Annotated in this window: 63 protein-coding genes (2 of these 63 running past the window's edge); 6 read left to right on the top strand and 57 right to left on the bottom strand. The window is 54.5% G+C overall.

Annotated features, from left to right (window positions below; translation table 11 throughout):
* Both DFG60_RS06605 and yvfG read right to left on the bottom strand, forming a co-directional pair.
* Positions 1 to 316: the 5' portion of an NUDIX hydrolase gene (locus tag DFG60_RS06605; RefSeq protein ID WP_232818653.1), read on the bottom strand. Its footprint begins 299 nt before the window's first position; 316 of the gene's 615 nt are visible here — the first part of the coding sequence; its start codon is at positions 314 to 316; the stop codon falls past the left edge of the window.
* Positions 313 to 534 (bottom strand): protein YvfG, encoded by a 222-nt coding sequence (gene yvfG / locus DFG60_RS06610; protein WP_114570951.1) that lies wholly within the window; start codon positions 532 to 534, stop codon positions 313 to 315. The genes DFG60_RS06605 and yvfG overlap by 4 nt, the downstream gene beginning before the upstream one ends.
* Before the next feature lie 380 nt (positions 535 to 914).
* Here yvfG and DFG60_RS06615 point away from each other — a divergent pair, with 380 nt between their 5' ends.
* Together DFG60_RS06615 and DFG60_RS06620 are read left to right on the top strand one after the other, a co-directional pair.
* Complete coding sequence (locus DFG60_RS06615) at positions 915 to 2,495, top strand: FAD-dependent monooxygenase (RefSeq protein WP_232818654.1); 1,581 nt, start codon at positions 915 to 917, stop codon at positions 2,493 to 2,495.
* A 33-nt stretch (positions 2,496 to 2,528) separates the two neighbouring features.
* Positions 2,529 to 2,831 (top strand): hypothetical protein, encoded by a 303-nt coding sequence (locus DFG60_RS06620; protein ID WP_114570953.1) that lies wholly within the window; start codon positions 2,529 to 2,531, stop codon positions 2,829 to 2,831.
* 38 nt (positions 2,832 to 2,869) lie between these two features.
* On the opposite strand, the gene DFG60_RS06625 is transcribed toward DFG60_RS06620, so the two are convergent.
* The 7 genes from DFG60_RS06625 to recU form a co-directional block, all read right to left on the bottom strand.
* Positions 2,870 to 3,433 carry a nuclease-related domain-containing protein gene (locus DFG60_RS06625; RefSeq protein ID WP_114570954.1) on the bottom strand — a complete coding sequence of 188 codons (564 nt, stop codon included), beginning with the start codon at positions 3,431 to 3,433 and terminating at the stop codon, positions 2,870 to 2,872.
* Between the two features lie 92 nt (positions 3,434 to 3,525).
* A complete protein-coding gene (gene gpsB / locus DFG60_RS06630; protein WP_114570955.1) occupies positions 3,526 to 3,822 on the bottom strand; it encodes a cell division regulator GpsB in 297 nt (98 codons plus the stop codon).
* Positions 3,823 to 3,827: 5 nt separating this feature from the next.
* Entirely contained in the window at positions 3,828 to 4,388 is a 561-nt protein-coding gene (locus DFG60_RS06635; protein WP_114570956.1) for a DUF1273 domain-containing protein, read from the bottom strand.
* Positions 4,385 to 5,566, bottom strand: a complete 1,182-nt coding sequence (locus DFG60_RS06640; protein WP_114570957.1) for a ribonuclease H-like domain-containing protein — start codon at positions 5,564 to 5,566, stop codon at positions 4,385 to 4,387. The genes DFG60_RS06635 and DFG60_RS06640 overlap by 4 nt, the downstream gene beginning before the upstream one ends.
* Positions 5,563 to 7,824 carry a DEAD/DEAH box helicase gene (locus DFG60_RS06645; protein ID WP_114570958.1) on the bottom strand — a complete coding sequence of 754 codons (2,262 nt, stop codon included), beginning with the start codon at positions 7,822 to 7,824 and terminating at the stop codon, positions 5,563 to 5,565. The genes DFG60_RS06640 and DFG60_RS06645 overlap by 4 nt, the downstream gene beginning before the upstream one ends.
* 92 nt (positions 7,825 to 7,916) lie before the next feature.
* Positions 7,917 to 10,493, bottom strand: a complete 2,577-nt coding sequence (locus DFG60_RS06650) for a transglycosylase domain-containing protein (RefSeq protein WP_114570959.1) — start codon at positions 10,491 to 10,493, stop codon at positions 7,917 to 7,919.
* Between the two features lie 8 nt (positions 10,494 to 10,501).
* Positions 10,502 to 11,128, bottom strand: a complete 627-nt coding sequence (recU, locus tag DFG60_RS06655; protein ID WP_114570960.1) for a Holliday junction resolvase RecU — start codon at positions 11,126 to 11,128, stop codon at positions 10,502 to 10,504.
* Between the two features lie 79 nt (positions 11,129 to 11,207).
* Between recU and DFG60_RS06660 the strand changes: the two genes are divergently transcribed.
* Together DFG60_RS06660 and DFG60_RS06665 are read left to right on the top strand one after the other, a co-directional pair.
* On the top strand, positions 11,208 to 11,501 hold the full coding sequence (locus DFG60_RS06660; protein ID WP_114570961.1) for a DUF1798 family protein: 294 nt from the start codon (positions 11,208 to 11,210) through the stop codon (positions 11,499 to 11,501).
* Between the two features lie 191 nt (positions 11,502 to 11,692).
* The gene (locus tag DFG60_RS06665) at positions 11,693 to 12,604 is read left to right on the top strand and encodes a DUF3800 domain-containing protein (RefSeq protein WP_114570962.1); all 912 of its coding nucleotides are present in this window, start codon (positions 11,693 to 11,695) and stop codon (positions 12,602 to 12,604) included.
* 38 nt (positions 12,605 to 12,642) lie between these two features.
* On the opposite strand, the gene DFG60_RS06670 is transcribed toward DFG60_RS06665, so the two are convergent.
* From DFG60_RS06670 to bshA, 14 genes are all read right to left on the bottom strand, one after another.
* A complete protein-coding gene (locus DFG60_RS06670) occupies positions 12,643 to 13,002 on the bottom strand; it encodes a YpoC family protein (RefSeq protein ID WP_114570963.1) in 360 nt (119 codons plus the stop codon).
* Positions 13,002 to 13,652 (bottom strand): endonuclease III, encoded by a 651-nt coding sequence (gene nth / locus DFG60_RS06675; RefSeq protein ID WP_114570964.1) that lies wholly within the window; start codon positions 13,650 to 13,652, stop codon positions 13,002 to 13,004. Before nth ends, DFG60_RS06670 begins: the two co-directional genes overlap by 1 nt.
* 5 nt (positions 13,653 to 13,657) lie before the next feature.
* Positions 13,658 to 14,233, bottom strand: coding sequence for a DnaD domain-containing protein (locus DFG60_RS06680; protein ID WP_114570965.1), 576 nt, complete (start codon positions 14,231 to 14,233; stop codon positions 13,658 to 13,660).
* Positions 14,234 to 14,314: 81 nt separating this feature from the next.
* Positions 14,315 to 15,613, bottom strand: coding sequence for an asparagine--tRNA ligase (asnS, locus tag DFG60_RS06685; RefSeq protein ID WP_114570966.1), 1,299 nt, complete (start codon positions 15,611 to 15,613; stop codon positions 14,315 to 14,317).
* Positions 15,614 to 15,618: 5 nt separating this feature from the next.
* Positions 15,619 to 16,812, bottom strand: a complete 1,194-nt coding sequence (locus DFG60_RS06690) for a pyridoxal phosphate-dependent aminotransferase (RefSeq protein ID WP_114570967.1) — start codon at positions 16,810 to 16,812, stop codon at positions 15,619 to 15,621.
* 12 nt (positions 16,813 to 16,824) lie between these two features.
* Positions 16,825 to 17,301: a hypothetical protein gene (locus tag DFG60_RS06695; RefSeq protein ID WP_114570968.1), complete on the bottom strand. Its 477-nt coding sequence runs from the start codon at positions 17,299 to 17,301 to the stop codon at positions 16,825 to 16,827.
* Positions 17,298 to 17,468, bottom strand: coding sequence for a YpmA family protein (locus DFG60_RS06700; RefSeq protein ID WP_114570969.1), 171 nt, complete (start codon positions 17,466 to 17,468; stop codon positions 17,298 to 17,300). Before DFG60_RS06700 ends, DFG60_RS06695 begins: the two co-directional genes overlap by 4 nt.
* Positions 17,469 to 17,529: 61 nt before the next feature.
* Positions 17,530 to 20,343: an ATP-dependent DNA helicase DinG gene (gene dinG / locus DFG60_RS06705; protein ID WP_114570970.1), complete on the bottom strand. Its 2,814-nt coding sequence runs from the start codon at positions 20,341 to 20,343 to the stop codon at positions 17,530 to 17,532.
* Between the two features lie 99 nt (positions 20,344 to 20,442).
* Entirely contained in the window at positions 20,443 to 20,826 is a 384-nt protein-coding gene (panD, locus tag DFG60_RS06710) for an aspartate 1-decarboxylase (protein WP_114570971.1), read from the bottom strand.
* A 2-nt stretch (positions 20,827 to 20,828) separates the two neighbouring features.
* Positions 20,829 to 21,662 (bottom strand): pantoate--beta-alanine ligase, encoded by an 834-nt coding sequence (gene panC / locus DFG60_RS06715; RefSeq protein WP_114570972.1) that lies wholly within the window; start codon positions 21,660 to 21,662, stop codon positions 20,829 to 20,831.
* The gene (panB, locus tag DFG60_RS06720; protein WP_114570973.1) at positions 21,649 to 22,497 is read right to left on the bottom strand and encodes a 3-methyl-2-oxobutanoate hydroxymethyltransferase; all 849 of its coding nucleotides are present in this window, start codon (positions 22,495 to 22,497) and stop codon (positions 21,649 to 21,651) included. The genes panC and panB overlap by 14 nt, the downstream gene beginning before the upstream one ends.
* Before the next feature lie 234 nt (positions 22,498 to 22,731).
* Entirely contained in the window at positions 22,732 to 23,694 is a 963-nt protein-coding gene (locus tag DFG60_RS06725; RefSeq protein ID WP_114570974.1) for a biotin--[acetyl-CoA-carboxylase] ligase, read from the bottom strand.
* Complete coding sequence (locus DFG60_RS06730) at positions 23,670 to 24,797, bottom strand: CCA tRNA nucleotidyltransferase (protein WP_232818655.1); 1,128 nt, start codon at positions 24,795 to 24,797, stop codon at positions 23,670 to 23,672. Before DFG60_RS06730 ends, DFG60_RS06725 begins: the two co-directional genes overlap by 25 nt.
* Positions 24,787 to 25,926 (bottom strand): N-acetyl-alpha-D-glucosaminyl L-malate synthase BshA, encoded by a 1,140-nt coding sequence (gene bshA, locus DFG60_RS06735; protein WP_114570975.1) that lies wholly within the window; start codon positions 25,924 to 25,926, stop codon positions 24,787 to 24,789. Before bshA ends, DFG60_RS06730 begins: the two co-directional genes overlap by 11 nt.
* 173 nt (positions 25,927 to 26,099) lie before the next feature.
* On the opposite strand from bshA, the gene DFG60_RS06740 reads away from it, so the two are divergent.
* Positions 26,100 to 26,987, top strand: coding sequence for a YitT family protein (locus tag DFG60_RS06740; protein WP_114570976.1), 888 nt, complete (start codon positions 26,100 to 26,102; stop codon positions 26,985 to 26,987).
* 135 nt (positions 26,988 to 27,122) lie between these two features.
* On the opposite strand, the gene DFG60_RS06745 is transcribed toward DFG60_RS06740, so the two are convergent.
* From DFG60_RS06745 to prsW, 26 genes are all read right to left on the bottom strand, one after another.
* Entirely contained in the window at positions 27,123 to 27,803 is a 681-nt protein-coding gene (locus DFG60_RS06745; RefSeq protein ID WP_408608653.1) for a zinc metallopeptidase, read from the bottom strand.
* Between the two features lie 59 nt (positions 27,804 to 27,862).
* Complete coding sequence (locus tag DFG60_RS06750) at positions 27,863 to 28,453, bottom strand: DUF1405 domain-containing protein (protein ID WP_114570978.1); 591 nt, start codon at positions 28,451 to 28,453, stop codon at positions 27,863 to 27,865.
* A gap of 54 nt (positions 28,454 to 28,507) precedes the next feature.
* Positions 28,508 to 29,299 (bottom strand): menaquinol-cytochrome c reductase cytochrome b/c subunit, encoded by a 792-nt coding sequence (locus DFG60_RS06755; RefSeq protein ID WP_114570979.1) that lies wholly within the window; start codon positions 29,297 to 29,299, stop codon positions 28,508 to 28,510.
* Positions 29,300 to 29,345: 46 nt separating this feature from the next.
* A complete protein-coding gene (gene qcrB, locus DFG60_RS06760) occupies positions 29,346 to 30,017 on the bottom strand; it encodes a menaquinol-cytochrome c reductase cytochrome b subunit (protein WP_012370658.1) in 672 nt (223 codons plus the stop codon).
* A gap of 3 nt (positions 30,018 to 30,020) precedes the next feature.
* Positions 30,021 to 30,527, bottom strand: coding sequence for a ubiquinol-cytochrome c reductase iron-sulfur subunit (locus tag DFG60_RS06765; protein ID WP_114570980.1), 507 nt, complete (start codon positions 30,525 to 30,527; stop codon positions 30,021 to 30,023).
* 104 nt (positions 30,528 to 30,631) lie between these two features.
* The gene (locus DFG60_RS06770) at positions 30,632 to 31,072 is read right to left on the bottom strand and encodes a DUF2487 family protein (protein ID WP_114570981.1); all 441 of its coding nucleotides are present in this window, start codon (positions 31,070 to 31,072) and stop codon (positions 30,632 to 30,634) included.
* A 152-nt stretch (positions 31,073 to 31,224) separates the two neighbouring features.
* The gene (locus DFG60_RS06775; protein WP_114570982.1) at positions 31,225 to 31,752 is read right to left on the bottom strand and encodes a ReoY family proteolytic degradation factor; all 528 of its coding nucleotides are present in this window, start codon (positions 31,750 to 31,752) and stop codon (positions 31,225 to 31,227) included.
* A gap of 19 nt (positions 31,753 to 31,771) precedes the next feature.
* Positions 31,772 to 33,043, bottom strand: a complete 1,272-nt coding sequence (locus DFG60_RS06780) for a tetratricopeptide repeat protein (protein ID WP_114570983.1) — start codon at positions 33,041 to 33,043, stop codon at positions 31,772 to 31,774.
* 22 nt (positions 33,044 to 33,065) lie between these two features.
* A complete protein-coding gene (gene aroA / locus DFG60_RS06785) occupies positions 33,066 to 34,319 on the bottom strand; it encodes a 3-phosphoshikimate 1-carboxyvinyltransferase (protein WP_114570984.1) in 1,254 nt (417 codons plus the stop codon).
* Positions 34,310 to 35,365: a 3-dehydroquinate synthase gene (locus DFG60_RS06790; RefSeq protein ID WP_114570985.1), complete on the bottom strand. Its 1,056-nt coding sequence runs from the start codon at positions 35,363 to 35,365 to the stop codon at positions 34,310 to 34,312. The genes aroA and DFG60_RS06790 overlap by 10 nt, the downstream gene beginning before the upstream one ends.
* On the bottom strand, positions 35,362 to 36,510 hold the full coding sequence (aroC, locus tag DFG60_RS06795; protein ID WP_114570986.1) for a chorismate synthase: 1,149 nt from the start codon (positions 36,508 to 36,510) through the stop codon (positions 35,362 to 35,364). Before aroC ends, DFG60_RS06790 begins: the two co-directional genes overlap by 4 nt.
* 27 nt (positions 36,511 to 36,537) lie before the next feature.
* Positions 36,538 to 37,311, bottom strand: coding sequence for a CheR family methyltransferase (locus tag DFG60_RS06800; RefSeq protein WP_114570987.1), 774 nt, complete (start codon positions 37,309 to 37,311; stop codon positions 36,538 to 36,540).
* 142 nt (positions 37,312 to 37,453) lie between these two features.
* Positions 37,454 to 37,867: a nucleoside-diphosphate kinase gene (gene ndk / locus DFG60_RS06805; RefSeq protein WP_114570988.1), complete on the bottom strand. Its 414-nt coding sequence runs from the start codon at positions 37,865 to 37,867 to the stop codon at positions 37,454 to 37,456.
* An 85-nt stretch (positions 37,868 to 37,952) separates the two neighbouring features.
* Entirely contained in the window at positions 37,953 to 38,915 is a 963-nt protein-coding gene (locus DFG60_RS06810; protein ID WP_114570989.1) for a polyprenyl synthetase family protein, read from the bottom strand.
* Position 38,916: 1 nt separating this feature from the next.
* Complete coding sequence (locus tag DFG60_RS06815) at positions 38,917 to 39,624, bottom strand: demethylmenaquinone methyltransferase (RefSeq protein WP_114570990.1); 708 nt, start codon at positions 39,622 to 39,624, stop codon at positions 38,917 to 38,919.
* Between the two features lie 22 nt (positions 39,625 to 39,646).
* On the bottom strand, positions 39,647 to 40,225 hold the full coding sequence (locus tag DFG60_RS06820) for a heptaprenyl diphosphate synthase component 1 (protein ID WP_114570991.1): 579 nt from the start codon (positions 40,223 to 40,225) through the stop codon (positions 39,647 to 39,649).
* Positions 40,226 to 40,378: 153 nt separating this feature from the next.
* Positions 40,379 to 40,651: an HU family DNA-binding protein gene (locus tag DFG60_RS06825; RefSeq protein ID WP_012370671.1), complete on the bottom strand. Its 273-nt coding sequence runs from the start codon at positions 40,649 to 40,651 to the stop codon at positions 40,379 to 40,381.
* A gap of 84 nt (positions 40,652 to 40,735) precedes the next feature.
* Positions 40,736 to 41,470, bottom strand: a complete 735-nt coding sequence (locus DFG60_RS06830; RefSeq protein WP_114570992.1) for a hypothetical protein — start codon at positions 41,468 to 41,470, stop codon at positions 40,736 to 40,738.
* Positions 41,467 to 41,661 (bottom strand): DUF2768 domain-containing protein, encoded by a 195-nt coding sequence (locus tag DFG60_RS06835; RefSeq protein WP_332871683.1) that lies wholly within the window; start codon positions 41,659 to 41,661, stop codon positions 41,467 to 41,469. Before DFG60_RS06835 ends, DFG60_RS06830 begins: the two co-directional genes overlap by 4 nt.
* A gap of 33 nt (positions 41,662 to 41,694) precedes the next feature.
* On the bottom strand, positions 41,695 to 42,720 hold the full coding sequence (locus DFG60_RS06840) for an NAD(P)H-dependent glycerol-3-phosphate dehydrogenase (RefSeq protein ID WP_114570993.1): 1,026 nt from the start codon (positions 42,718 to 42,720) through the stop codon (positions 41,695 to 41,697).
* Positions 42,721 to 42,734: 14 nt separating this feature from the next.
* Entirely contained in the window at positions 42,735 to 44,045 is a 1,311-nt protein-coding gene (gene der, locus DFG60_RS06845) for a ribosome biogenesis GTPase Der (RefSeq protein WP_114570994.1), read from the bottom strand.
* Positions 44,046 to 44,172: 127 nt separating this feature from the next.
* Positions 44,173 to 45,303, bottom strand: a complete 1,131-nt coding sequence (rpsA, locus tag DFG60_RS06850; protein ID WP_114570995.1) for a 30S ribosomal protein S1 — start codon at positions 45,301 to 45,303, stop codon at positions 44,173 to 44,175.
* A gap of 92 nt (positions 45,304 to 45,395) precedes the next feature.
* Positions 45,396 to 45,989, bottom strand: a complete 594-nt coding sequence (locus tag DFG60_RS06855; RefSeq protein ID WP_114570996.1) for a lysophospholipid acyltransferase family protein — start codon at positions 45,987 to 45,989, stop codon at positions 45,396 to 45,398.
* Positions 45,986 to 46,657, bottom strand: coding sequence for a (d)CMP kinase (cmk, locus tag DFG60_RS06860; protein ID WP_232818657.1), 672 nt, complete (start codon positions 46,655 to 46,657; stop codon positions 45,986 to 45,988). The genes DFG60_RS06855 and cmk overlap by 4 nt, the downstream gene beginning before the upstream one ends.
* 69 nt (positions 46,658 to 46,726) lie before the next feature.
* On the bottom strand, positions 46,727 to 47,386 hold the full coding sequence (locus tag DFG60_RS06865; protein WP_232818658.1) for a flagellar brake protein: 660 nt from the start codon (positions 47,384 to 47,386) through the stop codon (positions 46,727 to 46,729).
* 34 nt (positions 47,387 to 47,420) lie between these two features.
* Positions 47,421 to 48,074: a glutamic-type intramembrane protease PrsW gene (prsW, locus tag DFG60_RS06870; RefSeq protein WP_114570999.1), complete on the bottom strand. Its 654-nt coding sequence runs from the start codon at positions 48,072 to 48,074 to the stop codon at positions 47,421 to 47,423.
* Between the two features lie 159 nt (positions 48,075 to 48,233).
* Between prsW and DFG60_RS06875 the strand changes: the two genes are divergently transcribed.
* Positions 48,234 to 49,199: an asparaginase gene (locus DFG60_RS06875; protein WP_114571000.1), complete on the top strand. Its 966-nt coding sequence runs from the start codon at positions 48,234 to 48,236 to the stop codon at positions 49,197 to 49,199.
* A 113-nt stretch (positions 49,200 to 49,312) separates the two neighbouring features.
* Here the strand turns inward: DFG60_RS06875 and DFG60_RS06880 are convergent, their stop codons facing one another.
* The 8 genes from DFG60_RS06880 to DFG60_RS06915 all read right to left on the bottom strand — a co-directional run.
* Entirely contained in the window at positions 49,313 to 50,290 is a 978-nt protein-coding gene (locus DFG60_RS06880; protein WP_114571001.1) for a YpdA family putative bacillithiol disulfide reductase, read from the bottom strand.
* Positions 50,291 to 50,399: 109 nt separating this feature from the next.
* A complete protein-coding gene (locus DFG60_RS06885; RefSeq protein WP_114571002.1) occupies positions 50,400 to 51,665 on the bottom strand; it encodes a Glu/Leu/Phe/Val family dehydrogenase in 1,266 nt (421 codons plus the stop codon).
* Positions 51,666 to 51,822: 157 nt separating this feature from the next.
* Positions 51,823 to 52,752 carry a D-alanine--D-alanine ligase gene (locus tag DFG60_RS06890; RefSeq protein ID WP_114571003.1) on the bottom strand — a complete coding sequence of 310 codons (930 nt, stop codon included), beginning with the start codon at positions 52,750 to 52,752 and terminating at the stop codon, positions 51,823 to 51,825.
* Positions 52,753 to 52,838: 86 nt separating this feature from the next.
* Positions 52,839 to 53,429, bottom strand: a complete 591-nt coding sequence (locus DFG60_RS06895) for an adaptor protein MecA (protein ID WP_114571004.1) — start codon at positions 53,427 to 53,429, stop codon at positions 52,839 to 52,841.
* Positions 53,430 to 53,481: 52 nt separating this feature from the next.
* Entirely contained in the window at positions 53,482 to 54,366 is an 885-nt protein-coding gene (locus DFG60_RS06900; RefSeq protein ID WP_114571005.1) for a MerR family transcriptional regulator, read from the bottom strand.
* 64 nt (positions 54,367 to 54,430) lie between these two features.
* Positions 54,431 to 54,619, bottom strand: coding sequence for a hypothetical protein (locus DFG60_RS06905; protein WP_157964498.1), 189 nt, complete (start codon positions 54,617 to 54,619; stop codon positions 54,431 to 54,433).
* A 33-nt stretch (positions 54,620 to 54,652) separates the two neighbouring features.
* A complete protein-coding gene (locus DFG60_RS06910; RefSeq protein ID WP_114571007.1) occupies positions 54,653 to 56,080 on the bottom strand; it encodes a RecQ family ATP-dependent DNA helicase in 1,428 nt (475 codons plus the stop codon).
* Positions 56,081 to 56,609 carry the 3' portion of a helix-turn-helix domain-containing protein gene (locus DFG60_RS06915; RefSeq protein ID WP_114571008.1) on the bottom strand. 485 nt of this gene lie beyond the right edge of the window, so 529 of the gene's 1,014 nt are visible here — the last part of the coding sequence; its start codon lies off the right edge, out of view; the stop codon is at positions 56,081 to 56,083.

Genomic DNA, 56,609 nt, shown 5'->3' on the forward strand with positions numbered 1-56,609 from the left:
TGATGGAACGGCTCGGAGCGACTGTCGGGACGAGCGGTCCAATCAATTCGACATCCTCGCGACGTACGTTCAATTCTTCCATCGTCTCACGAACAGCTGCCTCGCGCGGCGTCTCACCAGGATCTATCCGCCCGCCAGGGAAAGCGATTTCGCCCGGCTGTGATCGAAGCGTCTTTGCTCGAACCTGAAATAACAGACACAATTCGCCATCCCGCTCCATCATCGGGACGAGGACTGCAGAAGAGCGTGGCGGAAGATCGTCCTGTAAGTCGCTGAACACTTTCCGGATCTCATCGAACGTCCATTTCTGACTCACGGTGTTTCCTTCGCTACTGCCTGATAGGCTTCTTCCAAATTCCGCATCCGCTGAATCAAATCGGCGTTCTTTGCGATCCGGTCTGACAAGATTGATCCGGAGACGACTTTATAGTAAGCGTTCAATGCCTGTGTCTTGGTCATGTACGCTTCATTCTGCTTGATGTATTCCTTGAAGTTCGCCATCAGACGTGCCGGGGCGAAAAGCTGTTCGTTCATGGTCCCTCATCCTTTCCTGCATTCCTGCACACATTTTACGTTGTCTCTTCTATTTTATCATAATCAAGATAGAATACGCCCGTCTCTGAATGAACAGCACGGAGTCCGGAAATAGCGGGCGATGAATCTCCTCTTCATGTGTTCAAGTCCACCATGGGTCATGAATTCCATATGGATAGTCGGCCCATCTTCGTCCGAGCAGCAGACGATCTTGATCGCAAATGACTTCTCGGCTCGGGGAACCCGTAGCAATCATGAAGAATGAGCTGCCGATGCTGGTTGTTTCGCGGGAGAATAGGGTAATAGTTTTTTAGAAGAAATCATAAATCATTCGACCGGGACTGAAAGTAGCCGGTCTTACCTGAGATGTCAGATAAGGGGTGGTCTTGTTGAGTCATAAAATTGATGTCCTGATAGTCGGTGCCGGTCCTACGGGTTTGACACTCGCCCTCGCCTTGTCCAGATATGGATTAACGTTCCGCATCGTCGAACGAGCACCTAACCGTTCGACCGTTTCAAAAGCAATCGGGATCCAGGCACGTTCACTTGAGATATTTGCTCGACTAGGTGTATCCGAGGAGATCATGGAGAATGCGATTAAAATCAATCAGGGAAATCTGTATGTCAACGGCAAATGGCAGGCAAAGCTCGATTTCACGGATTTGAATACGCCGTTCCCGTTCGTTACGCTTCTTCCTCAAAGCGAGACGGAACGTATCCTTGAAGATAAGCTGCTTCAGTACGGCCACCAGGTCGAACGCGAAACGGAATTGACAGGATTCGCTCAGTTCCCGTCCAACGTGACAGCGACTTTGAAGAAGGACGGCGAAGTCGAGGTCGTCGATGCCTCTTTCGTCATTGGTGCGGACGGAGCGAACAGTTTCATCCGGCGGGAACTCGGGTTGCCCTTCAGCGGAAAATCCTTCAAAGAATCATGGGCGCTCGCTGACATCGAAGTCGACTGGCCGCTTTCTTCTGAGGAGGTGCATATATTCTTCTCGGACCAGGGTGTCATCGAATCGTTTCCGCTACAATCGAACGTCTTTCGGATCACAGGCAATCTCGTCAAGGACGCGCCTCCAACCGATATGGAGGCGATTTCCAGTTTTTTGAACGGTCGCGCCAAGATTCCGTTCGACCTGAAAAAAGTCCATTGGTATTCGATGTTCCGCGTGCACAATCGAATCATCGATCGCTTCGGTCATCACCGCATCTACTTGATCGGTGATGCTGCCCACATCAATTCCCCGGTCGGCGGCCAAGGGATGAACACCGGAATCGGGGATGCGATGAACCTCGCCTGGAAACTATGGTGCGTCCATACCTTCAGAGCCAGCTTCCCCCTCCTCGAGTCGTACAGTGAGGAACGGAGGGACGCAGCGAAAGGAATTCTCCGCTCCACCAACCTTGCGACGGAGCTACTTCAAGTGAACATCCCCTTTCTCTTGCCGATTCAGGAGAAAGTGATCCGCAACGGTTTGAAGGTCGTCCCGATTCATGCTTACTTGACGAACCGGATTGCACAACTCAATAGTAAATATCCTTCTTCGAGCCTGTTCGTTTCGAATGGGCACTTCAGCCTCGGCTCACCACGTCCGGGTGAACCGATGCCGTATAGCGAGGTCGTCGATCCGAGGACGAGGCGTAACGAGTTGCTCTTGCGTCGTGCAACCCGAAACTTTCTTCTGTTGATCTTCTTGCCGAAAAATCAGGCCGTGTCGATTGAAGGCTTCGAGACCTTATCGCACCGGTATCCGGAGCTGTTCGAGACGGTCACGATTCACCAGGACCTCGTCAAGGATGGTGTCATCGACCAGGGAGGTGAGCTCTCACGCAAATTCGGAATCCATCAGTCGGGAATCTACCTCGTGCGCCCGGACGGCTTCATCGCCTACCGTCAGCAAGGTCTCAAGCTTGAGCCACTCCAGGCTTACATCGAGCATTTACTTTATGCCAGATGAAGCCGTATGATGTTTATGAGGTGAGAAACAGGAATGGAAACGATACGTATCGCATTGATCATCATCCTCGCCGTCGCTTTCATCGTCATCGTCTTCGGACGGACGAAGGAGTCGCTGCGCTGGGTACAGTTCGGAGAAGGATTCGGTGAGAAGGGAGAAGCTTTGCTTCGGGACTATGATCGATTGCAGGCCGCTAACGTGACTTGCCGCGTCGAGCGCGGTGTGCCGACGAGCCGCATCTTCAGGAGGTTCTCGCGCAACCTAGACGACCGGGTCGCTTTATTCGTTCTTAAGGAAGAAGCGTCACGCGCCGAGCAAGTGCTCTCTAAAAAGTAAAAAGACGACATGACCATCTCTGACAAAGAGAATTCAGGTCATGTCGTCTTTTTTTGGAGCGAGAGCAACGTATAGGCGACTTGCTTGATTTGTTTTTCGGCTAAAGGCGATCCTTTGCGCTGTTCGATGACTTCCTTGACGATTGAAAAGTCTTTACCGACAGAAAGCTTAAGCCGTTCCTTGCGCAGGTCGGTCGCTTCAGGATAGACGAGTACAGGAAGAACCGGAATAACAAGATCATAATCCTGTTTCAGCATCTCACGCATCAGTCGGCACATCAACTTCAACTCTTCCCCGGGGTGACTGGTTGATCGTTTCCAGCCGTGCTTCGTCATGACACGGTATTCGGTGTTCGTTAGATGAACCTGTTTCAGCTGCCTTACGTCGACGAGTATCAAACCTTTAGGGCCGACCAAAGCATAGTCGATCAGACGTCCTCCAATTTCGACGTCCTCGACGAGCATCCAGTCGAACCGGCACGTCAAGCGCACCTCATCGACCAGTTGATCCAAATAACTGATGTCGGCTGAAGGTTGTGGCTTCAATCGGAAAAATGTCGTCTTTTGCGCTACCTTCTCTTTTTGCGTCAATACTTGCAGCATTCCGCCCCCACCTGTCCCTATATTTGTCTGTATCTTACCATTCCCTTTCTCTGGCAATCAAGGCATTGAAAAAAGAGGGGAATCTCCCCTCTTCATCCCTCTTGGTGAGGTTTTCCGAAAACCGCCTTCTCAAGGTTCGAGATTCGGCGAAGCATATCGTAGTTCGATGAGTTTGAAACCGGTACCTCTGCCTCTTGCCGGCGAACCGGTGCTTGACCTTTCAGCTCTGCGTTTTCTTTCTTCAAGCGCTCGATTTCTCGCTCGAAGTTCTCATAATCCTTGATGATCAAGTCGAGATAGCCATCGACTTCTTCGATGACGTATCCGCGAAGTCCCGTCTTGAATTCTTTCTTATAGATGCTGTCTGCAGTCAATTCCGGTTTAATCATTCCATTCACTCCCACTGGTCATTGTATCGTAAGTCCTGCTCGATCATCGAGAGATCGTCTTGCGTGATTAAAAACAGTCGATAGTCGGATCTTTCGGACTCCGCTCGTGCACGTTCCACCATGAAGCGTGCTGATCCCCCGTGTTCCTCATCGAACACGGAGAGAAGTCCACTGCTCTTTTGAATCATGAACTCCGTCTTGTTTCGAAGCTGAGACGGGTTCTCATATGGCTTTTGGCTGATCGCCTCGACGAAATCGGCTCTTTTCAAGATGTCGAGGTAGTAGGCTTGGACGCCTTCCTTCCACTTCGATTCTTGCTCTAGGAACGGCAAGAGAATGCCGAGCTTGATATCCGGATAATCCTTCTTGAGATCAAGTACGACCTCACTCGCCCAGAGTTCACAACCTGGGCTGCCATTCGTGATGAACCAGCTCGTTCCCTCGTCCTCGATCAAGCGTATGATCCGTTCACGATATGCTGCCTTCAAGACCGGGATACCAGGATGTTTCTGATCGAAAATCCCGAGTTCGTTCGGCTTGTATCCTGTAATAGCGACAACGTTCATGAACGACACTTCCTTTTCAGTCGATTACTGCGGTGATCGAGTTGCTGAAGCAGCCGCTCCTTGCGGGATGCGAGCAAGTGTCCCCGTTCAAGCAGCTGTCTGGCTTGTTCAGTATAATCATAAGCAAGCTCGGGATCTTTTGCAATGTGCTCCGCGTACTTCGCAAGTTCGATATAGCTCAGGAATCCTCCGCTTTTCTTGAAGCACGCAGCAGCCTCCTCGTGCTTTTTCAAGCGTTTGTTCAGCAGTCCTTGGCGGAACCAGCCCGATTCTGACAGCTCGGACGCCCGTTCGAAGTGGCTCACAGACTGATCATCGATTTTGAGGTCCGCCAGCCAGACCGCAATGTTCTCGCGGACTGCAGGGAGCGCCTCCTCCCGATGGGTCACAAGCCGGTTGCACTCGTCATACAGGCTGACGAGGGTCAGACAATCAGTCGCATGGTGCTTGAGCACCCCGTCCATGATCTCCGGCTTTTGATGTTCCACGTACTGGAAGTAATGCATCGGGGCGAGAAATCCAGGTAGATCATCTTCACGCTCATGTCCGATTCGCTCCTCCATCCGACCGAGCCGGAAGGAATCCTCCTGGCCTCTGAACATGCGGCGACAGACGTGGAGTAGGTCGAGATGTCCAGCCTTCGGCAGTTTTGGAACCCGGTCGCGGACGAACACGTGCCGCGTCTTCACCTGCGGCCAGTCGAAGCTCTTACCGTTGTATGTGACGAACTTCACCTCATCTCCGATATCCTCGAGGAAATGATGATAGAATGCCGCCTCAAAGTGCGGATGCGGCAGGAAATATTGGCGCAGGAGAAGAGAATCCCCTTCAAATCGGGCAAAGCCGAGGAGAAAGATCGTCGTCCCTGCTCCTTTTAATCCAGTCGTCTCCGTATCAAAAAAGATGATCCGGTCGAGCGGAACGTCGAGACCGAGCGGCGGATGCGGTAACTGCAGGGAATCATGCGCCTCCTTGAAACTACGCTTCCCATGTCTCTCTTCGAGTTCGAAACGCTTGTCGATCCGAACGATCCATTCCTCCTCGAACGTCAGAATCTCAGCTCCCCGATCTCTCCAGGCGGCTTGCTCCTCCGTCCATTCCTCTTGACGCTCGGGCTGAATCGTTTTTTCATTCGTGCCGCCTGTCGCCCCGAGCATCCGTCTTAACTTGTTTTTCATCGCAGACTCTTCTCCATTTCATCGAGTATCGCTATCGTGCGCTCTTTCTCATCCTCTAGTCCGACCATTCCGATACAAGCCGGACAGCCGCCGATGCAAGGGCATGTCGCAATCGAGTCCCGGGCAGCGGACAGCATCCTTGCGCGCTGTTTGTAGATTGCGGTCGATAGGCCTACACCGCCCGGGTACCGATCATAGAGGAAGACGGTCGGTCGCCTCGTATGCGTCGCCTTCACCTGGGGGACGACGAAGACGTCGCTCGCGTCACACATCAAGTAGAGAGGTGCCACCCGCCGCAAGCTGTTCGCGACACCTTGCAACACCTGTTCGAGCTGCGTGCTCGATTCGGATTCGGGAAGCGTGAACCAGACGCCCGTCGTATGGATTTCACGCTCCGGCAGATGGATCGGTCCCGAACCGATGTTCTCATGTGTACCGAATTTGATTTTCTTGAACATCGTTGCCATACCTCGGACGCTGACATCGCCGCGCGCGACCGAATATCCTTCACTCTCGAATGACTCGTCCTCTTCAAGCACCGTCAACTCGACGGAGAAGTTCGCGTCGGTGTAGTAGTCGACATCAACGGCACGGACATATGCTTTCTTCTCCTCGAAATCGAGCATCTCGACTTGGTACTGATCAGCTCCATGAAGGTAGATCGCCTCATCGTGAAGCAATGTCATCGCGCTGAAGACATCCATCTCCCCGATCACCCTGTTTGGCACTTCCGTCTGATCGATGATGACGACGTTCTCCTGGTCGCTCGAACGCAGGGAGACTCCATGGGCCGGGAACGCATCGTTCATCCAGTAATATCGTTCGCCGCGAGCATTCAATACCCGCTCCTCGACGAGGTATTCAAGGATGTCCTCCGTATCGAGATCACCAAAGCGCTCGCCCCGTTTGAACGGTAGCTCGAACGCGGCGCATTTGACGTGATCGACAGCGATGATTAAGTTGTTCGGATCGAGGCGTGCCGACTCAGGTGACTGATCAAGGAACAATTCCGGGCGCTCTGCTACATATTGATCGAGTGCTCCTGAGGAGGCGACGAGTATGATCAGCGCATCATCCTGCCTGCGTCCAGCACGGCCAGCCTGCTGCCACAATGAGGCGATCGTGCCGGGGTAACCGTTCATGATGCACACTTGCAGTTGACCGATATCGACGCCGAGCTCGAGGGCGTTCGTCGAGACGATGCCTGTGATCTCACCGCGACGGAGGCGTTGCTCGATCTGGCGTCGCTCCGACGGGAGGTACCCGCCGCGATACCCTTCGATCGACTTCGGTCCGAGTTCATGCCGGACGAGACTCCGTAAATATGTCAACAGCACCTCCACCCGGACCCTCGAGCGGGCGAAGACGATCGTCTGGAACTTGTTCTTGATGAACCGGGTCGCGAGCTGTTTCGTCTCGAGCGTCGCTGACCTGCGGATGCCGAGCTGCGCATTGACGACCGGGGGCTGGTAGACGATGAAATGTTTGCGCCCGGACGGTGCACCATTCTGATCGATCAACTCGACCTCCTGCTCCGTCAGGCGTGAAGCGAGTTCCTGCGGATTCGCGATCGTCGCACTAGTCATGATGAAGACGGGATCACTCCCGTAATAGCGGCATATCCGCCGAAGGCGCCGGATGACATTCGCGACATGACTGCCGAAGACGCCCCGGTACGTGTGAAGCTCGTCGATGACGACGTACTTCAAATTCTCGAACAACTCGATCCATTTCGTATGATGCGGCAGGATACCGGAATGGAGCATGTCCGGATTGGTGATGACGATGTTGCCTGCCGTCCGTACCTTCGTCCGGATCGTCGGCGAGGTATCCCCGTCATAGGTGAAACATCGAATGTCTGCGTCAAGCGTGTCGATCAGCTCGAGCAATTCACTGTTTTGATCCTGCGCAAGCGCCTTCGTCGGGTAGATATAAAGTGCCCTCGACTTCGGCTCCTCAAGCATCTTCGTCAGGACAGGCAGGTTAAAACAATACGTCTTCCCGGATGCGGTCGGGGTGACGACGACGGCTGATCTCCCGGCCGTCACTTGTTCGAAGGCGAGTGCCTGGTGCGTATAGAGCTGATCGATCCCTCTTGAGCGGAGCGCTTTGCGCAACTTTTCCGGAAGTTGACGCGGAAATGGCAGATACGTCCCTTCCTTCGCTTCGATCGTCTTCATATAGGTGACGCGTTCCATGAACGCGGGGTCTTGTTTCAATTCTTCGAGATAGGCGGACAATGTTCGTTTCGTCCTCATTCTCTCACATCCTTCCAACTTCCATTGTACACAAAAAGAGACGGGATGACCGCAAGCATACGCTTGCGGCCACTCGTCTCCCCTGCCGAGAATCATCGATCGTCCTGCTGGTCTTCCTTTTTCGCTTTCTCGATCTGTCTCGCTCGTTCTTTTTCATCTTTTTTATTGATAGAGGCTTCCCCTTCAGGCTGTTCCTCAGTATCATCTTGGTTCTGTTGCTCGTCCTGCTGGTCATTCTGATTTTCGTCTTGCTGACCATCATCCTGCTGAGTTTCATCCTCTGCAGGCGTGTCTTCAGGCGTGTCTTCAGGGGTCTCCTCAGCCGGTTGCTCCTCAGCAGGCTGTTCTTCTTCAGGTTGACCCTCTTCAGGTTCGACGACCGTCTCCTCCTCGCCAGCGACATTGACCGTCGCCGTGATGGAACCTGACTTCTCCCCGTCAGCAATCGCTTCGACGGAATAGGTCGTCACACCTTCGACCAGATCGCGGATTGCGACTCGTGTATCGGAAGTCGTTCCGACGATCGTCTCTTTGCCGTTCGGACTCTTTTCCGTCACTTGGAACGTGACGTCTTCATAACCGTTCGCCCGGGCTGCTTCGTTATTATAACTCCAAGTCAGCTCACCTGATTTGCTTGGCTCGTCATAGGTCGCTTGGAGTCCTGTCGGTGCAGGGACATCCTTCTTCTCAACTTCTGGCTGTTTCGTACCTTTGACGTACAGTTCGTCGCCAAAGCTGAGGACGGAGTTCGGCTGTTCGAACGGAGCAGGTGTCCGGTCCCGAGTCTTCGTGATGAAGTCGCGCCAGATCTGCTGTGCGTGTTTGCTGTTCTGGCTGAGACCCGATCCGCCATTGTTGCCGGAATCTGTCGTTCCTGTCCAGACACTGATCGTCACGTCAGAAGTGTATCCGGTAAACCAGATATCCTTATTGTCGTTCGTAGTCCCTGTCTTCCCGGCCGCATCGAACGAAAGTCCTGCGTCAGGGAATGTGCCGCCAGGCTTCAGGACGTCACGCAGCATGTCTGTCAGCATGTACGCAGTATAGTCCTCCATCGCCTTTTTCGGTTTGATTGGAGACTTGATCTTCGACCCGTCACTGTATTCGATCGATTTGATGATGTGAGGTTTGACGTAGTCCCCTCCATTACCGAGCGTCGCGTAAGCTCCTGCCATCTGAGTCGTATTGAAACCGTATGATGCTCCACCAATTGCATAGGCAGGGGAAATCGATTCGTCCTTCTTCAGGGCGAGACCTGACTTTTCTGCGAACGCCTGGACCTTATCATCGCCGATTTCTTGGTACGTCTGGATAGCTGGCGTATTCGCTGAGATTTTCAGCCAGTGGCGGATGGTGTTGGTCCCAAGATAACCCTCATAGTAGTTGCCGATTTCCTTACCGTTCACTTCCGTCGGCTTATCGGTCAATACTTCCGCTGTCGACCATTTCTCATTCTCGATTGCTGGACCGTATGCAAAGAACGGTTTCGCCGTCGAACCTGGCTGGTGAGCCTCTTTCGCGTAATTGCGCCGATTTTTTCCACTGCCCGGATTCTTCCCGTCGACGATCGCAAGCACTTCGCCTGTTTTCGTGTTGACTGCGGAAGCGGCTGCCTCGGCGAATTCCGGCATCTTGACGATTTCGTCCTTCTTGACTGCTTCATTCATATAATCATGCATCGGCTTGTCGATCGACGTGTACACCTTGAGGCCTTGACCATAGATATCTTTGCCCTCGAGGCCGAACACGTCTTCGAGCTCCTGTGAGACCATGTCGAAGATGACATTGTCATACAGTCCGTTCTCCGCAACATCCTTCGAAGGGTTGATCAGCTTAGCAATCGGCTGTTTGACAGCCTTGTCGCGCTGAGCCTTCGTGATCGCTCCGGTCGTGTACATCGCGTCAAGCACTTGTGTCTGACGCCATTTCGTCAGCTTCGGATCCCCGTTGATCGGATCGTAGGCTGTCGGCCGTTGCGGAAGGCCGGCAAGCATCGCGGCCTCGGCATAGTTCAGCTTGTCGACCGTCTTGTCGAAGTATGCCTTCGAAGCTGTTTGGATTCCGTAGGACGACTGTCCATAGTAGTTCTTGTTCAAGTACATCTCAAGAATCTGATCCTTCGTGTACTCTTGTTCGAGACGGATGGCGAGCCATTGCTCCTGCACTTTCCGGCTGACCTTCTTCTCATAGCTGAGGAATGACATCTTGACGACCTGTTGTGTGATCGTCGATGCTCCTTCCGATCCAAATCCGTCCGTTACGTTCGCGATGACCGCGCCGCCAAGTCGTCGGAAATCGATTCCGTTATGCTGATAGAAACGACGGTCCTCGATCGAGATGAACGCATCTTTGACGATGTCAGGCACCTCATCGATCGAAACATACTCCCGGTTCGAGCCTGTCTGTTTGATTTGTTCGCCATCCCGTGCGTAGACGAGCATCGGCAAGCTGTCACGCAGCTTCGACTCATCGAGTTCCGGTGCTGTCGCGACGGCATATGCTGCAAAACCTCCGCCTATCAACATGAACACGACTGCGACGACCGCGCCGATCAGCGCAAGCTTCTTCCAAAAAGGACCTTTGCCTCCTGTCTTTTTCTTAGGACGCTTCGTCGCTTTCGCGGAAGTGTTCTTAGACTGTTCCCTGCGTGCTACACGACTTCTTTCCATATGTTATCCTACTCCTTCAAGCTTTCTGTTTCTCTAAAATAGATGGCGTCGACGGCGTTCAGATAATCGAGCGCCGGAAACGCACCTGTCTCCAACTTCTCACCATGAGCTTCGACTACCGCGAGGGGAATCGATTTACGGCCGGTTTCCATCTCATCCCACCAGGGGAACAGATGCTCGACCGGCAACACATATTGCACATTATACAGATTGAATCGAATGATGACAAAACAAATTCCACCATGACCGGCGCAATTGCGCATATGTTCGATTTGATGGGGGTGAAAATTTTTGAGGGGGAATGACGTCTTGTTATTCGTCTCTTTCGCTTCGAAATCAATGTATCTTCCACGGTATACGCCATTGAAGTCGGTCGTCGAGGGCTGTTTGAAATACGCTTCCCTGACGACGGCAGCCGAACGTTTCGGGTAGTCGACCTGCACGATCTGAAGAGGAGTAGGCTTCTTGTGAATGATTGCCCGATTGTGCGTCAGATAAAACGCATTACTTTCCTCGATCAGCTTCTCGAGCTTCATTCCGCGGTTCGAGAACGTCGAGTTCGTCCGTTTAGATTGAATCGGCGTGTTGCCGAGCACAGACGGCCGCTGATACTTTTTGCCATTCGGGTAGTTCATTTCTTTCCCCTCCGATCGTGTTTATTGTACCATTATCTAAGATTGTACCGTATCGGGCGAGAGAAGGAGTTGAGAATCGATGACAATTGAACCATTGCTTCAAGAAATCGAAAACATCTACAAGGAAGGCAGGGACGGCAGGGAATATGACTTCACACGGGATGTCGTACCGTTCGTCGAACGAGCCGATCGACTGATCGAAGAGTGGCAGCACAATGCCCAGAACAGCCCCTATCTGAGGACGAACATGGTCGAGAGTGCGGTCGATCAGCTGAAGCAGTTATCCGTCCAGGCCTTTCAGCCGAAGACCAGCCTGAAACGCTTCAACGAGACGATCAAGTCAGTCCGCTATATCGATCAGCTCATGCAGTGATTACCCGTGGTGCTATTCCTGAAAGAAGGAATGCTTGGTATACTTGTCGTATCTTATAATGGGGTATCCGAATCGTTCGTGAAGCTTTTTTTGCGGCCTGTTTCGCTTGGTCACGGCTTGAGAATCCGTAACATGACCTCACCTCGAAAATAAAGTGTGCAGTTAGTGTGCAGTCGGAGGGATTCACCTTGATGAATAAAGAGATCAACCACTTGAAAAATGTTGTCACAAAAGGAACCCTGAAGGTTGCGAACAACACGGCGAAAAAGTATGTCATGTTCGTTGATGAAACAGGAACTCCCAAGGGGAACACCCAGTTCAACCTGACGGGCGTGCTGATGGAGTACAAATATGCAATCGACTCGGATGAGACGGGCGAGCCGAGTCCGCTGCGGAAGCGGCTGATGGAGTTCAAATCGAATGTCTTCGAAGATCCGCATATCCCGTTGCACCTAAAAGAGATTTTGAAGGCGGAACATCCGTACGGGAAGGAAGACGGCATCACGATCGATATGCTCCGCCATTTTTGGCAGGCGTTGCCGGAATTCCTTGTCGACATCGACTGTACGATCGTCAGCGTGGAGGTCGATAAGCAGAAGTTGCAGGACTTCTACTCGACTCCGAAGGATCCATACGTCGTCGCCTTCGCCCACCTGATGAAGTCGTTCTACGCCTTCCTTGAAGAGACGGAAGCGACGAGCGCCCGGGTCGTCCTCGAGAGCCGGGATGATTACCAGAACCTTCTCATCCAGAAGGCGTTCTTCGATATCTTCAACTCCGGGACGGTCCATCTCGACGTCGAACGGAGCCGACAGAAAATCAAAGGATTCATCTTCGCTGAGAAGGACAGCGAACTGTATCAATCTGGCCTTGAGATCGCTGATCTCGTCTGTCTCCCGCTCTCCCGCGTGCGGCGAGGCGTGATCGAGGTGAAACCGCGGTTTGTCCATTATGGGGACGAAAACCGTATCTTCAAAGCAATCAAGGACAAAATCTACATCCGTCGTGACAGCCCGGATCAGGACTTCCGAAACTGGGGGTTCAAGAAGGTGCCAATCACGAAGAAGCGCCGCGAGTGGTCTGACACCCCTTGGAACGGATGAACGAAGAAGCCCGGAAGGCAATATGCTTTCCGGGCTTTTCATGTCCATTTTTCAATCACCTTTCGCCGCAGGTAGAGTTTGTGAAGCTCCGTAAGCAACTCTTCCGAAGCAGCGAAGGACGTGTAAAAGTGAAGATTTTCATAAAGGAATCCAATTCTGTCACTGGCGTTGACAGGTTTGGTCAAAAGCTCGTCAATCTCAGTCGATCTGCTTTCAAGACCGTTTATCCAAAACAGGATGTCGACTTCGGAGTCGATGATTTGCCGGAACCGCTCTTCTTCGAGGCGTGGCTTCCGTTTCGCGAAGGCCACCCGGACGACTTCAAGTTCCTGTTCGAGCTCCATGAAGAGCGGATACCAGGACAGCCTGTCCTTTTCCGGACGATCCGTATAACGCATCAGGCGAGCCCCTTCATCCGCTTCTTCCCTTCCCGGCACATGTCGAGGAGCGGGCAGGCAGGACAGTTCGGTTTCTGGGCTTTGCAATGATAACGGCCGAAGAAGATGAACTGATGATGGAGCTTCGACCACCGCTCGCGCGGGAAGCGACGCATCAAGGTCGTCTCGACCTCCGTGACGTTATCTTTCCACCTGCAGATGCCGAGGCGTTTCGAGACGCGTTCGACATGTGTGTCGACGGCAAAAGCCGGTTCGCCGAACGCGACGGACAGGACGACGTTGGCCGTCTTTCGTCCGACGCCCGGAAGTGCCTCGAGCGCCGTTCGGTCATTGGGAACTACACTCCCGTGGAGCGAGACGACTCGCTCCGAAAGGGCCTTGATGTTCTTCGCCTTGTTGCGGAAGAGCCCGATCCGCTTGATCTTCTCCTCGATTTCCGATACGTCGGCCGCTGCAAGCGCCTCGGGTGTCGGATATGCGGCGAACAGCGCTGGTGTCACCTTGTTGACCAGCGCGTCTGTCGCTTGGGCTGAAAGTGCGACCGCGACGACGAGTTCGAACGGGTTCGCATGCACGAGTTCACAAAAGGCGTCCGGGAACATCTCCTCGAGCGTATGCTCGATCCGTTCGATTTCTGCTTTTCTCAGCATCCCGCTCACCCTCTCTCCGCCAAGTCTTCGAGCGTCTTGATGCCTTCCCGCTCCCACGTCCGAAGGATCTGATTGATGTATGTCATCTTCCGGACGTTATGGTACACAGCCTCCCGCAACGCTGCCAGGACGAGTTCTTCAGAGATGTGCTCGATCGTCAGCCACTGGATGATCTGCTCCATCTGGAACGGTGACATCATCCCGAGCTCCCGTTCGAACGCCTGGAAGACGGATGGATTGATCGAGTCGAAGTTCGGCGATTCCTGCTCAGGTGGCGCGAGCAGCTTTTCATAGAGCGGTACGAGGGAATAACGTTCTGCTCCGTTGATGTTCTCCATCGCAAGCAGCCCCTTTTGAAGAAGGCCGAGTGTCGTCTCGATCGTCTCCGTCTCAGAAAGTCCGAGACGGTTGCTCAATTCATCAGGGGACGGCATTTCCACCCCTTCTGCCTTGCAGGCGAACAACTGGCAAATCAAAGTGAATTCGACGAAACTGATGCCCAGACGTTTCGCCTCCGTGAAGAGACGCTTCGGCAGGACGACCGTTCCTTCCTCGAATACACGCAGTAATTGATGTTCCATTGGAATTCCTCGATTCTTTCTTACTCATTCAGGTGATATACGACAAGTCGGCCCGACGCTAAGACGGGCCGACAGTCATCGTTACGGATAGAGACGGTTGAGAAGACGCGGGAACGGGATCGTCTCGCGGACATGCTCGACCCCGGTGATCCAAGCGACGGTACGCTCTAGACCGAGTCCGAAGCCGCTATGTGGAACCGACCCGAATTTACGTGTCTCAAGATACCATTTGTATGCATCCGATTCATCCAAGTTGTGGGCGCGCATCTCCGTGAGGAGTTTTTCATAATCGTCCTCACGTTGCGAGCCACCGATGATCTCACCGTATCCTTCCGGTGCGATCAAATCATCACAAAGGACGAATCCTGGGTTTTCCGGATCTTCCTTCATATAGAATGGCTTGATGTCCTTCGGCCAGTGCGTGATGAAGACCGGACGGGCATGCGCGTTCGCGATCGCCGTCTCATGCGGTGCACCGAAATCATCGCCGAACTCGATATCGTCGAAGCCCTGCTCCTTCAGGAATTCGATTGCTTCCGTATAGCGGATGCGCGGGAACGGGGCTTCGATCTTCTCGAGTACGCTGAGATCGCGGCCGAGAAGCTCGAGCTCAGGACGGCAGTTCTTGAGCGCCGACTTGACGAGATGCGTCACGTAGTTCTCCTGTACTTGAAGGTTCATCTCATGATCGTAGAAGGCCATCTCAGGCTCCATCATCCAGAATTCAATCAAGTGACGGCGTGTCTTCGACTTCTCGGCACGGAACGTCGGCCCGAACGAGAAGACTTTGCCGAGTGCCATCGCAGCCGCTTCCATGTACAGCTGCCCTGATTGCGACAGGTATGCATCCTCTTCGAAGTATTTCGTATGGAACAATTCAGTCGTCCCTTCCGGAGCGCTTCCAGTCAGGATCGGCGGGTCGATTTTGACGAACCCTTCTTCGTTGAAGAACTCATAAGTCGCACGGATCAATTCATTACGGACGATCATGACCGCATGCTGGCGTTTCGAACGTAGCCACAAGTGACGGTTGTCCATCAGGAAGTCGGTTCCGTGGGCTTTCGGTGTGATTGGATAGTCGATCGCCTCGTGGATGACCTCGATGTTCGAAATCTCCATCTCGTGGCCGAGCGCAGTTCGCCCGCCGTCTTCTTTGATGACACCAGTCACCCACATAGAAGTCTCTTGCGTCAAGCCCTTCGCTTTTTGGAACAGCTCTTCGCCTACAGCTTCTTTAACGACGACACCTTGCATGAAGCCGGAACCGTCACGGAGCTGAAGAAATGCGATCTTCCCGCTCGAACGCTTGTTGGCGAGCCAACAACCGATCGTGACCTCCTTGCCTGCATGCTTATGTACGTCTCTGATCGTTGATTTCACAATAGTCATCCTTTCTTGATTTCACTGCTTTTTCGCTTGATGAACGCTTCGATGCGATCAAGCGCTTCGAGCACACGCTCGGGGTTCGTCGCATAGGACAGACGGACGTAATTCGGCGCGCCGAATCCGGATCCCGGAATCAAGGCGACCTTCGCTTCGTCAAGTACCGCCGTGCACCATTCGTCGACGGACGGATAACCGGACAATTCAGCCGCTTTCGTAGCATTCGGGAATAAGTAGAACGCTCCTTCTGGTTTCAGGCAAGTCAATCCCGGAACTTCTACGAGACGCACGTAGATGCGCTCGAGGCGTTCCTCGAACACCTTCCGCATCGCTTCTACCGGCTCGTCACCTGCAGCATATGCAGCGACGGATGCGGCCTGCGCGATCGAAGTCGGATTCGACGTGGAATGGCTGGCGAGATTCGTCATCGCACCGATGATTTGCTTCGGACCGACAGCGTAACCGATTCTCCACCCTGTCATGGCATGGGATTTCGAGACGCCATTGATGATGATCGTTCTGTCCCGCATATCAGGAAGTGTCGCGATCGAAATGTGCGTCGCGTTCCCGTAAAGCAACTTTTCATAGATTTCATCACTGATGACGAGGATGTCGTTCGCCTTCGCGACTTCCGCGACCATACGCAGCTCTTCCTCCGTATAGACCATACCGGTCGGGTTCGACGGAGAATTGAGGATGAGGGCTTTCGTCTTTCCGGTGATTGCTGATTCGAGCAGTTGCCGCGTCAGCTTGAAGTTCGTCTCTTCCGTCGTCTCGACGATGACAGGGACGCCATCGCTCAACTTGATCTGCTCCGGATAACTGACCCAGTATGGCGCGGGGACGATAACTTCCTCGCCCGGGTCGAGGATCGCTTGGAACAGCGTCGAAAGTGCGTGTTTCGCACCTGAAGCGACCATCACTTCATTTCGTTCGTACGTGAGACCGAGGTCACGGTTCGTCTTCTCGATGATCGCATCCTTGAGCGCGACCGTCCCGCCAGACGGCGTGTACTTCGTATCTCCGGCTTTTGCTGCCTCGAATGCTGCCTCGATGATGAAATCAGGCGTGTTGAAATCCGGTTCGCCAGCTCCGAGTCCGATGATGTCTTCTCCCTGTTCGCGAAGTTCCTTCGCTTTCGCAGTGATTGCGAGAGTCGTAGATGGGGCAAGTTGTCTAACACGTTTCGACAGCATGTCTCAGCCTCCTTAGTTGATGGTCAGCCGCTTAATCAGCGAGCCTTCCTGATACGTATAGTAGGAATAGTCATATCCAGAACCGTTCTGTGTCACGACCTCGACGAGGGCCCGGTTATCAAACCCGTACTTTACGGAAATGACCCGGCCGCCTGTCGCGGCACTCGCGTCTTCTGCGATCGTCTCGAGCGAAATCGCGTCTTCGACCGGTCTTGTCTCGATATCTCCATAGTCGAGTGGCACGAAAGCCCGTTGCGCTTTTCCGTCCTTCTCGAACCGGAAGACGGCATAGGCGTCCTCACCGCGGAAGATGCCTTCCGCCTTCACGTCGGACGGTGAGAGACTCGATTCAAGCCGTTCTCGCGCCTTGATGACCTGTTTGTCCTCCCGGTCCTTCGCCTCACCGACCGTCATGGCATAGATGGCGCTCCCTGATCCGATGATGATCAAGATGAATGCGATCAGGGAGATGATCAGCTTTCCTCTCATGTGCGATAGATCGAGAAGACCATCTGTTCCTTATCCTTTGAATCGAGCGCAAGACCGAACAAAAGGTCCTGATCCTTGAGCGTGCGATTCAAAAGATCGACGATTTTGTATGTGTCTTCATGACGCTCTACTTTGACGGTTGCAAGAGTCTCATATTTCTGTTCCATTACAGTCGTCCTCCCTTTTTTTCTTTTCTATTATAATTCCATACCGCCTATTTTGACAGACTCAATTCTCTTCGTGCAAGAACAATTCAAGCTCTGCCGTCAATTCATCGAGCGGCTCCATCAGTACGGGTACTTTCGGCAGACTCGTGATGAACCTTTTTCCGTAACGCGTCGTCTCGATTCTGCGATCGAAGACGAAGACGACTCCACGGTCGCTCGTCGTCCGGATCAATCTTCCAAATCCCTGTTTGAAACGAATGACGGCCTGTGGGAGGCTCAGCTCGAAGAACGATGATTTGCCTTCCGACTCGATCCGCTCCGCCCTCGCCTGTGTGACCGGCTGATCAGGAGGTGCGAACGGCAGACGGACGATGACGAGGCAGCTCAAGTCGTCTCCCGGGATGTCTATTCCTTCCCAGAAGCTCGACGTGCCAAACAGCAGACAGGCATCGAGTTGCTTGAACTGTTTCATCAGACGCTGGCGAGAACCTTGTGTGACCCCCTGGGACAAGAGCGTAAAACGCTCAGGCAGCATCGCCTTCGTGGCATCATGCGTCTGGCGGAGCATCTCATTCGACGTGAATAACACGAGCATCCGTCCGTCCGTCACCTCGGCGATCTTGATGATCGCCTCTGCGATCGTCTCGGCGTAGACTTGCGGCGGGACATCCTTGACGAGTGGTAAATCCGTCGGGATCATCAAACGTGCCTTCTCCCCGTAGCTGAACGGGGACGGGACGACGAATCGCCGGACGTCGAGGTCCTCGAGCCCCAGCCGCTTCTCCATGAAGGTGAACTTCCCGGAGACGGTCAGGGTCGCAGACGTCAGTATGCATGTCCGCTTCTTGAACAGCTCCCGCTCGAGCTTATCCGAGATGTCGACCGGCTGCGTGTAGACACGCGTCAGTTTCCGGTTTTGAACGCTCGCCTCGATCCACGACACCGTGTCGTCGTGAGGTGCGAGCAACGTCTCGAAGATCGCAGTCTCGAGTTCGTCGAGTTGGGCGATGACCGCTTTCAGATCCGCTACGACCGTGCGTTCGCGATACGTCATATGTTCACGCCGGTCGCTGAACTGTTTATGGACGGCACGTATCGATTGGCGGAGTCGTCGAAGGGTCAACTCGACCCTTCGCGCGCCTTCCTGCACGGCCCGCAACCCATGATCAAGCCGGCGGAAGCGGATGCTCACCCGTCCTTCACGCCGTTCTTTCCGCGAAGCGACGTCAAGCGCGTAGGCTTGAACGATCATGAGCAGGTCGTCCGCCTCCTCGAGCAATTCACTGAGCGTCTCATCGATCGTCTCACTATATGCCTCGACTGTTTCGGAGATATCGAACTGGTCCGATAAGGCGATCATCCGCTGATGAAGCTTTTTGTCACCTGAGAAGCCAAGCTGACGGAAAATACGGTCGAACGAATGTCCGTCGAGCATCAGACCGAAGTGATGGCTCGCCACCTCCTCGATTTGATGGGCCTCATCAAGGATGAGCGGACAGCCTTTCGGCAGCACCCCTGCCTCATACTGGATGTCGCTGAACAGGAGGGCATGGTTCGTGACGATGATCGCCGCCTCCTTCGCACGGCGGACGGCCCGGTGAAAAAAGTCCCTGCTGAACCAGGGGTCGTATCTTCCAAGCTGCGATTGACCATCTGACTGGATCAGTTGCTTGACGGAGATGTTACCTTGTGCGGCACCACCAGGGAGTGCGACCTCCTCCAAGTCACCTGTCGACGTCTGTGTGAGCCAGACGAGCAACATCGCCTTCGCGAGGACGAAGTTATAGGCGTCGTCGTTCTCACCAAGGAAAAATTCGAATTTGCGGAGGTCGATATAGTTGCTTCTGCCTTTCAGCAGGGCAATCTCGACCGGACTCTTGAACAGCTGGCGCAACAGCGGCAAGTCACGCTGGAGCAGCTGCTCCTGCAACTGAATCGTATGCGTGCTGACGATGACAGGTACTTCATGCTCGAGCGAATAATGGGCGGCCGGCACGAGATAACCGAGTGATTTCCCGGTACCGGTCCCTGCTTCGACGAGCAGCGGCGTCTCCTGGTCGAGCGACTGATAGACGTGGCGCATCATCTCGAGTTGGCCGGTCCGTTCCTCATAGCCTTCGAACAGGCGCGGGAAGACTTCTTCGTTCAGACGGCTGACGAACGGTCCGAACGCTTCTTCCTCCTCCCTGAACGTGATCTCCTCGAGCTCTTGTTCCTTCTTGAGAGCGATCTTCCGGTAGACGTCGTATCGATTCTCTTCCTTGATCCCGCGTTCGACAATCGCCTCATCGATCTCCTCGGTCAATTCACTGAACAGTTTCGGCTCGAGCCGTCTGATCTCCTTGAGCGTCGCGACGGGAAGCTCCTTCAGGCGTTCAAGAAGATAGACGAGCAGATCAGCAGTCGCTTCCGCGTCGCTTCCCGCTCGATGGGCTTCCGTATGATTCAACGCAAGTGTTTCCGTCAGATTCGAGAGGGAATGCCCGTCAGCGGTCGGGAGCAGGATTCGTGCCAACTCGACAGTATCGAGCACCGGGCCAGTATACGGAAGGTACCCTTCCTCCTCAAGCGCCTCGTTCAAGAAAGTCAGATCGAACTGGACGTTGTGGGCTACGAAAACGCCTCCGTCAAGGTGACTGAGGATCCGTGGCGCAAGCTCCGCGAAGGACTTCGCATCTTTGACATCCTCATCCTTGATACCGGTCAACTGACTGATGAAGGGCGGAATCGGCTGTGTCGGCCGGACGAACTCCGACATCCGTTCCGTGACGGAGCCGCCTTCGACGACGGCGATCCCGATCTCGATCATCTCGTCTCCTGCCTTGATCGAGTGACCAGTCGTCTCTAGATCGATTACTACATATTTTTTATCCAAACCATTCCTCCACCTTTGCCAATCCTTGCGAAACGCAAGGCATCTCTCTGTCCATCTTATCAAAAAAGTGACCCGAAATGCGATTCGGGTCACTGAAAGTCAGAGAATGGTATGCGCAATCTCTTGCGAGAGCATCTGCTTGATATTGTTTTCCTCGTCAAGGACGGCTACCTTAGGGACATGGTGTGGAATTTCCTCTGTCGAAAGCTGCGCATAAGCCATGATGATGACCTCGTCGCCGACTTGGAAATGCCGTGCGGCTGCGCCGTTCAGACAGATGACACCCGAACCTCGCGCCCCTTTGATGGCGTATGTCTCGATCCGGGCGCCGTTCTGATTGTTCGTCACCTGGACCTTCTCGTTCTCTAGGATACCGACAGCATCGAGCAGGTCCTCATCGATCGTGATCGAACCGACGTAATGAAGGTTCGCCTCCGTGACGCGTGCCTTGTGTAATTTTGCATGCATGAATGTACGGTACATGTTCATGCTCCTCTCGTGTAAAGTAAGTTATCGATCAATCGTGCGCCGCTGAAATGGACGGCGACCGCAAGCAATATCGTCTTCGTATCCTCGCTCACTGCTTTCAGGGAAGGATAATCGACCGCTTCGACGTAATCGATCGTCGTACCCGCAATCCGGGCAAGACGCCCTCTCGTCTCTTCGACGACTTCAAGCACACCTTTTCCTGAGGCGAACATCCCGTTCGCATGCAGCAATGCCTGTTGGATGAGCGGCGCTTCTCTGCGCTCCGTCTCCGTAAGATACACATTCCGTGATGACTTGGCAAGGCCGTCCTCCTCCCGGATGATCGGACAGCGGACGATCTCGACCGGGACGAAATAATCTCGGACGTATCCTTCGATCAAGGCGAGCTGTTGCGCGTCCTTCAGTCCGAAATAGGCGCGTGCGGGACGCACGATGTTGAACAGCTTGCTGACCACCGTCAGCACACCGTCGAAGTGGCCTGGCCGCGATGCACCGCACAGGACGTCATCGCCGGTCCGGACACTTACACGCGCCATGTCATACGGGTACATCGTCTCGGTCGTCGGGAAGAAGAGATAGTCGACGCCGGCGGAACGCGCAATCGCCTGATCCCGTTCCGCATCCCGCGGATACCGGTCCAGATCCTCATTCGGTCCGAACTGCGTCGGGTTGACGAAGATGCTCAACACGACGATGTCGTTCTCAGCCCGGGCACGCTCTAGCAGGCTCTCGTGTCCTTCATGCAGATAACCCATCGTCGGGACGAACCCGATCGAGGTCTCCCCCCTCAGTGCGTCCTGCAAATCGGAAATCCGTTCAATGATCTGCATTTTTGTTCCCTCCATATAAGGAGTCGATCAATTCCTCATCCATCGTGAACGTATGCGCCGTCGTCGGAAACGCACCAGATTTCACTTCCGAGACGTAAGCCGCGATCGCCTCGGTCCCGGACGTGTTCCAGTCCGTATAAGGTTTGACGAATTTAGGGAGACGGCCGACCCCGTATTGAAGGATATCGTGATAGACGAGCACTTGACCGTCGACATCCGCCCCAGCCCCGATTCCGATCACCGGAATCGAAAGCAGCTCCGCGACTCGTTCCGCCAGCTGACGCGGCACCGCTTCAAGCACGAGCAGCTTAGCTCCCGCCTGTTCCGCTGCCAGACTATCGGCAATCAGCCGCTCAGCCGCTTCGAGTGACTTCCCTTGAACCTTGAAGCCTTCGAGCACCCCGACCGATTGCGGTGTCAATCCGAGGTGCGCGACACAAGGCATGCCAGCATCGGTCAGACGCCGGATCGTCGACAGGATCTCCCCTGCTCCCTCGAGCTTGATCGCGTCTGCCCCAGCTTCCTGGAAGAGACGGGCTGCGGCTTCAAGCGTGCGATCGAACGAACCGTGATAGCTCGCGAACGGCATGTCGATGATGACGAAAGTCGCCGGTGCGCCACGTCTGACTGCCTTTCCGTGATGGATCATGTCCTCGATCGTGACGGCGATCGTCGAATCATATCCGAGGATGACGTTCCCGAGCGAATCCCCGACGAGGATCATCTCGACGCCTGCCGCCTCGGCAAGCTTCGCCGATGGATAGTCGTAAGCCGTCAACATGACGAGCTTTTCTCCTGCTAGTTGTTTCTTCAACAGTGGTGTGATCGTGTGCATGAAAATCTCCCCTTTTCAATTGAGAGGACAAAAGGAAAACGCCATTCTCCCCTAAAAAACGACATAGGAAAGAAGGCGTGGATGAGTGCAAATGAAACGTCCTTCTGTCCCTGTCCTGTTCGGATCAAGGCAGGCAAACAACTTGATGAACGCAAGCCTTCTACCGGTACCGCTCATGAACGATGCCGTCCGGTAACTTCAGTATACTCCCTGTCCTTAACGTTCGCAAATGGGTCAGCTCCAATAAACGAGTTCGGCTGAATGGAATTCTTCCATCCCCTGCTCGGTCTCGATCAGGAGGGTTCCATCGCTCGTGATTCCGCGCAAGATTCCAGTCAGCACGCGCTCCCTGGTCCGTAGCGTCACGAGCTCGTCCTTCCTGTCCGCGAGTCGCAGGAAACGTTCGACGAACGGAGCGAATCCGTGCCCGAGCCACTCTGTGTACATCGATTCGAACGTATTGAGAAAACGAGCGACGATCTCTGCTCGCTTATATTCACTACCGGTCAAGGATTTGAGCGAAGTCGCCCGACTACTGATCTCGGGCGGGAAGGTGCCATGATTGACGTTCACCCCGATTCCGATGATGATCGAACCGATCCGGTCCGCCTCCGCCTGCATCTCGGTCAGGATACCGGCGAGTTTCTTGCCACTTACGAGAATATCATTCGGCCATTTGATTCTCGCCTCGACCAATGGACCGAGCGATTCAGCAAGTGCGATACCTGCAAGGATCGTCAGCTGCCCTGCTGTCTGAATCGGAACGTCCGGGCGCAAAATCAGACTCATTGCGACGCCTTTCCCCTTCTCTTCAAGCCATTTTCGTCCGAGCTGTCCCCGTCCCTGCGTCTGATGATCACATAGGACGAGCGTTCCCTCACTAACTTCGAGTTGAGCGAGTTCGTGTGCGATCCGTTGCGTCGTCTCCGTTTCTTCGTGGTGTACGACGTTGCGTCCGAGCGACTTCGTCCGCAGGAGCGGGAGCAGGTTCGCCCCGAATAATCGATCGCCATCGTCGAGCAGGAGATATCCGGTCTTCTTGTTCGCATCGATCTCGTAGCCGTCTTTTCGCAATTGATCGATTTGTTTCCAAATAGCGGTACGTGAAATATTCAAGGAGTCCGCCAATTCCTGTCCTGATATCCGTTCTTTCCTGAGCAGTTGCGAGAGAATCAGTTCTTTCGTCGTTCTTTCCACAGCAGAACCTCCTTCAGCAGAATGTCTCGCTCATTTTTCAGGCGCGAATGAAGTACCCCTTCTTCGACGTATGCGAGAGCCTCTTTGATTTCTTCCTTCATCAGACCTAGCGCCTTCATGTCCTTCCCGTCGACTGCAAGCTCTCTTCTGTGCCGGATCGGAAGCTCGTCCCGAGATGGGTGGCTTCTGCCGGTCATCTCATTCAGCGCGGCGAGCTCTTCGTCCGTCAACGCATAGCGCTCGCTGGCGGACAAGGACTCCTTGTCGAGCAGCGGCGCAAGCTTTTTCGCACGGAGGACCTGGGCGTTCGACCGCTTCCATCGCCTCAGTTCCGAGACCTCGAAACCGGAATGGACGAACAGCGCCCATACCTCATGCTTCGTTTTCGCCGCGTATTTGCAATCGATGAGACGAAGGAGAACGTCGTCGGTCAATCCTGCGAGCTCCTCGTTGATGCCGGTCCGTCGGAGTGCCGTCAACGCGTCGATCCGCCCCTCACCGACCATCAGCTTCTCCATCTCGATCGCGATCCTCTCCATCGCCACATGATCGATGCTCTCCTTAAGACGGACGATCGCCCGTTCCGTGTCGGATTCCAGCGCAAAGCCGAGCTGGCTCATGAAGCGGAAGGCCCGCAACATGCGCAGCGCATCCTCGCTGAAACGTTCGTACGGGTCACCGACCGTTCGGACGAGCTTTCTTTGCAAGTCGTCCTGGCCGCCGAACAGGTCGACGAGCCGGTCGCGCTTGAGCGCCATCGCATTGATCGTGAAGTCTCGCCTCATCAGGTCCTCTTCGAGAGAGACGCCGAGTGAGACCGTGTCCGGACGCCTTCTGTCCGTATAGGTCGATTCAGAGCGGAACGTCGTCACCTCGAACGGATGGTGCTCAAGGACTACCGTGACCGTACCGTGGTCGATCCCGGTCGGAATGACGTTCTCGAAAAGCCGGCTCACCTCTTCCGGAAAGAGGGACGTCGCGAGATCGATGTCACCCGGGTCACGACCAAGCAAGAGGTCACGCACAGCACCACCGACGATATACGCCTCGCCTCCAGCCTGCTCGATCGTCAGTATGATCCGTTCAGCGAGGTCACGCATCATGTCGATCACACACCCGGTCATAGAGATGCTCGTACTGGCGGACGATCTCGTTCGAGTCGAAGCGGAGTCGGCAATCCCGGATGCCCTCCTCCGCCATTCGTTCCCGAAGCTCTGTCTCATCCGCGAGGCGTCCGAGCCTTGCCGCTGCCGCCTCGACGTCAAAGCGCGGCACGACGAAACCGGTCTCACCATCGCGCACGACCTCAGGCAATCCGCCCGCGTCGCTGACGACGCTCGGCACACCTACCGCCATCGCCTCGAGCACGACGAGACCGAACGCCTCCTTCTCGGACAGCAGCAGATGAATGTCGCTGAGTGCGAGCAATTGTGCGACGTGCTCCTGTTTGCCTGCGAAGATGACGCGGTCTAGCACACCGAGTTCCTTCGCAAGCCTGCGCGTCTGCCCCATCTCCGGTCCGTCCCCGACGAGCAGGAGGCGCATCCTCCGCCCCTCGAGTGCGAGCGCGAACGTCCGTATCGTGTCTTCAAGCCTTTTGACTGGCCGGAAGTTCGAGATGTGGATGACGACGGTCTCGTCCTCCTCGATACCGAAATGGCTTCGCAGCCTGTTGTCCCGCACCGGATAATAGACGGACTCGTCGATGAAGTTATGGATGACGTCGATCGCGTAGTCGCTGCCGAGCGTCGTGTTCGTCTCGCGCGCGAGGCTTTCCGAGACGGCCGTCACGGCGTCCGATTTCTCGATCCCGTAACGGATTGCCGGTTGCATCTCGAGATCCTGTCCGATGACAGTGATGTCCGTGCCGTGAAGCGTCGTCACGACTGCGACGTCCTTACGTTTCGCCATCTCCCGCCCAAGCTCCGCGCAGACGGCGTGCGGGACGGCATAATGGGCATGGATGACGTCGAGTTCGTAGACGTCGATTACCTCGGCGACCTTCGAGGCGAGCGTGATGTCGTACGGCGGATATTTGAAGACCGAGTACTGGTTCACCTCGACGAGATGGACGGTGATGTTCGGATGGTAGTCCGTAAGCCGGAACGGGACGCTGGACGTGATGAAATGGATGTCGTGCCCCCGGTCCGCAAGCTTCATTCCGAGCTCGGTCGCGACGACACCGCTCCCTCCTACGGATGGATAACACAAGATACCGATGGCTTTTTTCATGGCAGATCAACTCTCTCTCTTGTTTCGTTTTCTTTCGAATCATCTGTTCCATTGTACCAAAAAGCCGATGAGGGAGACGTACGACAAAACTTTTCCCGACATCCGTCTGGTCTTTTCGTCTCCGTGACTGTACCCTAGAGAAGGAGTCTTCATTCAGAAAGGGGTCATATGACTTGGCAGCACCATTCCAGTTCCCGATCCGGATCCAGAACATCCTCTGGATTCTCGTCGGATCATTCATCTTCGCATTTGGTATCTATCATTTCAACGTCCAGAACGAACTCGCCGAAGGCGGGTTCACCGGCATCACGCTCATCCTGAAGGGACTTTTCGGTCTCTCCCCTTCGGTGACGAACCTCGTCCTGAACATTCCGCTCTTCTTCATCAGCTATCGTCTGCTCGGTCGGACGACGTTCATCTACACGCTGATCGGGACGTTCAGCTTCTCCCTCTGGTACGGATTGATCGCGAAATACTCTCCGCTCGAGATCGTTCTCGCAGATGACATGGTGCTTGCTGCCTTGTTCGCGGGAGTCTTCATCGGCGTCGGTCTCGGCATCATCTTCAACAATGGCGGGACGACGGGCGGGGTCGACATCATCGCCCGCCTGACGAAACGCTATTTCGGATGGTCGATCGGCCGGACGTTCCTCGTCTTCGACTTCTTCGTCATCCTCGCGAGCCTGACGTACCTCGACTACAAACAGGCGATGTATACGCTGCTCGCCGTCTACATCGGGGCGCGTGTCATCGACTGGATGCAGGAAGGGACTTACGCCGGTAAGGCTGCGATGATCATCAGCGACCACCGGACGGAGATCGCCAGCGGCATCCACGACTCGATGAACCGCGGGACGACCCGCCTGCTTGCGAAGGGCGGCTATTCCGGTCGTGACCTCGAGGTGCTCTATGTCGTCGTCGCACGCAACGAGATCACCCGTCTGAAGACGCTCGTCCGTCAGATCGACCCGCACGCCTTCATCACGTTGCACGACGTCTATGAAGTGACCGGAGAAGGGTTCACGTTCGACGAGAACCGGGTGCCGATCAAGGAGACATGAGCCATATACGGACCGGCGACCGGCATGCTTCGTTCAATGACGAGGCATGCCGGTCGCCTTTTTGTCATTCGTCCGACAAAAAAACACCCTTCAGTCGGAAGGGTGCTGAAAAACTTACAGTCTGCTGACGCCGGATCAATCGTCACTCTGCTGCGTGCCGAACACGAGCAATGCGAGACGGAGGAACTCGGCTACCGCGACGAGCGTCGCAGCGACATACGTCCAGGCAGCCGCGTTCAGGACTCGGCGCGAACCGCGTTCCTCGTTTGCCGTGATGATGCCGTGGCTCGACAGCTCTGCCATCGCCCGCTTCGATGCGTCGAACTCGACAGGAAGCGTGATGAGTTGGAAGATGACGGCACCGAGCATCAGGATGACGCCGATCTGAGCGAGTCCCGTCATACCGAGGAGCATCCCTCCGAGGAGGAGCGGGAACGACAGGTTCGAAGTGATCGACGCGACCGGTGCGATCCGGTGGCGCAGACGCATCATGCCATAGCCGGAAGCGTCCTGGATGACGTGACCGATTTCGTGCGCCGCGATGGAAGCGGACGAGACCGTCGATCCGTAATAGACGTCCTCTGACAGGCGGACGACCTTGTTCGTCGGGTCGTAGTGGTCCGTCATCGTGCCCCGGACCGGTTCGATCGCGACGTCGTGGATACCGTTTTGTTTCATGATGAAGTCTGCCACCTGAGCGCCCGTAACTCCGCTCTCGATCGGCACCTCCTTGAATTTCTTGTAAGTCGACCGGACACGCATCTGTGCCCAGATCGGGATGATCATGATGATCGCCAAATAGATCAGATAGTTCATCAAATCAATTTCCTCCATTCCTTGAATCGGTGTTGACTTTATTTTACGGTCAACCGAACCTATCTGTCAACGGAGGAGCGCACGACGAACTTGTATCCCATGAAAATACATATTCCCGACAGCCAGAACGAGCCGTAACCGATCCAGTCGATATAGTCCGCGAGCACCGGGTAGCGCGGCCACTGGCCGAGCACGTAGTCGACGACATCGTTATGCAGCACCCAGACCGAGACGAGGATCAGCTCGCGGGACGAGAAGCGCATGAACGGGGAATAGAGCAACGCTTGAAAGGCCATCGCCCCGTGCGAGAGCATCAACATGAGCGCCATCAGCGTCAGGCGGACGTCAGCCGTCCCGACTTCCTGCAGCATGAGCATGTTCATCACGACTGCCCAGACACCGTATTTGATCAGCGTGACGAACGCGAGCGCCTCGGTCAGCGGCGACTTGCGCTTGAACAGCCAAAGGAAGATGATGATCGTAAAGAAGAGCGAGGCTGTCGGACTGTCCGGGATGAACGGATAGAAGTACCATTTCGAGTCCGCGAGCTGAGGTGCATACCAATAATAACCGTAGAGCGTCCCAAGAAGGTTGATCGTCCCGATCACAAGCAGGACAGGCCTTGTTTTCAACAGATTCAGGATTGCCATCGTATACCTCGATTCGACAGAAAAACCGGAGGAATCATCCCCCGGTTCAGCTGCTTATTTGTTGTTTTCTCCGCCTTCACCGTACGAAGCGATGAATTCCGAGAGTTCTTTCAAGTCTGCGTCAGAGCCTTCGTATTGACCGGCCGGCATCGTTCCGATACCCTCTTTCGCAATTTTAGCGATCTCTTCAGCCGTCTTCGTCGTTCCCGTGAGCGCAGGAGCCGCGGCTCCACCTTCGAGGTTTTGACCGTGACAGTTGACACACGACTGGTTCGAGTAGATCTCGTAACCTTTCGCTTCCGTATCGATCGTCGGCCCTTCACCCATCGTGAGCTCACCTTGCTTGTGGATCTGGTCCCAGTGAGTCGTTTGGACAGATTCCCAAGTGAGGAAGAAGATCGAGATGATCGCGAGAAGCATCATGCTGACCGCGATCGGACGTTTCGCCGGACGGCGCTCGAGACCCTGGTCGAGCCAAGGAGCAATCAGCAGTGCAGTGAACGCGAGACCCGGAAGGATGACCGTACCCATGAGGATGTACGGGCCTGCCGCGAATTGGTATTTCAAGAGCTGATAGAGGAACAGGAAGTACCAGTCCGGAAGCGGAATGTACGACGTGTTCGTCGGATCGGCAATGTTTTGAAGAGGCGGTGCCTCTACGATCGTAAGCGTCATGAAGCCAATCAGGAAGACCGCTCCAACCATCCACTCACGAAGCAAGAAGTTCGGCCAGAACGCTTCTGTTCGGCCAGGATATTCCGAGTAGTCCTTCGACTTGTTCGGCATCCGGTTATTGATCGACACCCGCGAATCGGTGACGAATTTCATCCCTTTACCACGATGCATCGTGTTCTCCCCCTTTTGTCATTTCCAGTTTTCAGTTCAAGTCGACTTAGAGCGGTCCAGAAATCCCTTGTTTGCGGATCATCATGAAGTGAGCTCCTAAGAGGACGAAGAGTGCTGCTGGCAGGAAGAAGACGTGAATCGCGAAGAAACGTGCGATCGTGCTCGCACCGACGATCTCGCCGCCGGCAAGAAGCGTCTTGGCGATCCCGCCGATGACAGGAATACTTTCGGCGATTTGAATCGTTACTTTCGTCGCGAACAATGCTTTCATGTCCCAAGGCAACAGGTAACCTGTCAAGCCGAGTGCGAGGACGACGAAGAACAGGAGTACGCCGACGACCCAGTTGAGCTCACGAGGCTTTTTGTAAGAGCCCGTGAAGAATACTCGTAATGTATGTAGGAACAACATTACGATGACGACGGAAGCTCCCCAGTGGTGCATACCGCGGACGATTTGACCATGTGCCACTTCATTTTGCAGGTAATAGACCGAAGCGTGGGCATTGATGATGTCTGGCACGTAGTACATCGTCAGGAACATACCCGAAAGGATTTGGATGACGATCGTGAAGAAAGTCAAACCGCCGAAGCAATAGACGAACGCAGAGAAGTTATGCGCCGGGTTGACGTGCTCTGGTACCTCGTGATCAGCGATGTCGCGCCAAAGCGGCGTGATATCTACGCGTTCATCGATCCAGTCATAGATTTTTTGCATCATCGCTTACACCTCTCTTTCTACTGGCTTGCCTAGGTAGAGGAAGCCATCTTTCTCTTCTTTCTCATAACCGTCGAGCGGTTTCGTCGGAGGTGTGCCCGGGACGTTGATTCCGTCCTTCGTATAACGTCCGAAGTGACATGGGCAGAAGAATTCGTTCGGGTGCGTCGCATCGATACCGTAGCCGACCTGGCAGCCTAGGTGTTTACAGATAGGCGACAACGCCAAAATTTCTCCCTTGTCGTTCTTGAAGACCCACGCTGAGAGCGTCTCCTCGAATTCGTACCAACCGTCTTTCGTCTGCTTCTTGAAGTCGACGCGTTTCGGTTCTGTCGTGATGTCCGACAACTTCATTACCTTCACTTTATCGCCAGCTCCTGACTTTTTCAGGACTGGGTCGATCGCGAAGTTTACCATTGGCATGACCATCGTAGCAGCCATGAAGCCACCGACTCCAGTCAGTGTATACGTCAGGAATTGCCGACGTGTTACATTAGACCCTTTTTGAGCCATCTCGATCCCCCCTTGTGATGTACCCCGTGCCCCAAGACCACTGTACTTCACACAAATTTCTCACATGGTAATAGTATCTTAATAAAATCATTGCGTCAACCGCTTCATAGAGCGGTCCAACGCTTCGCGAGCTGCTCGAGCACCTGACCGACGAAGTTCGTGATCATCTGCCCGCGCTGATCGCCGCTCATGCCGTCGAGCGAAAGTCTAGGGACATAAATCAGCCCCTCGACAGGCGTCTCCTTCCACCTAAGATCAGCCGTGATCAGCGTGATGAAACGGAATTGTCCGGCGCCCGCCGCTTCCTTCCAGCGTTCGATCTCGCTGACCGGCACGTCACCGACGTACGAGAACGCGGGAGCAAGCATCGCACGCCCCGAGAGCTGGCGTTCGGCTTCCGCTGATACGGCAAGTGCCATTTCACTGCACTCCGAGAAGGCGAGCATATCCTGCTCGAACCCGACCGGTACGAGCGGGATGATGAGCGTATCGATATACGCGCTTTCTCGGCGTGCCGTTTCTACATCGGATGGTCTGAAACGCAAGTCATTCCCCCCTTTCCTGAGGATTACAATTCGTCACATTTAATGTATCACAAACACATTTCCAGCTGTTAAAGGAATGTGACGGATTTATGAAATTAAAAAGAAATTTTTAAGCAAAAAAAGAACGCCATCTCTGGCGTTCATCAACTGGATCACATTTGTTCTCTGATCAGCCGAAGTTTCCGGGACAGGGACTGGAAACGGTGCTCGTCCCGCGCGTCGAGCGCCTCATCGATTAGACGGACGAGACGTTCCTCCTCCTGGCGGTTGACGGTCGCAGCGATGAAGTGCGTCGCCTCGTCGACGAGCTTCGGCTCGACCGCGAGTTCCGGGACGAACGGATTTTCCTCGAGGAGCGAGACATATTCGTCGTCCGTCATCATCCCTTGGAAATTGATCTCGATGTAGACGTCTTCAGAAGTCAGGCGGAGATCATGGTACGCCTTCTCCGGATCCTTCGTCTTCACGTCGCCCTTCTTGAAGAGGAAGGGCTCACCGTCGAAACCGTAGGTCGTCATGATGATCGCCTTAGGAGCGAACATCGCATTCTCGACGAAGTGGACATGGTCAAGCTTTGCGTCATGGCGCAACCAGTAATCGAGAATCCATTTCGCTTCCCGTCTTCTGAGCGTGTAATAGGTCAAGATGCGGCGCAAGAATCGCTGTTTTCTTTCTGTCATCTCTTCCCTGCCCCTTTCCTCAATGTTCGTCGAGTTCGAACTGTTCGACGTAATCGGCAAGCTCCATATCTTCCGGCTGAAGCGCCGCTGCACGTTTGAGAAGTGCTCGTCCTTCTTCTTGCTCCCCTTCCTCGATCAAAAGGAAACCATATTCCTTCAAAAATTGTGGTTCTTCGGTGAATGCGTCTGCTACTTGTCCATATTTCTCCGTCGCTGCATCATATTCCTCTAATGCGTGATGCGCACGGGCCGCATACCACGTCAGAATAGGTGCCGTCGCATGCTCCTCGATCGCCGAGATCGTCTCGAGCATCGCCTCGTGATCCTCTTCCTCTGCAAGCAATGCAAGCAACCGCTCGGCCGCGACGAGCGATTCCGGGTTGAGGGCGAGCGCATCGCGCAGGGCGTTGACGCTGCCTTCCCGGTCGCCGAGTTTCAGGCGATAGAGCGCCTCCATCGTCCGGAGTTCGTCGTTGTAGTCATCCCGCTCGATTCCCTGCATGATGACATCAAGCGCTTCCTTCGTCTGTCCGATTTCCGCGTGGCTCTCAGCGAACGGGACATAGGCCGACGTATAATCGGGATCCTGCTGGATGAGCTGTCTGAAGGCCTCGACTGCCTTTTGATGCTGACCGACACGGTGTGCGGTCATTCCGAGCCCGAACAGCGTATGCAAATCTGCCCTCTCCTCGACAGCGCGCTCGTATAGCGGGATCGCTTCTTCGAACTCCCCTGTCATAGCCAGCGCTTCGGCGTACAGTGCATCGAACGGAAGCTCCGCGCGAAGAGCGTCGTTCGAGGCGATCTCTGCGAACAGCGGAACTGCTTGGTCGAACGCACCGAGCGTCATGTAGAGCTCAGCAAGCCCGTACGTCAGCAGCGGTTCCTCCGGCGCAAGCCGGCGTGCCTGTTCGAGTTTTTGGAGCGCGACTTCGTCGAGCCCTTGGGACTGATAGAGATCAGCGAGCAACACGAGCGTCCGGGGACCGTTCTCAGGATCCGTCGCATCGACCTGCTCAAGGACCGAAATCGCTTCCTCCTCCCGGTCGAGGTCGATGTAGCACTCAGCGAGCAACAGCGCGACTCCGGGATTTCCGGCGTATTCGACGTAGAGCGGGGCGAGGATGTTGACTGCCCTGTCTGATAAACCAAGTTCCGTATACAGGTCAGCTACTGCCAAGCGGTCTTCGTCCGTACCTGTCTTTTCGAGCTCCTCAAGCGCCTTCAGCGCCTCTGATGTATGTCCGTGTTCGAGTTCCTCGACGATCTGCTGCAGCATCTCTTCGTTCAAGGAAATCACCTCTCCTTCTCACTTATCCGTTCATTCGATTTTTCAATGTCTTTAAGTCATCATAGAACGTCGGGTAGCTAACTTCAACCGCCTCTTTATTGGCGACCTCGACACCACCGACGAGCTCACCCGCGATTGCGAGCATCATTGCCAGCCTGTGATCGCCTAGACTGTCCACCTCACCGGCATGAAGGTGCGAACCTTTGATTCGCATGCCGTCCGCAGCCGTCTCGATGTCCGCACCAAGCTTTTTCAAGTTCGATGCGACCGAATCGATCCGGTCCGTCTCCTTGTATCGAAGCTCTTCCGCGTCACGGATGACGGTCTCTCCTTCCGCTTGCGTCGCAAGCAACGCAATGAGCGGAACCTCGTCGATCAAGGAGGGGATTTGCGCGCCTTCTACGACGACGCCGTGCAAATGTTGCGTCCTCACCGTCACGTCCCCGACTTCTTCGCCCGCGACCTCCCTGCGGTTTGCGATCTCGATACTCGCCCCCATCTGCCGCAACACTTGCAGGAAACCAGTCCGTGTCGGATTGAGCAAAACGTTTTTCGTCGTGATCTCACTGTCAGGGACGAGCAGGGCAGCCGTCCAGAAAAAGGCGGCCGACGACGGGTCACCCGGGATCTCGACATCCGTCGCCCGCAGCTTCGCAGGACCATGCACCGTCAACTCCCGTCCTTCATCCGTATCGAGCACCTCGACGGCTATGCCGTAACGCGGAAGCATCCGTTCCGTATGGTCGCGTGACAGTTCCGGCTCGATGACAGTCGTCTTTCCTGTTGCTTTGAGTCCGGCGAGAAGGATCGCGCTCTTCACCTGTGCGCTTGCGACCGGGAGTCGATAAACGACGCCTTTCAACTCATTCCCTCTTACCACGACCGGCGCCCGGTCTCCTTCGATGTCAGCTCCCATCTTTTTCAGCGGGATGCGGACACGATCCATCGGACGATTCCTCAGCGAGTCGTCACCATCGAGTCTGAACTCGCCTTCGCGTCCGGCGAGCAGGCCGAGCAGGAGCCGCATCGTCGTCCCGGAATTACCGCAATCGATCGAGCCCGAACGGACATCGTCGACTCCAGTGATTTTCAGCACCCCGTCTTCGAGCTCGACATCTGCGCCGAGCGCCTTTATCGCCTCGATCGAGGCACGGCAATCCGCGCCACTGAGGAAGTTCGTCACACGGGACGTTCCTTCGGCAAGTCCTGAGAAAAGGATGGCCCGATGTGTCATCGATTTATCTCCAGGTACATGTACTGATCCTCTCAACCCCATCGTAAACACCTCACAGTAGATTCAAATGCACGTCTAAGTTCCTCGTCCGTCACGCGCACGAGGGCGAAGCCTCCGCGGTCGACGACGAAGCGTATACCGTTCTTCTGTTTCTTATCATTGCCCATCAGCCGGGCATACTCATCAAACGGCAAAAGTTCAGGTATTTCTCCACCTAGCCTCTTGTAGAGCGACGCGATACGTCCGGCTCCCTCGTCATCACGCTCGAGCATCTTGGCGAACACGAGGCCGATTCCGACTGCCTCGCCATGCGTCAATCCGCTCGATGCGTACTCGACGGCATGCCCGAAAGTATGCCCGTAGTTGAGGAAGGCGCGTATCGAAGTCTCCCGCTCATCCTGCTCTACGATCCGTCGCTTCACTTCGATGCCGCGCACGAGCCACTTCTCATAGTCGAGCGACTTGACGCCTTCTAAATTTAGAGCGATCAGCTCTTCTGCGAACTTCGGCTCGTACAAGAAGCCATGCTTCAGCAACTCGAAAAAACCGCTGCGCCATTCCCGGTCAGGCAGCGTGCTGAGCAATCCGGTCGAATAGAGGACCGCGACCGGCTGATGGAATGCGCCGATCAAATTTTTCCCCTCCGGAAGATTGAGACCGACCTTCCCTCCGACACTCGAATCGTGGGCGAGCAACGTCGTCGGCAATTGAACGAACGGAATACCGCGCATGAACGTCGCGGCCACGAAGCCGGCCAAATCCCCGATCATGCCGCCACCGAACGCAAGCACCACCGACTGGCGCGTCACCTGGTTCGAAAGTCCTTCCGAGACGAGCCGCTCGTAAACATCGAGACGTTTGCTCCGCTCGCCGGGCGGGACCTTGCTCAGAACGATGCGGCGCCCGGGGAACTGCTTGTCGATGCTCGTCCTTAACGCTGCTCCGTGCAGGGCATCGACCGTATCGTCCGTGATCACCCAAAGGGTGTCCGCCCGTTCGATTTCATGAACTTCACTGAGTCTCATCGTTGCATCCTGCTCGACCCAAATCGGATACGGCTTGCTTGCCCGTACGTCGATGCGTGTCAAAACAGATGCACCTCCTGCCGGTATGTAGCGACGGACTCCTTCAAGCGATCCATCGTCGATGTCCCGAACATCTCGAGAATTGCTGCCGACAGCTCGATCGCGACGACCGCCTCCAAGACGACGGACGCGGCAGGAACGGCACAGGCATCACTCCGCTCGACTTGTGCAGTGAAAGCCTCATGCGTCGTGATATCGACGGACTGAAGCGGTTTATAAAGGGTCGGGATCGGTTTCATCGCTGCTTGGATGACGATCGGCATCCCGGTCGACATTCCGCCTTCGATGCCGCCGAGATTGTTCGTCCGTCTCGTATAGCCGTCCTCATATAAAATCTCATCCTGGACGGTGCTGCCCCTTCTCCGGGCAAGCTCGAATCCGTCACCGAATCCGACCGCCTTCATCGCATTGACGCTGAGGACCGCACGGCCGATCCGGCTGTCGAGTTTCAAGTCGTTCTGGGTGAATGATCCGATGCCGGGCATCATTCCTTCAGCGATGATTTCAATTTCTCCTCCGAGCGTGTCCCCTTCCGCTTTCGCACGGTCGATTTCTTCCATCATCCGCTTAGCCGCATCGGGGTCCGCACACCGGACAGGGGACGCTTCGACTTCTTCGGGTACTATAGCAAGATCTGCGCGGGCATCGATTCCGCCGATCGAACGGACGTGAGAATGGACCTCGACACCGAGTTCACCGAGAAGTTGCTTCGCGACCGCACCTACGGCGACGCGAGCAGCGGTTTCCCGGGCAGAAGAACGTTCAAGTACATCCCGCAGATCGCGATGTGCGAACTTCAGGCCGCCGACGAGGTCTGCGTGACCCGGTCGCGGCCTTGTCAATGTCCGCGGGCGTTCAAGCGGTTCCGTGAGCGGCTCGGACTGCATCACACCTTTCCAGTGTGTGTGGTCCTTGTTCTCAATCCAGATGCTCACAGGTGAGCCCGTCGTATACCCGTGACGCACCCCGCCCGTGAATTCGATCCGGTCCTGCTCGATCTGCATGCGACGTCCTCGCCCGTAACCGCCTTGTCTTCTTGCCATTTCACGGTCGAGTGCCTCGAAATCGAGGACGAGCCCGGCAGGCATGCCGTCGAGAATGACGCTCAACCCTTTCCCGTGGGATTCCCCTGCAGTCAAATAACGCATGATTGCTCACCCTCCTCATCAATTACATCAGATTTTTTCGTAAAAGAAGCTCTGCTTCAACCGCAGTCCGAACCGCTCCGGCTGGAAGATCTGCTCCGTCCCGCCGACGAACAGGATGCCGCCCGGTTTGAGCGCGTCTACGAACGAGCGGTAGACATGCGCCTTCGCCTCTTCCGTGAAATAGATCAGGACGTTGCGGCAGATGATCAAATCGAATCCAGTCTCATATCGGTCAGCGAGCAGGTTATGCTTTCCGAAACGCACGAGTCGCTTGACGTCCGGTGAGATCTCGAACTGCTGATCCCGTTCCGTGAAATATTTCCGTTTCCGCTCCTCGATGACCTCGTTCAGCGCAGAAGGGCCATAGACGCCCCGCTTCGCCTTCTCAAGGACGATATCGTCGAGGTCGGTCGCAAGGATCGTAAAGTCCTTTTCCTCGAATTGCTCGTTCATCAGCATGGCAAGTGAATACGGCTCCTCACCGGTCGAACATGCCGCGCTCCATGCACGGATTCGCCCATGTGCCCGCGAAGCGAGCACCGGCAGGATATCCTGCTCCAGCTGTTGCCACCGGATCGGGTTGCGGAAGAACTCACTGACGTTGATCGTCATCCGGTCGAGGAATTCATCATACAGGGCCGCACTCGACTCCATCGCCTGCATGTATGCATTGAAATTGTCGTATCCCTTCTTGTCACGAAGAGCCGTCAGGCGACGCTTCATCTGGGCTTCTTTGTATTGCCCGAGATTGATGCCCGACTTTTTATAGAATCGTTGAATGAATAGTTCGTAATCTTGCATAATCCACCTCACAAAGTCCTCTCACAAACACAATCAGGACCGATTGGTCGGTCCATCCCGTCTATCTCTCTTATAGTAGCACAATTGATTTTTTTTACGAAACACAAAGGCAGCCGGGCATAATGCCCGGCTGCCTTTCCCCTTATGCGTTGACCGTTTGTTTGAACCAAAGACCGAGCTCACGTTCCGCGCTCTCTACGCTGTCCGAACCGTGGATAACGTTCTCGCTCATCGTGTTCGCGAAATCGCCTCGGATCGTCCCCGGTTGAGCTTCAGTCGGCTTCGTCTTCCCGATCATGAGACGCGAGACGCTGACGACGTCCTCTCCCTCGACACGAAGCGCGACGACAGGACCTGAAGTCAAGAATGTGACCAGTTCCCCGAAGAATGGCTTCTCAGCATGCTCCTCATAATGCGCTTTCGCGAGTTCTTCCGTGACGTTCATCATCTTCATCTCACGGATGACGAACCCCTTACGTTCGATGCGGCTGATGATTTCCCCGACCAAGCCACGTTTTACGCCATCTGGTTTTACCATTAAGAAAGTTTGTTCCATCATACGTTCCCCCTATGATTCTATCTTAGAAAAGCGCTTACATAGGTAGTTTACCTGTTTATGGAACATCTAGCAACCCTATCCGTCAGCCTTTGCGGCGACCGACGTAACGCGCCACTTCCTCGAGGGATCGTCTCGCGCTCGTCCGCGGAAGTACGCCCAGCCGCCCGACTGCCCGACGGATGTATTTATCGACCGTCCGCTGGGTCCGTGTGAGGGCATCCGTCCCGTGGAGGAGGTCAAGCAACGGAGCGATCTCATCATGGGACGGCATGGAGCGGATCGTCAAGAGACGATCGAAGAACTCCCCGTCCTCAGAAGCATAGAAGACAGGCAACGTCTTATGACCGTGCCTGAGGTCCTCCGCGACCGGCTTGCCGAGCTCTGTCCGTTTCGCTGTGAAATCGAGCAGGTCGTCGGCAATTTGAAACGCCAGTCCGATGTCTCGGCCGAACAGTCGTAACGCCCGTGTATCTTCAGGCGAACAGTTCGCGACGAGCGCACCGAGGTGACAGCTCGCTTCGATCAGGATCGCGGTCTTGCGTTCGATCCGCTTCAAGTAGCGCTTGACGGATTGTTCCCAGTCATACTGATCGAAGATTTGTTCAATCTCGCCCTCGCAGATTTCCTGAAGCGTATGGACCATCACCTGGACGAGATCCTGACGACCGATTTCACCGATCAGTTTAATCGCCTCGCCGAACAGATAGTTTCCGGAGTAAAGGGCGACTTCCTCGTCAAAACGCTGCATGACGGTCGGCTTGCCGCGCCTTAGCTCCGCGTCGTCGATGACGTCGTCGTGAACGAGTGACGCCATATGGATCAGTTCGAGACTCGCTGCGACGCGAATCAAGTCAGCACGCTCTGCCCGTCCGAACTTCGAGGCGAGCAGGACGAAAGCAGGCCTTATCCTTTTGCCGCCAGCTTCAAGCAGCTGTTTTCCGGCTGCGTCGATCGAAACATCAGCCGACCCGATGTGATCTTTCAGGAAGTCGTCAATCAGCGAAACTTCTTTCGTGACGTCACGGTAAATGGAATGGAGCGACATGTCACCACTTCTTCCCGAGGTGCATCGCTGCCGCCCCGCCGGCGAACGATTTGATTTCGACTTGCATGAACCCGGCTCTCTCGAACAGCTCCTTCAGCGCGACACGGTCAAGGAAGACGTTCGTCGATTCCTGGAGCCAATTGTATTCCTCGAACGATTTTGCGAGCAGACGGCCGACTTGAGGCATCACCTTCCCGAAATAGAACGAATAGGCTTCGCGGAACAAAGGGACGGTTGGCTGGCTCGTTTCGAGGCAGACGACCGTACCTCCTGGTTTCAACACGCGGTACATCTCCTGGATGACCTGATAGTAGTCCGGTACGTTCCGCAGTCCGAATCCAATCGTCACGAAATCGAACGAGTGATCCCCAAAAGGCAGCTCCATCGCATTTCCATGGACGAGCTCGATATTCTTATGTCCGAGCGAATCGACCTTCTTTTGGCCGACCGCAAGCATGTTCTCCGAAAAATCGAGGCCTTTGACGACGCCTGTCGGACCAGCAGCCTCCGCCAGTTGGATCGTCCAGTCCGCCGTCCCGCAACAAAGGTCAAGACACTTCGCGCCTTCGAACACCTGCATCTTGCGCATCGTCTCACGGCGCCACCATTTGTGGAGCCTGAAGCTGATGACGGAGTTCATCTGGTCGTAGTTGTTCGATATGGATTGAAACACCTCGTATACTTTCTTTTCCTTCTCTTGAGTCTGCACGCAGTTCACCCTTTCGCTTCTGTTACGCTACCGCCATCTCTGCTAGATGAGAGAGCAACAGTTCTCTTGTCTCTTGACTGAGCTCATTCGCCTTGTACCTGATCAGCTTCTGGCCTTCTTCCGTCAGCCAATCGTTTCCGCTGATCATCGAAAGACCCTGGATGACGCCGAATTCGGCGGTCAGCCACAGCAACGCATGCTCCTCGACCGAGGAATAGCGTGCCTCATGAAGCGCACACTTTGCTTCGTTGACGCGCTGGACTGTTTTCCCGAGCGAGACGAGCACCCCTTCACCGACCTTTGACAGTTCAGCGAAGAAATAGCTCGAGTACAGATCCCCTGCCAAAACGAGCAATTGTCTTTCGCGAGAGCCAGGTCGTGTCGCGCCGATCCGCTCATGCAACACGAGTGCAGTCATCGCATGATGGACACCCCGTACGAGGGAATGCCAATTCATATCCTCACATATGGCGACATCGACCAACCAACTGATTTCTTCCCGGCTGATAGAAGGGAATGCCACATGATGAGCCAGTCGCTTGGATTTTTTCATGTCGATTTCTTCGATGAGTTTTGTCACAAGCAGCTCTTTTTGTTCCATGCTTTTACCCCCCGATCTCCAGTGCCATCACATGATGGACGTTCTTCTTTTTTAATATACCATAATCCGCCCGCATTCATGCCCGCGGATGTACACAAATCACAAGCAAAAAAAAGCCGTCCGAGGAATTCCTCGGACGACTATGTAGCAGGATTATTTTACGGCATCCTTAAGCGCCTTACCAGGTTTGAACGCTGGTACTTTGCTTGCTGGGATTTCGATGTCTTCTTTCGTACGTGGGTTGCGACCTTTACGGGCTGCACGTTCACGGACTTCGAAGTTTCCGAAACCAATCAATTGGACCTTTTCGCCAGACTGAAGTGTTTCAGTGATTGACTCGAATGTAGATTCGACTACTTTCGTCACATCTTTCTTCGTAAGACCTGACTTTTCGACAACTGCTTGAATGAGTTCAGTTTTGTTCATTACTTTCACCCCCTCCCAACGCGTCTTCGAGGCTAATCATACCGTATAAACGTTGCTATTACAACATTTTCTGCTGAAATGCGATTAATTTTCTGATTGTTCTTTCGATTCCTCGGAAAACATAGGTTCGCCTTTTTCATCAATCGTGTACGCTTGAGAATACGCGGGGACGAATGGCTCGTCTTTATAGAGCAGATAACGAATATCCTCACCAGGTTTCAGCTTTTCGTCCGTATTCTTCAGCGCTTTCTCGAACTCAGGCATGTAGTTGATGAAGAGTTGGCCTTGCCCGTCGACGTACACGTCCAGCATCTCGTCTGAATAAGGGCTTGCTACTTGCGGCTTCTTCTTCAAAAACAGCTTCTCATGATCGAGGGTGAACTGATTCTTTCCGATCGAACCCTTGAATGGGTACTTTTCGTGTTTCTTCCGGTAACTGTCGATTCGGACTTGCAGCTTTTGAAGCTCCTCTGCGACAAGCAGGTCCATCAACTTGACCGTCGGCTTCGTTTCGACGTCGACGAGCAAGTAGATGAAAGTCCCTCCCCCTTCGAAGCTGTTCGACGGCGGATCTGACATGTAGCGGGGAATCAAGCGGCCGAGATCGACAGGATACCTTTCCATCAACGGCGTGGCTGCATCCTTCGTCTTGATCGGCAATACGCCGGAATCCTTTTTGAATGCATCGACCGCATCTTGGACCGTCCGGAGCTGTTCCGGGTACGGGACGCGGTTCGAAGGTTTCTCGCTGTCGGGGAACATACATCCGGACAACAGGAGAACAGGGACGATCAATAACGCAACAAACAGTTTCTTCATGGCGTCGCGCCTCCGCTAGGACCGGCCATCACGATGAACACCATGATGATGGACGCGACGATGAAACAGAGAAAGGCGACGAGCGATACGATGCCGGCAAAGACGCCTTTCAATTTCGTGCGGCTGATCGTTACGAGCAGCACGCTGATCGCGAAGAGGCCGATGCCTCCGAACGATATCCACATTTTCATCAATGCAGGACTCAAGGTTCCCACCCCAATCCGTTAATCTTTCGAAGTGAACAGATGCTCGAGCTCGTTCTTCTGAGGACGGCTCATCAGTTTCTGCACTTCCTCTTGCGGAGAGTGTCCGTCGAACAGGACGTGATAGAGCGCTGTCGTGATCGGCAGATCGCATCCTTCCGTCTCCGCAAGATCATACGCCGCTTGCGTGGCACGCACGCCCTCGACGACCATCCCCATGTTTTCAAGGACATCCTCGAGCTTTTCACCGCGACCGATCGCGTTTCCAGCCCGCCAGTTCCGGCTATGGACGGACGTGCATGTGACGATGAGATCACCGATACCGGTAAGTCCGGTGAACGTCATAGGATTCGCACCGAGCATCGCGCCGAGCCGCGTGATTTCGACCATCCCACGGGTGATCAGGGCGGCCTTCGCGTTATCACCGTAACCGAGACCATCCGTCATGCCGGCAGCGAGCGCGATGATGTTCTTGAGCGCCCCGCCGAGCTCTGCACCGATGATGTCCCCATTCAGGTAGACGCGGAAATTCTCATTCATGAACATCTCCTGGACGATGCCCGCCTGTTCCAAGTCTTTCGAAGCGACAGTGACCGTCGTCGGTTTACGCAACGCGACCTCCTCCGCATGCGAAGGACCTGTCAGGACACAGACCGCTTTGCGTTTCTCAGGTGAAATCTCTTCTTCGATGATTTCAGAGAGCCGCTTGTGCGTCTTCGGTTCGATCCCTTTTGCTGCATGGATGATGACGGCAGGACCCGTCAACGACTCATTCAGCTGTTTCGAAACTGACCGGATCGCCGAAGAAGGGGTGACGATCAGAATGAACGGGACACCGTCGACCGCCTTCTTGAAATCAGTCGTCGCCTTCAGCGTCTCAGGGAGCAGGACGCCTGGGAGAAACTGTTCGTTCATATGGCGGTCGTTGATCGCATCGACGTTTTGCTGTTCTCTGCCATACAGGACGACGTCATGTCCATTATCCGCAAGCACGAGGGAGAGTGCGGTCCCCCAGCTGCCTGCGCCGATTACTGTGATTTTACCCATCGCAGCAACACTCCTTATTGTTTTTGACGTGCCAGGATGCGGATCGGCGTGCCCGTGAAGTCGAAGGCTTCCCGAATCCGGTTTTCAAGGTATCGCTTATAAGAGAAATGGAGCAGCTCCGGATCATTGACGAAGAGCACGAACGTCGGTGGTCTTGAAGCCACTTGTGTCGCGTAATTGATGCGCAGTCGGACACCTTTGTCCGTCGGAGCAGGGTTCATTGCGACCGCATCTACGACGACATCGTTCAATACGCTCGTCTGTACGCGTTGTGCATGACTCTTCGCAGCCTGTTTGATGACCGGAAGGAGCGTCTGGAGTCGACGTTTCGTCTTCGCAGAGACGAACACGATCGGCGCATAGTCGAGGAAACGGAATTCTTCCCGGATTTCCTTCTCCATGTTCTTCATCGTCTTATCATCCTTTTCGACCGCGTCCCACTTGTTGACGACGATCACGATCGCACGGCCCGCTTCATGCGCGTAGCCTGCGACTTTCTTGTCCTGCTCGATGATGCCTTCTTCGCCATCGAGAACGACACAGACGACATCCGCCCGTTCGATTGCCTTTTGCGCGCGCATGACGCTGAAGCGTTCAGTCGATTCATAGACTTTCCCGCGTTTACGCATACCGGCCGTATCAATGATGACGTACTCCTGGTCGTCGCGCGAGAACGGCGTATCGATCGCATCGCGTGTCGTTCCTGCGATGCTCGAGACGATGACACGTTCTTCTCCGAGGATCGAGTTCGTCATACTCGACTTACCGACGTTCGGGCGACCGACGAGTGCGAACTTGATGACGTCTTCGTCGTATACGATATCTTCCTTGTCAGGAGCAAGTTCAAGCACACGGTCGAGCATGTCGCCAAGACCGAGCCCGTGTGTTCCGGAGATCGGATATGGATCGCCGAATCCGAGCGAGTAGAACTCATACATGAGTTCCTTCATTTCAAAGTTATCGACTTTGTTGACGGCAAGGACGACCGGTTTGTTCGAACGGAACAACATGTTCGCGACTTCCTCGTCCGCTGCCGTGATTCCTTCACGGCCGTTGACCATGAAGATGATTACATCCGCCTCATCGATTGCGAGCTCCGCTTGATGACGCATCATTTGAAGCAGGGGCTCATCCCCGACTTCGATTCCACCTGTATCAATGACATGAAAATGACGATTGAGCCATTCTCCTGTTCCGTAAATACGGTCGCGGGTAACACCTGGCTTATCTTCGACGATGGACACTCTGTCCCCGATCACCCGGTTAAAAATCGTCGACTTCCCGATATTTGGGCGACCTACGATCGCCACTACTGGAATTGCCATCCCAACACCTTCTTTCTCTTCTCTAGCTTCATAGCCGTTTTATTGTACCAAATCAAGCGCCTTATCACCACAACTACCTAAACAACGAAAAAAGCAGGTGCCGAGGCACCCGCTTGCTGAGAGTCCATCACTTTTCAGATTCCGAGTCCTGATCCGCGAGATCCGCAATCGAGAATCCTTCGTTCTTGTCCGTGTACTGAGAGTAGTCATCCGTCGATTCTTCCTCTTCGAGCACGCGGGTAGAAAGCGAAATCTTATGTTCGTCCAGGTTGACATCAAGAACTTTCGCCTTGATCTCCTGACCTTCTTCAAGCACCTCGGAAGGAGAACCGATATGACGGTTCGCGATTTGCGAAATGTGGAGAAGTCCCTCGACTTGAGGCGCGAGTTCGACGAAAGCACCGAACTGGACGAGACGTCTGACGCGCCCGGTCACGATGTCCCCGGCCTGGATTTTGCCTTCCATTTGTTGCCACGGACCAGGTTGCGTCTCTTTGATCGAGAGTTTGACCTTCTCCGTATCGCGGTCGACACCAAGCACCTTGACCTTTACTTGATCGCCTTCCTTGACGACGTCTGAAGGGCGTTCGACGCGATGATGCGCCATCTCCGAGATATGAACGAGCCCGTCCACCCCGCCGATGTCGACGAAAGCACCGAAATCCGTCAAGCGCTGGACGATTCCGTCGAGAACCTGTCCGACTTCAAGATGTTCAAGCGTATCCTTCTTCTTCGCGTTCAGCTCGCCCTCGACGACTGCTTTATGCGAGAGGATGACGCGATTTTTCTCACGGTCGAGTTCAACGACCTTGACCGCGATCGAGCGCCCGATGTAATCCGAGAAATCCTCGACATAATGACGTTCGACGAGTGAGGCCGGAATGAATCCGCGGACGCCGATGTCGACGACGAGACCACCCTTGACGATGTCTTTGACGACGACGTCGAAGATTTCACCCGATTCATACTTCGCCTCGACTTCTTCCCATGCTTTCAGGGCGTCGACTTCCCGTTTGGAGACGACGACCTCTTCGTCCGTGATTTTCTTCACCTTTACTTGTAGTTCATCGCCAACCTTCAACTGAGCGTGGATGTCATCCAGATGGAGACTCGACACCTCGCTGATTGGCAGGATCGCTTCTGTCTTATATCCGATATCAATGAGTGCTTGCTTGTCTTCAATCTTCACGACCATGCCCGTTACGACCTGGTCCCGATGAATCTCAAAATCAGGCATATCTTTCATTTCTTCGACCATTGCAACACAACCTCCTCACGATGAGTACAAGGAACGCTTTATACGTTCGACCTAATTCTAACTTCTTACAATTCCCCTGCTTTGTCAAGAACTTACTGGTTTTTACGGTACACCGTCACGATATCCGACATGATGCGTTCCGCCACTTCCTTCGCTGCTCCGCGTTTATCGCGCAGATCCTCTACTCGGGTCTGTGGTCCGATGACGACTCGCATCCGGCGGAAGGGCTTGTAGTCACCGATGATGGCGACCGGGATGATCGCCGCGTTCGAACGGAGGGCGAAGAACCCTACACCACCTTGCGGCTCCTTGAACTCCCCGGGAAGCGAACGTGTCCCTTCCGGGAAGATACCGACGGTCTCACCTTTGTTGAGCAGTTCAATCGTCTTTTTCAATGCCTGCCTGTCGCCCTGGCCACGTCCGACGGGGTAGGTCCCGGCAGAAATCATGATTTGCTTCAGGACGGGCACGTTGAACAGTTCTTCTTTCGCCATGTACCTGACCGGACGACTTGGCGGCAACGCGCTCGTCAGGAAAACTGGATCCCAGTTCGAAGAATGATTCGAGCAGAGCAGGATTGACCCGGTTTCAGGCAAGTTCTCCCGCCCCTCGACCTTCAAGCGAAATACGATTTTCGCGATCGACATGACGACGATCCGGACGAAACGATAGACGGGATCTTTCATTGGAGGACACCGTTGACGAGGGCATTCAACTGATCGACTACTTCGTCGATCGTCAGATGCGTCGTATCGAGATAAACGGCGTCGGCCGCCTGAGAAAGAGGAGATACTTCTCTTTCACTGTCACGCTTGTCACGCAAAGCGATCTCGGCTTGAAGTGCCTGAAGATCGCTTTCCATGCCACGCGCGATGTTCTCGCGATGACGTCTTCCGGCCCGTTCCTCTACAGTCGCATCCATATAGACCTTCAGTTCTGCGTCCGGCAAGACGACAGTACCGATGTCGCGACCGTCCATGACTACTCCGCCTTCTGATGCAACGGATCGCTGTAGAGCGACCAGCGCATCCCTCACCTGTTTTTGGCGAGCGACGAACGAGACGTTATTCGTCACTTCACTCGAACGAATCGCTTCCGTGACTTCTCGTTCCCCAATAAAGACACGTTGCCCGTTTTCGCCTGGTGTTAAACGAATCGCCAGTGTTTTCACTAACTTTCCTAATTCTTCGCCATCCTCGAGGTCGACTTCGGATTCGAGGGCGGAAAGCGTCACGGCACGGTACATCGCTCCCGTATCGATATAGACATATCCTAGTTTCGAAGCGAGTTGCTTCGCAATCGTGCTCTTTCCAGCTCCTGCTGGTCCATCTAATGCGATTTGTATCTTTTTCACTGTTTCTTTCCTTCCCTTCTCATGACAGTTCGGTCGATCCGACACACTGCCAAATATCATATCAGAATATCAAGGGGAGGTGAACGGGTTTGTTCCCCTGCCTGTATTCTTCATCTGCGCCTGATAGCAGTGTCGCAATACAAGTTCGCGTGACCGGTCCGGAATCTGGGTGAACTGGAACGACAGTTCATATTTTTCATCACGCGGTGCTGAACGCACGAGTTCCGCTACGACGTCGATCGTTTGCCATCCTTCGTTCTGAGGCAGGATGAAAGTAAGCTCCAGCTCCTCCCCCACCTCGACCGTCCGACGGTCAGACAAAATCCGTATACCGCCAGCTGAAAGGTCGAGCGACACGGTTGTATAAGGAAGAAACGTCTTCTTGTGCGGATGAACCGCGACGTCGAGCGCCGATTCCACACGTACGAATTGCCTCCGCTGGACGCGGCTGATCTCACTTTCCTTCGGCATGGAAAGACCGTAACCTTGTCCGCGCAACGGATCATTCCGCCGTTCTTTCACTCTCGTCTCGAAGGCATACATCGCACCATGCTCTTTAAAGAAATATAACGAGACCGTCTCCTCTTCTTGAAGCAGGAAGGTCCTCATCGTCGCGACCTCACTCGGTGCCTCGATCCAAATCAATTTGTCGGTGACAGATGTCACTTTCGTCTTTCCTTGCCGGTCCTCGACCGACGTGATCATCACTAAATCTCCAGCTCGAAACATTTCAACCTCTCCCATACTCCTGCTTTCACGTTCTTCATTTCAAACGCCGGTTCAACCGATTCGCGGTCCGGACCTGGAAAAGACCCACTATCCACAGACAGACCATGAATATGACAGAAAAGACAGTCACACGCTCTTTTTCCAATAATATCAAATTAAACAGCGAATGCGCTCCTATCGGGATGAAAAGGGAATAAATCAAATATCGGGACGCATTCCCTGAAAACTTCGCCTTACCCATGAAGAAACCCATCAATACTCCGAAAAGGGCATGGCCGGAGACGGGCAACAAAGCACGAACGAGCGCAAGTTCTGTCCCGCCATCCCCCAGCAAATACAAAATGTTTTCAAGCGTCGCGAATCCGAGAGAACAGGCGACAGCGTATATGATTCCATCGTAATAGTCGTCGAACATCCGATGGATATAGACTGTGTAGAAGATGACGAACCATTTCCCGAATTCCTCTACCGCACTCATCCGCAAGAAGCCGTAGGGATCGGTTCGAGATACGATTCCTTCCTCGAGAAGGATATATTCGACGAACATGATCGGGAAGACGAGCAACATCCCGAAGACGAAGCTTCGGATGACGTAACCGATCGGCTCCGCTTCTCGCTCGTGCCGGAGATAGAAATAGACTAGGAGCGCGATTCCTGGGGCGATCCCTGAGAACACGACTGATACCACGTCTTATCCCCCCTTCCTATCTTTCTAGGATAATGCTTTCCATGTAAAAAGAAAACAGCCGTTCGTTGTCTGGCGTACAAATTATTGTTAAATTGGACGTAGCAGCAGATTTTAAACGGAAAGAAGGTGAAGGGCGGGACTGCATGTACCGCCCAGACGATGAAGCGTCTACTATTGATCCACACCGGCGGAACGATCGCTATGGCACAAAATCGTGCCGGACACGTATTGCCGAACGAAATCAACCCACTCGATGCCTCTCTTCCACGAGCTACGGACATCGCTGACATCACGACGAAACACTTCTCGAACCTGCCTTCCCCGCATATCACGCCGGACATCATGCTAGAGCTCGCCCATTTCATCAAAGACGAACTGAATCATGGATACGATGGCGTCGTCATCACGCACGGCACGGATACGTTGGAGGAAACGGCCTATTTCCTCCAGTTGACGGTAGGTGCACCCGTACCGGTCGTTCTGACTGGAGCGATGCGCTCGTCGAACGAGGTGGGGTCGGACGGCGAGTTCAATTTGATCACTGCGCTTCGTGTCGCGACGAGTGATGCCGCGAAAGGGAAAGGGGTCCTAGTCGTCTTTAACGGGGAAATCCACTCCGCATTCAACGTCACGAAGACCCATACCTCATCAGTAGACACGTTCAAGTCGGTCCACTTCGGTAATCTCGGGATGGTGACGAAGGACCACGTCTACCTCTTCAACACCCCTCTGCTCATGAAGACGCATATGATCGAGCGCTTGACGAAACGCGTCGCTGTCCTGAAAGTTTACGCAGGGATGGAAGCCGATCTGCTGCTCGCAGTGGAACAACTCGGGTACGACGGCCTCGTCCTCGAAGTATTCGGGCAAGGAAACGTCCCCCCTTCAATCGTCGAGGCGATCAAGAGATTGACGAAAATCATGCCGGTCATCATCGTCAGCCGATGTTTCAACGGCATCGTCCAGGACGTCTACGGCTACGAAGGAGGCGGACAGCAGCTAAAAGAGCTTGGCGTCATCTTCTCGAATGGTCTCAACTCTCAAAAAGCCCGTCTCAAGCTGATGGTGGAACTTGAAATCGAGTCCGGTCACGAAGCTCTCGAAGCATCGTTCCGCGTCGAATAGACATTCGTGCTCCGTCTTTGGTATGAAACAGACAAAAAAGAAGGTTTCCTCCCCTTACCCAAGGGAGAAAACCTTCTTTTTTCCAACCGATTTCAACACGGCACGGTCTCCGGTCACACCTTCAAATCGACTGCCTCCATATGACGGGCGATCTGCTCCCCATGGAAGCGCCCATTTTCGATGAAGATGCGGTTTGCGTCAAAACCGGCCGCTACGACTCCGGCGATGTAGAGACCCGCCACGTTCGTCTGCATCGTCTCCTCGTCATGTGCCGGAATCCCGCTGACCGGATCAATCTCGATGCCTGCCCCTTCGAACAGACCGACGTCAGGGGTGTAGCCGGTCATCGCGAACACGAAGTCTGCTTCGACCTCATGACCGACACCTCCTTGGCTGAAGCGAACGGCGGAATGTGTGATTTCCTCGATCGTCGCGCCGAACTCCATCCGGACCTTCCCTCCTCGGACGAGGGATTCGAACCCCGGCAACACCCAAGGTTTGATTGATGGGCTATAGTTCTCGCCCCGGTACAGCACGGTCACGAAAGCGCCGGCCTTTTCGAGCTCAATCGCCGCATCGACGCTCGAATTCTTTCCTCCGATCACGACGACCCGTTGACCGAAGTACGGATGCCCCTCCTTGAAGTAATGACTGACGTGCGGAAGATCCTCTCCCGGGACGTCCATCCGGTTAGGGATGCCATAGTAGCCCGTCGCAAGAACGACAGTCTTCGCTTCGCGGACGATGTCTTGACCGGACCGGTTCGAGATGACTTCGAACCGTTCGCCGTTCTTTGCGATTGAAATGACGGACTCGAAAGGACGGACGGTCACCTGTTTTCGTTTCGCCACCTCCCTGTAATAGACGAGGGCATCCTGCCTCTTTGGTTTCAGCTCCTTATTGATGAACGGGATTCCACCGATCTCAAGCTTCTCACTGCTCGAGAAGAATGTCTGATGCGTCGGGTAACGGTATATCGCCTCGACGATGTTCCCTTTCTCGATCACTTCGACCTTTCTTCCCGTCTCTTCTATGGCGATGGCCGCGGCTAGTCCGCACGGTCCGGCGCCGATCACGATCGTGTCTAACATGTCCTCTCCCCACTTCTTCTTTTTTGTCCAGTGTAGCAAATGCACAAGCGACGGGAAAGGACATCGCTTGGACGAAAACGGCCGCCTGCAGAAGCAGGCGGCCGAACTATCATACCCATCCGCGGAATCGTGACGCTTCCGCCATCTTCCGCACGCCTACCATGTAGGCAGCGAGTCTCATATCAACCTTACGGGTGTGAGACGTCTGATAAACCTGATTGAACGAATGGACGAGAACCTTCTCGAGCTTCTCGTGGACCTCTTCCTCCGTCCAGTAATACCCTTGGTTGTTTTGAACCCACTCGAAGTACGAGACGGTCACACCGCCGCTTGACGCGAGCACGTCAGGGACGATCAGAATGTCCCGCTCTGCAAGAATCTTGGTAGCTTCGTTCGTCGTAGGACCGTTCGCTGCTTCGACGACGATTGCTGCTTTGATGTCATGAGCGTTCTCTTCCGTGATCTGATTCTCGATTGCAGCAGGCACGAGGATGTCACACTCAAGTTCGAGCAGTTCCTTGTTCGAGATCGTGTTCTTGAAGAGCGTCGTCACGGTACCGAAAGAATCACGCCGGTCGAGCAGGTACGGGATATCAAGACCATTCGGGTCATGGAGCGCACCGTATGCGTCACTGATCGCGATGACCTTCGCGCCGAGATCGTACATGAACTTGGAGAGGAAACTTCCCGCGTTCCCGAAGCCTTGGACGACGACGCGAGCTCCTTCGAGCGTGATCCCCTTCTTGAGAGCCGCTTCGCGGATCATGATCGCGACACCCTTCGCGGTGGCGGTCTCACGTCCGTGCGAGCCTCCGAGGACGAGTGGTTTTCCGGTGATGAAACCAGGTGAGTTGAACTCATCGATCCGGCTGTATTCATCCATCATCCACGCCATGATCTGCGAGTTCGTGAAGACGTCAGGAGCTGGAATGTCCTTCGTAGGTCCTACGATTTGGCTGATTGCCCGGACATATCCGCGGCTCAACCGTTCGATCTCACGAAAACTCATCTCACGCGGATCACAGATGATACCGCCTTTCCCTCCACCGTATGGGAGGTCGACGATGCCGGCCTTTAAGCTCATCCAGACGGATAGAGCCTTGACCTCTACTTCCGTGACGTTCGGATGGAACCGAATTCCACCTTTCGTCGGTCCGACCGCATCATTATGCTGCGCCCGGAAGCCGGTGAAAATCTTCGTCGATCCATCATCCATCCGGACCGGAATCCGAACCGTCAGCATACGGAGCGGCTCCTTGAGCAGCTCGTACATCTCTTCAGGATACCCAAGTTTCTCGAGTGCCTCTTTTACGATTTCTTGTGTCGCCTCGAGTACGTTCTTACGCTGATTCGCGTGTTGTTGGTCAGTGATCATTCCAACGTTCCTCCCCATTAGTGGCATTCCCCTATGCCGTTTCCTTGTTCGGATAAAGTATACCTTTTTCCAGGACGATTTGAAAGGGTTAAACCTTTAATTTTGAAAGCGCTTTCCGCACCCAGGGGCAATCCTCTTCGAAGAAGAGAAGTGCGCTTCAGACGTTTTTCGAGCGTTCGATCGCGAGCCCGATGAAGATCTCGACGAGTTCCGGATAGTCGATTCCGACGGCACGTGCACCGTCCGGGAACAGGCTCGTCGCGGTCATGCCGGGAAGTGTGTTCGTCTCGAGGATGATCGGGGTCCCGTCCTCCTTGACGAGGAAGTCGCTTCTTGAATAGCCTGCGCAGCCGAGCACTTGATGGGCAAGCACCGCAGCATCCTGCAGGCGCTTCGTCGTCGCCTCATCGAAATCGGCCGGACAGATATGTTCGGACCCGCCTACTGCATATTTCGATTCATAGTCGTAGAACTCATTCTTAGGGATGATCTCTATGACCGGCAGAGGTTTCTCCTGACTTTTCGCGCCATAGACGGGTACAGTGACTTCCCTGCCCTTGATGAACTCTTCGATCAAGACGGCGTCATCCGCCTCGAACGCAAGGTCGATCCCGTCGCGAAGCATCGCTTCGTCCCGAGCGATCGTCAACCCGTTCGAGGATCCTTCCTGTGCAGGTTTGACGACGCATGGGAACTGCCCGCCCCATTCTGCCACCTTTTGATCGATGTCCTCGCCGCGTTCGATCAGAACGTCACGGGCGACCGGGATTCCGGCAGCTTTGAAGTGGATTTTCGAACGTGCCTTGTCCATCGCGAGCGCCGAAGCGAGCACGCCCGAACCTGTATATGGAATACCTGCCATCTCTAGCAAGGCTTGAACGCGACCGTCTTCGCCATATTTCCCATGCAAAGCGATCATTGCGGCATCGACGTCGAGCGTCAACAGCTCACTGGCACGCTCCGGGTGGAAGTCCACCTCGATGACGTCATGTCCACGTTCCTTCAAAGCAGCGATGACGGAACGTCCGCTGCTCAAAGAGACCTCACGTTCGCCCGAAACCCCACCGTACAGTACTGCCACTTTCATAATCCATTCACTCCTTCATCTTACATTCACCGTTTATCATACCATCATTCCTGTGTAAAAAAAAAAGAATGCGAACAATTCCGCATTCAAACCGGGAAGTTATCGCTCATCGTCCGCACGGCGTCCGCCTCGCAGATCGTCTTCCCGTATTCCGCCATCACGAGCGGACTTTTAGCACTCGGGTCGCCATACTCCGACAAGATCGTCGTCACGACGGTCTCCGTACCCGTGTTCATACGCTCCTGGAAATAGAGATAATAGGCACCCTCGTAATGATAGAGCGTCCCGCCCGTCTCCGTCCTCTCGCTGACCCCTGCCAGCGCATGGCTGGCTCCGATGACGGTTTCAAGGTCACCGAGATGATAGAGGACATGGTGGACGATATCGACGGTCATCCGAATCTCGACCTGATCCGTCTCCTGCATCAAGTCCTCAGGCAGCTCCCCTTCACGTCTTACGTCGACGAGCATTCCGTCGTTCGGAAAGAACGTGATAAAGAAGTTCAACGTGCCGAATGCAGCGAAGCCGTAGTTCATCTCGGCTTCCTCGAGAAGCGTCCTGAGCAGCGTCTGACCCTTCCCGACGGCAAGCGTCTCCGGGCGGATGTCATGTGCCGATAATTCATGTCTTGAGACGAACACGCGAATGTGTCCTTCTTGGAAATGCTCGAACTTCAATCTATGTCCCTCCACTAATCGGAAGCATCGCTTCCTTCATCGATAGTTTCCACTATACACCAGACACCGGTGCAAGTCGACCGAGCCATTTCCCCCACTCTTCCCGGTCTCGCCCGAGATACCACTCCGCATAACGCTCTGCGTTCGCTTCGACGGCATACCCGCCAAGCCCGATTTGCGTCTCCGGTGATTCGTTTTCAAGGGCCGCTAGCGCCTCGTCAAGACCCGGCAGGTGCTCTGACAACGTACAGGAAAGGACGATCGCCCGCGGTTTTAACTGCTGGTTGACCTTCACGAGATCGCTGACTGGGATACCTGCTCCGAGAAACACGACATCGAAGCCCATCTGACGCAAGTAAAGTGTAAAGAACAGGAGACCGAGTTCGTGCTCTTCGTCGGGTGCGCATACGCATATGATGCGCGGAAGAAAGGGATTGATCGGCATTTGGAGGGATAAGGTCGATAATCTTGCCCGGAGGAAAGCTGTCGCGAAGTGCTCATGCGCCACATTGATCTCACCGCGCTCCCACCTGTATCCGATGTCGTTCAGCAAGGGCCCAACGATGTCACCTACCACCTTGTCGAAGCTGAACATCGTGAACGCCTTGTTCATGATGTCATGCGCTTCCCGTTCATCGAACTTGATGAGCGCGTCAAGAAGACGCTCACGCAAGTCCTTCGCATAATCCGTCGTCGACTCGTTGAAGACCGTCGGAGTCTCATACAATTGAACGGCCTTCGAGACAGATAGCCCTTCCTTCTGTTTCTCGACGATCCACCGCAGTTTCGCGACATCATTATCGCTGTACATACGATGCCCGGATTCACTCCTGTCCGGTTCGAGCACCTGGTATCGCCGCTCCCAGGCCCGGATGGTCGTCGGGTTGAGCCCGACGAGGGCGGCGACTGCCTTTATGTTATATTTCCCACGATCCATGTCGTTCGCCCCCTTCTGACTCTAGTATACCTAATAGGGGGTTCATTCACCGCCTTTGATGCGCTTACCGCATGAATCCGATATAGAGGAACGTCAAAATGATGGCGAGCATGGCAAGCGTCAATGTTATCGCAACCGGATTTTTGGAAAACGGCTGCTTCATCTTCTCGTTTCGCAGCTTCTGCTGCCTGACAGCGCGCGGTGGCAGAGTCGGCTCTCCTTCTGCCCGCTTGTTCTTGTCTCTATTTTTCAATTCCATCACCTTCTTGAACGAATTAGCTCTATTTTACACTGAAATCGAGTTGGAGAAAAAGACCTCTTCAAGACGTGTCCTCCAGTCGAGCGGCGTAACCTGCGTCGTTGAGCGGGCATCAGGAACGACGAAAGTACCGCATCTGTCGCAACATCGCTCTTGAGCGACCGATTCCTCTCCGAAATGTCTAAGCAAGACGGCTCGCCGACAAGACGATGACTTTGCATAAGCAATCATCTGACCGAGTTCCTTCTCGCGAACGGAGCGACGGACACGGTTCCATTCGATGATCGTTTCAGCCTTCAACCCTTGAGCGACCTGCGATGCGAACAGCCGGTAAGCAGGATCTTTCAAGTCGAGCTGAAGTGCCTTCTCCACCTGTCCGACACCTTCCTCTTCGATCATCCGGCTGACTCGGCGAACGGCGTGATCCGCCATGTATTGTGCGTCGAGCAAAAACTGATGGATGGAGGCGTCGTTCTCTGTGAAGAGGAGCACGGCCGTCGAAGGCCTGCCGTCCCGTCCCGCCCGTCCGACTTCCTGCATATATGCCTCGATCGTAGCCGGAAGCGTGTAATGGAGGACGGAGCGGACATTCGATTTGTTGACACCCATCCCGAACGCACTCGTGCAGACCATGGTGTCGATTTCGTCATTCAGAAATTGTTGCTGGATCAATTGACGGTCCTCGGGCTCAAGGCCTGCATGGTAATGGGTCGCTTTCAACAGGGCCGCCACCCGCTCAGCGTCCTTTCGTGTCGCTGTATAGACGACACACGGCCTTTCGAGTCGTACAAGCCAGTATCTCAATCGATCATCCTTCTCCGCCTGAGTACTCTGGTCGACCAGGAATTGGATTTCCGGCCTGTTGGCGGAATGCCGATGGATTGCTGCGTCCTTCAAGCGAAGATGCTCGATGATGTCCTCCGCGACCGCTTCCGGTGCAGTGGCGGTCAACGCGAGGCACGGCGGATTCCCAAGCGCAATCCTCGCCTCATGGAGCTTCGTATATTCCGGGCGGAACTCGTGACCCCACTGCGATACGCAATGCGCCTCGTCGACGACGAACAATCTGATTTCGGCTTTCTTCAATCGCTCCCTGACGAGCGGCGCAGCCAGCTGTTCCGGACTTAAATACAGATAGCGAAGCTGATTGATCCGGTCCAAAACTTCCCGTTTTTGATCCGCCGATTCTTGAGAAGTAAGCTTCGCGACCGAACGCTCCCCTCGCGCTTTGATCTGCATCACTTGATCCTCGATCAGCGAGAGGAGCGGCGAGACGACAAGCGTCAACCCGTCAGGATAGACATATGATGGCAATTGGAAGCAGACGGACTTCCCGCCGCCCGTCGGCAGGATCGCAAGCGTGTCCCGTCCGCTTAGCACGGATTCGATGATCTCACGCTGGCCGGCTCGAAAGTCGGGGTAATGAAAATGACGTTCCAATAATTGTTCGAGCATTCAAAGGACCTCCTTGACGAGTCGCGCGAGAACGATCCGTATTTGAAAATAGCTGCACTCCTGCTTCATGTTTTGCCTGATTCGTTTGAGGGCGAACGTCCCTTCACTCTGTTGGATCATTCTGATTTCTTTGGCGACAGACTCTGGGACGAACTGTTCGAGCGGAAAGCGGTCGCCATACATCGCGATCTCGACGAGATGATCCTCCATCGTACTGTCCTTCAGCCTGCGTCGGGATTTGATCTCCTCGATCGACAGCCCGAGTCGGAGCAGTTCATACGTACGCGCAGCGGATGTCGTCATCTTATCCCGGGAGACGTCCCGGGCGAGTCCATGTATGAGACCGGACTCAGGCAGTGATTTCAGGCATGACACCCATGCCTGTTGAAACTGCATTCGAATCGAAAGGGTGTCGACGTCGAGTCTCTCCGCCAGTTGCGGAAGTGAAAGCCCGGTCCGATTGCCTGACAGGCGATAGGTGATGAGTGTAGCGTCCTCACCTTCAAGAGACTCAAGTGCGTTCCTGAGC

Source organism: Exiguobacterium flavidum (genome assembly GCF_003344535.1).
GTDB lineage: Bacteria > Bacillota > Bacilli > Exiguobacteriales > Exiguobacteriaceae > Exiguobacterium_A > Exiguobacterium_A flavidum.

Coding starts and splice junctions, on each gene's coding strand:
- yvfG (WP_114570951.1), bottom strand. CDS start 534: ATGAACGAACAGCTTTTCGCCCCGGCACGTCTGATGGCGAACTTCAAG.
- DFG60_RS06620 (WP_114570953.1), top strand. CDS start 2,529: ATGGAAACGATACGTATCGCATTGATCATCATCCTCGCCGTCGCTTTC.
- DFG60_RS06625 (WP_114570954.1), bottom strand. CDS start 3,433: ATGCTGCAAGTATTGACGCAAAAAGAGAAGGTAGCGCAAAAGACGACA.
- gpsB (WP_114570955.1), bottom strand. CDS start 3,822: ATGATTAAACCGGAATTGACTGCAGACAGCATCTATAAGAAAGAATTC.
- DFG60_RS06635 (WP_114570956.1), bottom strand. CDS start 4,388: ATGAACGTTGTCGCTATTACAGGATACAAGCCGAACGAACTCGGGATT.
- DFG60_RS06640 (WP_114570957.1), bottom strand. CDS start 5,566: ATGAAAAACAAGTTAAGACGGATGCTCGGGGCGACAGGCGGCACGAAT.
- DFG60_RS06645 (WP_114570958.1), bottom strand. CDS start 7,824: ATGAGGACGAAACGAACATTGTCCGCCTATCTCGAAGAATTGAAACAA.
- DFG60_RS06650 (WP_114570959.1), bottom strand. CDS start 10,493: ATGGAAAGAAGTCGTGTAGCACGCAGGGAACAGTCTAAGAACACTTCC.
- recU (WP_114570960.1), bottom strand. CDS start 11,128: ATGAACTACCCGAATGGCAAAAAGTATCAGCGGCCGTCTGTGCTCGGC.
- DFG60_RS06660 (WP_114570961.1), top strand. CDS start 11,208: ATGACAATTGAACCATTGCTTCAAGAAATCGAAAACATCTACAAGGAA.
- DFG60_RS06665 (WP_114570962.1), top strand. CDS start 11,693: ATGAATAAAGAGATCAACCACTTGAAAAATGTTGTCACAAAAGGAACC.
- DFG60_RS06670 (WP_114570963.1), bottom strand. CDS start 13,002: ATGCGTTATACGGATCGTCCGGAAAAGGACAGGCTGTCCTGGTATCCG.
- nth (WP_114570964.1), bottom strand. CDS start 13,652: ATGCTGAGAAAAGCAGAAATCGAACGGATCGAGCATACGCTCGAGGAG.
- DFG60_RS06680 (WP_114570965.1), bottom strand. CDS start 14,233: ATGGAACATCAATTACTGCGTGTATTCGAGGAAGGAACGGTCGTCCTG.
- DFG60_RS06690 (WP_114570967.1), bottom strand. CDS start 16,812: ATGCTGTCGAAACGTGTTAGACAACTTGCCCCATCTACGACTCTCGCA.
- DFG60_RS06695 (WP_114570968.1), bottom strand. CDS start 17,301: ATGAGAGGAAAGCTGATCATCTCCCTGATCGCATTCATCTTGATCATC.
- DFG60_RS06700 (WP_114570969.1), bottom strand. CDS start 17,468: ATGGAACAGAAATATGAGACTCTTGCAACCGTCAAAGTAGAGCGTCAT.
- panD (WP_114570971.1), bottom strand. CDS start 20,826: ATGTACCGTACATTCATGCATGCAAAATTACACAAGGCACGCGTCACG.
- panC (WP_114570972.1), bottom strand. CDS start 21,662: ATGCAGATCATTGAACGGATTTCCGATTTGCAGGACGCACTGAGGGGG.
- panB (WP_114570973.1), bottom strand. CDS start 22,497: ATGCACACGATCACACCACTGTTGAAGAAACAACTAGCAGGAGAAAAG.
- DFG60_RS06730 (WP_232818655.1), bottom strand. CDS start 24,797: ATGATGCGTGACCTCGCTGAACGGATCATACTGACGATCGAGCAGGCT.
- bshA (WP_114570975.1), bottom strand. CDS start 25,926: ATGAAAAAAGCCATCGGTATCTTGTGTTATCCATCCGTAGGAGGGAGC.
- DFG60_RS06745 (WP_408608653.1), bottom strand. CDS start 27,803: ATGAACTATCTGATCTATTTGGCGATCATCATGATCATCCCGATCTGG.
- DFG60_RS06750 (WP_114570978.1), bottom strand. CDS start 28,453: ATGGCAATCCTGAATCTGTTGAAAACAAGGCCTGTCCTGCTTGTGATC.
- DFG60_RS06755 (WP_114570979.1), bottom strand. CDS start 29,299: ATGCATCGTGGTAAAGGGATGAAATTCGTCACCGATTCGCGGGTGTCG.
- qcrB (WP_012370658.1), bottom strand. CDS start 30,017: ATGATGCAAAAAATCTATGACTGGATCGATGAACGCGTAGATATCACG.
- DFG60_RS06765 (WP_114570980.1), bottom strand. CDS start 30,527: ATGGCTCAAAAAGGGTCTAATGTAACACGTCGGCAATTCCTGACGTAT.
- DFG60_RS06775 (WP_114570982.1), bottom strand. CDS start 31,752: ATGACAGAAAGAAAACAGCGATTCTTGCGCCGCATCTTGACCTATTAC.
- aroA (WP_114570984.1), bottom strand. CDS start 34,319: ATGGGGTTGAGAGGATCAGTACATGTACCTGGAGATAAATCGATGACA.
- aroC (WP_114570986.1), bottom strand. CDS start 36,510: ATGCGTTATTTGACTGCAGGGGAATCCCACGGGAAAGGGTTGAGCGTC.
- DFG60_RS06800 (WP_114570987.1), bottom strand. CDS start 37,311: ATGCAAGATTACGAACTATTCATTCAACGATTCTATAAAAAGTCGGGC.
- ndk (WP_114570988.1), bottom strand. CDS start 37,867: ATGGAACAAACTTTCTTAATGGTAAAACCAGATGGCGTAAAACGTGGC.
- DFG60_RS06810 (WP_114570989.1), bottom strand. CDS start 38,915: ATGTCGCTCCATTCCATTTACCGTGACGTCACGAAAGAAGTTTCGCTG.
- DFG60_RS06820 (WP_114570991.1), bottom strand. CDS start 40,225: ATGGAACAAAAAGAGCTGCTTGTGACAAAACTCATCGAAGAAATCGAC.
- DFG60_RS06825 (WP_012370671.1), bottom strand. CDS start 40,651: ATGAACAAAACTGAACTCATTCAAGCAGTTGTCGAAAAGTCAGGTCTT.
- DFG60_RS06830 (WP_114570992.1), bottom strand. CDS start 41,470: ATGAAGAAACTGTTTGTTGCGTTATTGATCGTCCCTGTTCTCCTGTTG.
- DFG60_RS06835 (WP_332871683.1), bottom strand. CDS start 41,661: ATGAAAATGTGGATATCGTTCGGAGGCATCGGCCTCTTCGCGATCAGC.
- DFG60_RS06840 (WP_114570993.1), bottom strand. CDS start 42,720: ATGGGTAAAATCACAGTAATCGGCGCAGGCAGCTGGGGGACCGCACTC.
- der (WP_114570994.1), bottom strand. CDS start 44,045: ATGGCAATTCCAGTAGTGGCGATCGTAGGTCGCCCAAATATCGGGAAG.
- rpsA (WP_114570995.1), bottom strand. CDS start 45,303: ATGGTCGAAGAAATGAAAGATATGCCTGATTTTGAGATTCATCGGGAC.
- DFG60_RS06855 (WP_114570996.1), bottom strand. CDS start 45,989: ATGAAAGATCCCGTCTATCGTTTCGTCCGGATCGTCGTCATGTCGATC.
- DFG60_RS06865 (WP_232818658.1), bottom strand. CDS start 47,386: ATGTTTCGAGCTGGAGATTTAGTGATGATCACGTCGGTCGAGGACCGG.
- DFG60_RS06875 (WP_114571000.1), top strand. CDS start 48,234: ATGAAGCGTCTACTATTGATCCACACCGGCGGAACGATCGCTATGGCA.
- DFG60_RS06880 (WP_114571001.1), bottom strand. CDS start 50,290: ATGTTAGACACGATCGTGATCGGCGCCGGACCGTGCGGACTAGCCGCG.
- DFG60_RS06885 (WP_114571002.1), bottom strand. CDS start 51,665: ATGATCACTGACCAACAACACGCGAATCAGCGTAAGAACGTACTCGAG.
- DFG60_RS06890 (WP_114571003.1), bottom strand. CDS start 52,752: ATGAAAGTGGCAGTACTGTACGGTGGGGTTTCGGGCGAACGTGAGGTC.
- DFG60_RS06900 (WP_114571005.1), bottom strand. CDS start 54,366: ATGGATCGTGGGAAATATAACATAAAGGCAGTCGCCGCCCTCGTCGGG.
- DFG60_RS06910 (WP_114571007.1), bottom strand. CDS start 56,080: ATGCTCGAACAATTATTGGAACGTCATTTTCATTACCCCGACTTTCGA.